Annotated in this window: 50 protein-coding genes and 1 tRNA gene (2 of these 51 running past the window's edge); 33 read left to right on the top strand and 18 right to left on the bottom strand. The window is 63.1% G+C overall.

Going from position 1 to position 57,376, the window contains the following annotated elements:
- On the top strand, positions 1-473 hold the 3' portion of the coding sequence (gene lpdA, locus ACQ5ID_RS00750; protein WP_429910569.1) for a dihydrolipoyl dehydrogenase. It extends 949 nt beyond the left edge of the window; the window shows 473 of its 1,422 coding nt (coding positions 950-1,422); the start codon falls outside the window, past its left edge; it ends in the stop codon at positions 471-473.
- A gap of 229 nt (positions 474-702) precedes the next feature.
- Here the strand turns inward: lpdA and ACQ5ID_RS00745 are convergent, their stop codons facing one another.
- On the bottom strand, positions 703-3,384 hold the full coding sequence (locus ACQ5ID_RS00745) for a TonB-dependent receptor domain-containing protein (RefSeq protein WP_429910568.1): 2,682 nt from the start codon (positions 3,382-3,384) through the stop codon (positions 703-705).
- A gap of 197 nt (positions 3,385-3,581) precedes the next feature.
- On the opposite strand from ACQ5ID_RS00745, the gene ACQ5ID_RS00740 reads away from it, so the two are divergent.
- Positions 3,582-3,657 (top strand) — tRNA-Phe (locus ACQ5ID_RS00740).
- 140 nt (positions 3,658-3,797) lie between these two features.
- On the opposite strand, the gene ACQ5ID_RS00735 is transcribed toward ACQ5ID_RS00740, so the two are convergent.
- Positions 3,798-5,027: an MFS transporter gene (locus tag ACQ5ID_RS00735; protein WP_429910567.1), complete on the bottom strand. Its 1,230-nt coding sequence runs from the start codon at positions 5,025-5,027 to the stop codon at positions 3,798-3,800.
- Positions 5,028-5,279: 252 nt separating this feature from the next.
- Here ACQ5ID_RS00735 and ACQ5ID_RS00730 point away from each other — a divergent pair, with 252 nt between their 5' ends.
- From ACQ5ID_RS00730 to ACQ5ID_RS00705, 6 genes are all read left to right on the top strand, one after another.
- Positions 5,280-6,341, top strand: a complete 1,062-nt coding sequence (locus ACQ5ID_RS00730) for an efflux RND transporter periplasmic adaptor subunit (RefSeq protein WP_429910566.1) — start codon at positions 5,280-5,282, stop codon at positions 6,339-6,341.
- A 3-nt stretch (positions 6,342-6,344) separates the two neighbouring features.
- Complete coding sequence (locus ACQ5ID_RS00725) at positions 6,345-9,491, top strand: efflux RND transporter permease subunit (protein WP_429910565.1); 3,147 nt, start codon at positions 6,345-6,347, stop codon at positions 9,489-9,491.
- 155 nt (positions 9,492-9,646) lie between these two features.
- On the top strand, positions 9,647-10,060 hold the full coding sequence (locus ACQ5ID_RS00720) for a hypothetical protein (protein ID WP_429910564.1): 414 nt from the start codon (positions 9,647-9,649) through the stop codon (positions 10,058-10,060).
- 213 nt (positions 10,061-10,273) lie between these two features.
- A complete protein-coding gene (locus ACQ5ID_RS00715) occupies positions 10,274-10,783 on the top strand; it encodes a bactofilin family protein (RefSeq protein WP_429910563.1) in 510 nt (169 codons plus the stop codon).
- 46 nt (positions 10,784-10,829) lie between these two features.
- A complete protein-coding gene (locus tag ACQ5ID_RS00710) occupies positions 10,830-11,528 on the top strand; it encodes a ParA family protein (protein WP_429910562.1) in 699 nt (232 codons plus the stop codon).
- On the top strand, positions 11,474-12,676 hold the full coding sequence (locus tag ACQ5ID_RS00705; RefSeq protein ID WP_429910561.1) for an alpha/beta hydrolase: 1,203 nt from the start codon (positions 11,474-11,476) through the stop codon (positions 12,674-12,676). The genes ACQ5ID_RS00710 and ACQ5ID_RS00705 overlap by 55 nt, the downstream gene beginning before the upstream one ends.
- Here ACQ5ID_RS00705 and ACQ5ID_RS00700 read toward each other — a convergent pair whose 3' ends face one another.
- Positions 12,677-14,263: an AbgT family transporter gene (locus ACQ5ID_RS00700; RefSeq protein WP_429910560.1), complete on the bottom strand. Its 1,587-nt coding sequence runs from the start codon at positions 14,261-14,263 to the stop codon at positions 12,677-12,679.
- A gap of 123 nt (positions 14,264-14,386) precedes the next feature.
- Positions 14,387-15,472, bottom strand: a complete 1,086-nt coding sequence (locus tag ACQ5ID_RS00695; protein ID WP_429910559.1) for a Rieske 2Fe-2S domain-containing protein — start codon at positions 15,470-15,472, stop codon at positions 14,387-14,389.
- Positions 15,473-15,639: 167 nt separating this feature from the next.
- Here ACQ5ID_RS00695 and ACQ5ID_RS00690 point away from each other — a divergent pair, with 167 nt between their 5' ends.
- The 3 genes from ACQ5ID_RS00690 to ACQ5ID_RS00680 all read left to right on the top strand — a co-directional run bounded on the left by ACQ5ID_RS00690 (position 15,640) and on the right by ACQ5ID_RS00680 (position 18,969).
- The gene (locus tag ACQ5ID_RS00690) at positions 15,640-16,614 is read left to right on the top strand and encodes an NADPH:quinone oxidoreductase family protein (protein ID WP_429910558.1); all 975 of its coding nucleotides are present in this window, start codon (positions 15,640-15,642) and stop codon (positions 16,612-16,614) included.
- Positions 16,615-16,659: 45 nt separating this feature from the next.
- Positions 16,660-17,736 carry an isoaspartyl peptidase/L-asparaginase family protein gene (locus ACQ5ID_RS00685; RefSeq protein WP_429910557.1) on the top strand — a complete coding sequence of 359 codons (1,077 nt, stop codon included), beginning with the start codon at positions 16,660-16,662 and terminating at the stop codon, positions 17,734-17,736.
- 204 nt (positions 17,737-17,940) lie between these two features.
- Entirely contained in the window at positions 17,941-18,969 is a 1,029-nt protein-coding gene (locus ACQ5ID_RS00680; protein ID WP_429910556.1) for a glycerophosphodiester phosphodiesterase family protein, read from the top strand.
- 1 nt (position 18,970) lies between these two features.
- Here the strand turns inward: ACQ5ID_RS00680 and ACQ5ID_RS00675 are convergent, their stop codons facing one another.
- The gene (locus tag ACQ5ID_RS00675; protein ID WP_429910555.1) at positions 18,971-20,404 is read right to left on the bottom strand and encodes an inorganic phosphate transporter; all 1,434 of its coding nucleotides are present in this window, start codon (positions 20,402-20,404) and stop codon (positions 18,971-18,973) included.
- Positions 20,405-20,685: 281 nt separating this feature from the next.
- On the opposite strand from ACQ5ID_RS00675, the gene ACQ5ID_RS00670 reads away from it, so the two are divergent.
- The 6 genes from ACQ5ID_RS00670 to ACQ5ID_RS00645 are packed head-to-tail and all read left to right on the top strand — an operon-like array spanning position 20,686 to position 25,946.
- On the top strand, positions 20,686-21,834 hold the full coding sequence (locus ACQ5ID_RS00670) for a homogentisate 1,2-dioxygenase (RefSeq protein ID WP_429910554.1): 1,149 nt from the start codon (positions 20,686-20,688) through the stop codon (positions 21,832-21,834).
- A gap of 23 nt (positions 21,835-21,857) precedes the next feature.
- The gene (locus tag ACQ5ID_RS00665) at positions 21,858-22,859 is read left to right on the top strand and encodes a sodium-dependent bicarbonate transport family permease (RefSeq protein WP_429910553.1); all 1,002 of its coding nucleotides are present in this window, start codon (positions 21,858-21,860) and stop codon (positions 22,857-22,859) included.
- 4 nt (positions 22,860-22,863) lie between these two features.
- On the top strand, positions 22,864-23,175 hold the full coding sequence (locus ACQ5ID_RS00660) for a P-II family nitrogen regulator (RefSeq protein WP_429910552.1): 312 nt from the start codon (positions 22,864-22,866) through the stop codon (positions 23,173-23,175).
- 45 nt (positions 23,176-23,220) lie between these two features.
- A complete protein-coding gene (locus tag ACQ5ID_RS00655) occupies positions 23,221-23,862 on the top strand; it encodes a carbonic anhydrase (protein WP_429910551.1) in 642 nt (213 codons plus the stop codon).
- A 53-nt stretch (positions 23,863-23,915) separates the two neighbouring features.
- A complete protein-coding gene (locus ACQ5ID_RS00650) occupies positions 23,916-24,908 on the top strand; it encodes a hypothetical protein (RefSeq protein ID WP_429910550.1) in 993 nt (330 codons plus the stop codon).
- Between the two features lie 24 nt (positions 24,909-24,932).
- Positions 24,933-25,946, top strand: a complete 1,014-nt coding sequence (locus ACQ5ID_RS00645; protein ID WP_429910549.1) for a fumarylacetoacetate hydrolase family protein — start codon at positions 24,933-24,935, stop codon at positions 25,944-25,946.
- On the opposite strand, the gene hspQ is transcribed toward ACQ5ID_RS00645, so the two are convergent.
- On the bottom strand, positions 25,947-26,279 hold the full coding sequence (gene hspQ, locus ACQ5ID_RS00640; RefSeq protein WP_429910548.1) for a heat shock protein HspQ: 333 nt from the start codon (positions 26,277-26,279) through the stop codon (positions 25,947-25,949). It lies immediately after the preceding gene.
- A gap of 230 nt (positions 26,280-26,509) precedes the next feature.
- Here hspQ and ACQ5ID_RS00635 point away from each other — a divergent pair, with 230 nt between their 5' ends.
- Entirely contained in the window at positions 26,510-27,640 is a 1,131-nt protein-coding gene (locus ACQ5ID_RS00635) for a Ppx/GppA phosphatase family protein (RefSeq protein WP_429910547.1), read from the top strand.
- A complete protein-coding gene (locus ACQ5ID_RS00630; protein WP_429910546.1) occupies positions 27,637-28,365 on the top strand; it encodes an RlmE family RNA methyltransferase in 729 nt (242 codons plus the stop codon). Before ACQ5ID_RS00635 ends, ACQ5ID_RS00630 begins: the two co-directional genes overlap by 4 nt.
- Here ACQ5ID_RS00630 and ACQ5ID_RS00625 read toward each other — a convergent pair.
- Positions 28,348-28,707 carry a type II toxin-antitoxin system PemK/MazF family toxin gene (locus ACQ5ID_RS00625; RefSeq protein WP_429910545.1) on the bottom strand — a complete coding sequence of 120 codons (360 nt, stop codon included), beginning with the start codon at positions 28,705-28,707 and terminating at the stop codon, positions 28,348-28,350. The genes ACQ5ID_RS00630 and ACQ5ID_RS00625 overlap by 18 nt on opposite strands.
- Entirely contained in the window at positions 28,701-28,946 is a 246-nt protein-coding gene (locus ACQ5ID_RS00620; RefSeq protein ID WP_429910822.1) for an AbrB/MazE/SpoVT family DNA-binding domain-containing protein, read from the bottom strand. The genes ACQ5ID_RS00625 and ACQ5ID_RS00620 overlap by 7 nt, the downstream gene beginning before the upstream one ends.
- Before the next feature lie 161 nt (positions 28,947-29,107).
- On the opposite strand from ACQ5ID_RS00620, the gene ACQ5ID_RS00615 reads away from it, so the two are divergent.
- From ACQ5ID_RS00615 to ACQ5ID_RS00600, 4 genes are all read left to right on the top strand, one after another.
- Positions 29,108-31,411, top strand: coding sequence for an ATP-dependent helicase (locus ACQ5ID_RS00615; protein WP_429910544.1), 2,304 nt, complete (start codon positions 29,108-29,110; stop codon positions 31,409-31,411).
- A 69-nt stretch (positions 31,412-31,480) separates the two neighbouring features.
- Positions 31,481-32,128, top strand: coding sequence for a TetR/AcrR family transcriptional regulator (locus tag ACQ5ID_RS00610; RefSeq protein WP_429910543.1), 648 nt, complete (start codon positions 31,481-31,483; stop codon positions 32,126-32,128).
- Between the two features lie 562 nt (positions 32,129-32,690).
- Positions 32,691-34,088, top strand: a complete 1,398-nt coding sequence (gene mgtE / locus ACQ5ID_RS00605; RefSeq protein WP_429910542.1) for a magnesium transporter — start codon at positions 32,691-32,693, stop codon at positions 34,086-34,088.
- Positions 34,089-34,116: 28 nt separating this feature from the next.
- Complete coding sequence (locus ACQ5ID_RS00600) at positions 34,117-34,803, top strand: hypothetical protein (protein ID WP_429910541.1); 687 nt, start codon at positions 34,117-34,119, stop codon at positions 34,801-34,803.
- Here the strand turns inward: ACQ5ID_RS00600 and ACQ5ID_RS00595 are convergent.
- Genes ACQ5ID_RS00595 through ACQ5ID_RS00585 form a run of 3 tightly spaced genes read right to left on the bottom strand, consistent with a single transcriptional unit; the run spans position 34,800 to position 37,494 of the window.
- On the bottom strand, positions 34,800-35,672 hold the full coding sequence (locus ACQ5ID_RS00595) for a 50S ribosomal protein L11 methyltransferase (RefSeq protein WP_429910540.1): 873 nt from the start codon (positions 35,670-35,672) through the stop codon (positions 34,800-34,802). The two genes, ACQ5ID_RS00600 and ACQ5ID_RS00595, sit on opposite strands and share 4 nt — an antisense overlap.
- A gap of 17 nt (positions 35,673-35,689) precedes the next feature.
- Complete coding sequence (locus ACQ5ID_RS00590; RefSeq protein ID WP_429910539.1) at positions 35,690-36,523, bottom strand: ABC transporter permease; 834 nt, start codon at positions 36,521-36,523, stop codon at positions 35,690-35,692.
- Positions 36,520-37,494: an ATP-binding cassette domain-containing protein gene (locus ACQ5ID_RS00585; RefSeq protein ID WP_429910538.1), complete on the bottom strand. Its 975-nt coding sequence runs from the start codon at positions 37,492-37,494 to the stop codon at positions 36,520-36,522. Before ACQ5ID_RS00585 ends, ACQ5ID_RS00590 begins: the two co-directional genes overlap by 4 nt.
- 164 nt (positions 37,495-37,658) lie before the next feature.
- Between ACQ5ID_RS00585 and ACQ5ID_RS00580 the strand changes: the two genes are divergently transcribed.
- Both ACQ5ID_RS00580 and ACQ5ID_RS00575 read left to right on the top strand, forming a co-directional pair.
- Positions 37,659-39,500: an aminopeptidase P family protein gene (locus ACQ5ID_RS00580; RefSeq protein WP_429910537.1), complete on the top strand. Its 1,842-nt coding sequence runs from the start codon at positions 37,659-37,661 to the stop codon at positions 39,498-39,500.
- Positions 39,497-40,027 carry a hypothetical protein gene (locus ACQ5ID_RS00575; RefSeq protein WP_429910536.1) on the top strand — a complete coding sequence of 177 codons (531 nt, stop codon included), beginning with the start codon at positions 39,497-39,499 and terminating at the stop codon, positions 40,025-40,027. Before ACQ5ID_RS00580 ends, ACQ5ID_RS00575 begins: the two co-directional genes overlap by 4 nt.
- 1 nt (position 40,028) lies before the next feature.
- On the opposite strand, the gene ACQ5ID_RS00570 is transcribed toward ACQ5ID_RS00575, so the two are convergent.
- From ACQ5ID_RS00570 to uvrB, 3 genes are all read right to left on the bottom strand, one after another.
- Complete coding sequence (locus tag ACQ5ID_RS00570; protein WP_429910535.1) at positions 40,029-40,844, bottom strand: NotI family restriction endonuclease; 816 nt, start codon at positions 40,842-40,844, stop codon at positions 40,029-40,031.
- Positions 40,841-41,983, bottom strand: coding sequence for a DNA cytosine methyltransferase (locus ACQ5ID_RS00565; RefSeq protein WP_429910534.1), 1,143 nt, complete (start codon positions 41,981-41,983; stop codon positions 40,841-40,843). Before ACQ5ID_RS00565 ends, ACQ5ID_RS00570 begins: the two co-directional genes overlap by 4 nt.
- A gap of 131 nt (positions 41,984-42,114) precedes the next feature.
- Positions 42,115-44,247, bottom strand: coding sequence for an excinuclease ABC subunit UvrB (uvrB, locus tag ACQ5ID_RS00560; protein WP_429910821.1), 2,133 nt, complete (start codon positions 44,245-44,247; stop codon positions 42,115-42,117).
- Positions 44,248-44,444: 197 nt separating this feature from the next.
- Between uvrB and ACQ5ID_RS00555 the strand changes: the two genes are divergently transcribed.
- Together ACQ5ID_RS00555 and ACQ5ID_RS00550 are read left to right on the top strand one after the other, a co-directional pair.
- On the top strand, positions 44,445-44,972 hold the full coding sequence (locus ACQ5ID_RS00555) for a response regulator (protein ID WP_429910533.1): 528 nt from the start codon (positions 44,445-44,447) through the stop codon (positions 44,970-44,972).
- Between the two features lie 421 nt (positions 44,973-45,393).
- Complete coding sequence (locus ACQ5ID_RS00550) at positions 45,394-48,552, top strand: type ISP restriction/modification enzyme (RefSeq protein WP_429910532.1); 3,159 nt, start codon at positions 45,394-45,396, stop codon at positions 48,550-48,552.
- Between the two features lie 137 nt (positions 48,553-48,689).
- On the opposite strand, the gene ACQ5ID_RS00545 is transcribed toward ACQ5ID_RS00550, so the two are convergent.
- Positions 48,690-49,253, bottom strand: coding sequence for a lipocalin family protein (locus tag ACQ5ID_RS00545; protein WP_429910531.1), 564 nt, complete (start codon positions 49,251-49,253; stop codon positions 48,690-48,692).
- A 204-nt stretch (positions 49,254-49,457) separates the two neighbouring features.
- Here ACQ5ID_RS00545 and ACQ5ID_RS00540 point away from each other — a divergent pair, with 204 nt between their 5' ends.
- Complete coding sequence (locus ACQ5ID_RS00540) at positions 49,458-50,000, top strand: hypothetical protein (RefSeq protein ID WP_429910530.1); 543 nt, start codon at positions 49,458-49,460, stop codon at positions 49,998-50,000.
- A 31-nt stretch (positions 50,001-50,031) separates the two neighbouring features.
- On the opposite strand, the gene ACQ5ID_RS00535 is transcribed toward ACQ5ID_RS00540, so the two are convergent.
- From ACQ5ID_RS00535 to ACQ5ID_RS00525, 3 genes are read right to left on the bottom strand one after another with little or no spacing between them, the layout of a single operon-like run.
- Entirely contained in the window at positions 50,032-51,459 is a 1,428-nt protein-coding gene (locus tag ACQ5ID_RS00535) for a sensor histidine kinase (RefSeq protein WP_429910529.1), read from the bottom strand.
- A gap of 24 nt (positions 51,460-51,483) precedes the next feature.
- Positions 51,484-52,905: a dihydrolipoyl dehydrogenase family protein gene (locus ACQ5ID_RS00530; RefSeq protein ID WP_429910528.1), complete on the bottom strand. Its 1,422-nt coding sequence runs from the start codon at positions 52,903-52,905 to the stop codon at positions 51,484-51,486.
- Positions 52,902-53,657 carry a TVP38/TMEM64 family protein gene (locus ACQ5ID_RS00525; protein WP_429910527.1) on the bottom strand — a complete coding sequence of 252 codons (756 nt, stop codon included), beginning with the start codon at positions 53,655-53,657 and terminating at the stop codon, positions 52,902-52,904. The genes ACQ5ID_RS00530 and ACQ5ID_RS00525 overlap by 4 nt, the downstream gene beginning before the upstream one ends.
- Before the next feature lie 186 nt (positions 53,658-53,843).
- On the opposite strand from ACQ5ID_RS00525, the gene ACQ5ID_RS00520 reads away from it, so the two are divergent.
- The 5 genes from ACQ5ID_RS00520 to yihA all read left to right on the top strand — a co-directional run.
- Entirely contained in the window at positions 53,844-54,269 is a 426-nt protein-coding gene (locus ACQ5ID_RS00520; RefSeq protein WP_429910526.1) for a type II toxin-antitoxin system PemK/MazF family toxin, read from the top strand.
- Between the two features lie 250 nt (positions 54,270-54,519).
- Positions 54,520-54,654, top strand: coding sequence for a 50S ribosomal protein L34 (gene rpmH / locus ACQ5ID_RS00515; RefSeq protein ID WP_429910525.1), 135 nt, complete (start codon positions 54,520-54,522; stop codon positions 54,652-54,654).
- Positions 54,655-54,666: 12 nt separating this feature from the next.
- A complete protein-coding gene (rnpA, locus tag ACQ5ID_RS00510; RefSeq protein WP_429910524.1) occupies positions 54,667-55,050 on the top strand; it encodes a ribonuclease P protein component in 384 nt (127 codons plus the stop codon).
- Positions 55,051-55,057: 7 nt separating this feature from the next.
- Complete coding sequence (yidC, locus tag ACQ5ID_RS00505; protein ID WP_429910523.1) at positions 55,058-57,172, top strand: membrane protein insertase YidC; 2,115 nt, start codon at positions 55,058-55,060, stop codon at positions 57,170-57,172.
- Positions 57,173-57,228: 56 nt separating this feature from the next.
- Positions 57,229-57,376, top strand: partial view of a ribosome biogenesis GTP-binding protein YihA/YsxC gene (gene yihA / locus ACQ5ID_RS00500; protein WP_371395087.1) — the start only. The gene runs 458 nt beyond the window's last position; only the first 148 of its 606 coding nucleotides appear in the window; it begins with the start codon at positions 57,229-57,231; its stop codon lies beyond the right edge, outside the window.

The raw sequence follows: 57,376 nt of genomic DNA, 5'->3' as shown, positions 1-57,376 counted from the left end.
TCGTCGGCGAGCCGCTGCTGGCCCACAAGGCGACCGCTCAGGGAGAACTCGTCGCCGAAGTGATCGCAGGCCATCGCCGCCGCTTTGATCCCAATGCAATCGCCGCCGTGTGCTTTACCGAGCCGGAGATTGTCGGGGTCGGCATGACGCCGGACGAAGCGAAGAAGAAGGGCGAGAGCGTTATCACCGGCAAGTTCCCGCTGGCCGCCTCAGGCCGCGCGCTCTCCATGGAAGGCGGGGCCGATGGCGGGTTCGTGCGCATCACCGCGCGCGAGAGCGATCATGTGATCCTTGGCATCCATGCGGTCGGCAAGCATGTCAGCGAGCTCTCAGGCGAGTTTGCGCTGGCTATCGAGATGGGCACCCGCCTTGAAGACATTGCCGGCACGATCCACGTCCACCCGACGCTGACCGAAGGCTTTGCCGAAAGCGCCCTCGCGGCGCTGGGCCATCCGATCCATATACCGGCTTAGCTTTTTCCTCCCCCGTTCACGGGGGAGGTGTCAGCGAAGCTGACGGAGGGGGGCGTGTTTCGACACCCCCCTCGGCCCTTTGGGCCACTCCCCCCGCAGGCGGGGGGAGAAACCACCTCTCGTCATTCCGGGCGAAGCGCAGCGTAGACCCGGAACCCAGATAATTTATGAGCGACTGGGTTCCAGATAAGCCCTGACGGGCTTTCTGGAATGACGAGGAATAGGGAATCTAAAATCTTGCCCCCACGCGCACATAGGCCACCCGCCCGCGCGGATCATGCACCTTGGTGTCATAGCCCAGAGGCGTCGGGACGAAGGGCGCAGCCTCATCAGTGATGTTCAGCGCGCCTGCGGTGAAGGTCAGGGCCGTGCCAGAGAGATCGAGCGTATAGCGGCCCTGCAGGTCGAGCACGGTCCAGCTCTCCACATCGCTGCCCGCGCCCTCATCATTGCGGTAACCGGCAATGTGGCGCACGCCCGCGCGGACGCCGAACGCCTCCCGGCTCCAGTCGAGATAGGCGCTGGCACGCCAGTCCGGCACCGAGCGGGCGAAATTGGTGAAGTTGCGGCTTCCCAGCGCGTCGATCTGGCGGTTCAGCACAGGATCGACAATCACGAACTCGCCAATCCAGCTGGCATCGACGCCCCACCCCAACGATCCGCCCGCCAGATCGAGCGGATCACCGCGCAGGGCCAGATCGATACCCGACGCATCAACGCGCGGCGCGTTCACGAAGGCGGCACGCACCAGCACCACATCGCCCGCCGGAGACAGCTCGATACGCGGATCGTCAAACTGGCCGTTATCCGCCAGATCGGCGGCGATGATCGCATTGGCGCTTTCGCGCACGATCAGATCCTCATAGCGCACCCGCCAGCCGTCCAGCGTCGCGCTGATGCCTGCAAAGCGCGCCGAGAGACCAGCCGAGAACGTCTGCGCGCGCTCGGGATCAAGGTCCGCATTGCCGACCGTTCGCACCGGGCGGAACAAAGCCTGCGTGCCGATGGTCAGCGATTGCAGCGTGGTCGTGGCAGAGACTTCCTGATGCAAGGACGGCGCGCGGTAGGAGCGCGACCAGGAGGCGCGCAAGGTGAGCGCGTCTGTCACATCAAAGGCCGCCGCTACGCGCGGGTCAGTGGAGGAAAAATCACCCTGACGCTCATGGCGCGCGGCGAGCTGCAGGCGAAGGGCTCGCGTCAGCGGCACGATCGCATCGGCGAAGAGTGCCTGTGCGCTGCGTGCGCCCGCATAATCCGGCCCGCCGACGATGAAGAGGAAATTATCCGCGTTGAAATCATCGCCATGGTCAACGCGGTAGCTTTCCCGGCGCAGATGCGCGCCGAACGCCGCCGAAACCGGCCCGGCGGGCAGGGTGAAGAGCGCATCCGTTGCGGCGGAGAATTCGCCCGTCACGAGGTCAGCGTGGGAATGGCGGATGTTCTCGCCGATCAAGTAGCTGATAACGGCGGGGTCATTATAGCGCGGGTCGGTGGGATCGGTAACGAGCCCGCCAGAGCCAAACGGGTTGAAGAAGAAGCAGCCCTGCGACTGGTCGCCTGCCGCCACGCCTTGCCCTGGCGTGCGCACGGGGCAGTCCGCCCCGCCAAAGCCGAGAATCGCGGCATCGAAATTATCCGCCAGCGTATCGGTGATCGTCGCCCGCAAGCTGTTGCGCGAGTAAGTCAGATCGGCGCTTAAGCTCCAGTCGCGGTTCAGAGCCTGCATATCATGCTCAAGGCTGGCTTCGGCGCGCCAGGTGCGGTGCTCGAACGCGCGCCGCGCCGCGCCCGCACGCTCGCCCAGCGGACGCCCAAGCCAGATCACATCGCGCCCAAAGGGATTGGCAGGGTGACTGGCGGAGATGGCGGGAAACCGAAGGTTTGCCAGCGAGGGTGAGTTGCCGCGCTCCACATTCTGCGCACTGCCCGCGAGCCGGAATGTCAGGCGCGTATCGCCAAAATCACCCGAAAGCGCGGCAAAGCCCGACAGCCGCTCCTCGTCGGTCAGCACCGAGAAGAACTGGCCGAAATCCAGCCCGCAAAAGCCGGTCTGGCCGAAGGGCGTCTGCGCGCCCGTCGCCATGGGCCGTCCGCCCGCTGCCACGCAATCAGGGTCGAGTACGGGGGCCGGGCCGCCGCTCGCATTGGTCACTTCAAACCCGCCGCCGGGCGCAAGGATGTAGAAGGCGCCGGGCTGGCCGAGCGAAGACAGGCCCGTGCCGGGCGCAAACGGGGTTTCAAACCCTTCCAGCCCCTCCCGGTCAAACCACTCGATAGCGCCGGTAACATGCCAGTTGCCGAGCGCGCGCCCTGCAATGGCGCCTAGCGTGTATCCTGCGCCGGAGCCGGAAAACTCCGTCGGTCCGCGCCATTCAGCAAAGGTTTCAACGCCTTCAAACCGGTCGCGTGTGATGACATTGATGACACCCGCGACTGCGTCGGCCCCATAGACCGGCGAGGCACCATCACGCAGGATTTCCACCCGTTCTATCGCCAGCGAGGGCATCAGGGCGTTGAAATCGACAAAGCTGGAGCCATCGTCTGCCGCGACGCTCGCCACGGTCTGGCGCTGGCCGTTGACCAGCACCAGCGTCGCGCCAAGGCCGAGCCCGCGCAAATTTACGTTCGACGTGCCGGAAGTGTCGTTCTGGGTGCCGGGGTCTTCATTGAATTCCGAACCCGTCACGAAGGTCTGGAAGACCAGCGCCTCGCCGATACGCGCAAAGCCTGCCGCGTCGATTGCCTCGCGGCTGATTGTGGAGACGGGCCGGTCTGCCGCCAGCGCGCCCGGTGCCCGGCCACCGGTGATGGTGATGATCTCGCGCGGCGCGTCGGCGTCCTGTGCCAGTGTGGTTTGTGTAAAGGCGCACAGGGCAGTGCTGGCCAGAAGGCCGCTAAGGATGGCTTGCATGGGAATAAGTCTCGTCAGGCAGGGAACGGGTCGGGAAGAGCCGGTTAGCAGCGGTATTGGCGCGGGGCAAGGCGTGACGGGCGTTCACATAGCACGCCGTGTTCATGTGCAAAGCGTGGGCGCAAGATGCGCCACCCCCCATGGACAGGGGCAAAAACCGGCCCTATAAACCGCGCTCTTCCGGTTTGCCGGAGTGTGCCCAGGTAGCTCAGTTGGTAGAGCAGCGGATTGAAAATCCGCGTGTCGCTGGTTCGATTCCGGCCCTGGGCACCACGCAACCTCTTGTAAAATTGAAGCTTTTCGACGGGCCTCGCTCCAGGTGGGTCGGCTTTCGACTTGCTGCACGATGCGGCACGGGAACAAGCAATTACAATGCGTTACACGCACACCCGGCAGCTCCATGCTGCACGGATTTAGGTTTTAGCGGCGCTTTGGAAGCCAGGCTGGCGCCGCCGGATCACCCGCGACCCGAAGGCCAGACATACGCTCGCGGCGACACACCACCCGGCCATGAAGATCAGCTGGGTTGGCAGATTGATGCCCTGGTCGATCAGCACGCCGGTCAGACCGGGGCCGATAGCGGTGGAGAGCACCATCGCCGAAACGATGATGGCACGCACCCCGCCGAGATGCGTGACGCCATACACTTCCGGCCAGAGCGCGCCGAGCAGGGTTGCGGTAAAGCCATAGCTCACCCCGACCAGAAACATGAAGAGATAGACGCCCCATACAGGCGTCAGGAGCCCTGCCGTGAGGCTGGCTATGGTCAGCGGCGTGAGGAAGAAGGGCAGTATTCTTACTGCGCCAAACCGGTCGATCAGCGCGCCGCACACCAGACCGAAAACAATCGTCGTCACCGCCATCAGCGGAAACGCGCTGGCAAAGACCAGAGGGTCATAGCCGCGCAATTCGATGAAATGGCCCTGATGGAAAAAGATGGTGGTGCCGATAAAGGGCGGGGCCAGCACGCCGGTCAGCAACAGGTAGAATACCGGGTCGCGCAGAACTTCGGCGCGCGTCCATTGACGCTGCTGCGAGCCGGGCCCCGCTTCACCGTACGGGTTTTCGGGTATGCGGTCCTCTCTCAGCAGCCAGACCATCACCGGCAGCATGACGAGGATGAAAAGCGCCGAGGCGGTCCATGCACCCTGCCAACCCAGCAGGGCTGCAAGCGAAACGAAGAGTATTGGCAGGGCGGCCTCGCCCAGCTGGTGACCGGGCACTACGAGGGACACGGCTCGTCCGCGGCTGGCCGCGAACCAGCGGCCTGTCTGGGTGAGCGCGATATGGGTCATCATGCCCTGTCCGAACAGGCGCAATAGCCAGATGGCGATGGCGAGGACGGCCACATGAGGCGCAATGACGACCAGCAGACACGCCGCCGCCAGCCCCGGCATGGAGAAGGCGGCCACTTTCCAGGCAGGCATGTAATCCAGCAAACGCCCTACGAAGGGCAGGCTGACCGCGCTGGCCAGCGTGGCCGCCATATAGAGCAGGCCGAACCCGCCCTCTGACAGGGCGAACTCCTCGCGCAGCGCATTGCCCGACAGTCCGATGAAGAAGGTCTGACCGAAAGAGGATAGGAAGGTGAGGATCACCCCCGCGCCGAGCCAGCGCGCATTGGAACGTATAAAAAGCCACATGTGCGGACCGCCTGTGTGTGGGTTCCAGATGCTAGCTTTAGCGGCACCTGCCGACGGGTGAAAGGTGCCTGCCTCGCTCCGCCTGAAAGCCCGTGGCGACATAACGCTTGCGTTATGAGCACCGGCAAAACCTTGAAACTCAGGGCTGAAGGACGACAGTATAGCGCTGACGCCCGCTTGCAGGGCGCTGCTCGCGTAGCTTGCTGACCCGCGCGCTACCCCATCACAAGGCTACCCGCTGACGGAGCGCCGATGATCAGGACCGCCCCGATAAGTCTGCTTGCAGCTGCCATGCTGCTGCTTGGCGCGTGCGGCTCCGACAGCGCGGCTGAAAACGGCTCCAGCGGAGGACGGGGCGAATACCGCCAGCCCGTCGCGGCGTCGGAGATCATCCGGCGCGATCTGTCACGCCAGCTCGCCACCTCTGCGGTCGTTGAACCCTATTCACGTTCACGCCTGGCGAGCCGCACGGCCGGGATCGTCGATGACGTGCTCGTCGAAGCGGGAGACCGTGTCGAGGCCGGAGCGCTTCTGGCGCGTATCGATATGAGCGAGCAGCGCGCTGAACTCGCCCGCATCGAAGCCCAGCGGGAACAGGCCCGCCGCGCCTATGAACGCGCCTCGCAGCTACGCGAGCGCGGGACGATGGCCACGGCGGACTACGAAGCGGCGCGCCTTGAACTTCAGGTGGCCGAGCGCGATGCCGCTGTGTGGTCTACCCGCATCGGGTTTGGAGAGGTGCGCGCGCCAATGAATGCGGTCGTGACAGCGCGCCATGTCGAACCCGGCGAGGGCGTGCAGGCACAGGACCCTCTGTTTGAACTGACCGCGATGGACCTTCTCGTCATGCGCATCGGTGTCTCCGAGCTGGATGTGGTCCATCTTCGCCCGGGACAGTCCGCGCCAATCCTGCTTGATGCCATGCCGGGCAATAGCGTGGAGGGTACGATAAGGCGCATCTTCCCGACGGCCGAGGCCGATACACGCCTTGTCACCGTGGAGATCGCCCTGCCAGAAGGATCGGAGACGCGCGGGGTCCGCCCCGGCTTTCTCGGCCGGGTCCGTATGGCGATTGACCCGCGGCCCGATGTGATCGCTGCGCCGGTGACTGCGCTCGAGCACGAGGATGACGTAGACTATCTGTTCGTGATCACCGATGACCGGCTGGAATACCGCGTGGTGGAACGCGGCGTCGCACGCGGCGACTGGGTCGAGATTGTCTCCGGGCTGGAAGAGGGCGAGGTGGTGCTGGCGACCAACCCGTCCGAGCTTACCGAGGGCCAGCTTGTGCGGATCGTCGGATGGAGGGGCTAGCCGATGGCTGAGCCTTCCCAGCGTGGCGGCATCGTCCATCACGCCATACGCAGGCCGGTCGGCACGCTGGCGATTGCATCTGTCGTGCTGGTGCTGGGCCTGTTCTTTGTTACCCGCCTGCCCGTCGATCTCCTGCCCCGGATCGAATACCCGCAGATCACCGTGACGGTGAACTATCCGGGCGCCGCTCCCGAAGTGATGGAGCAGCAGATCACGCGGGTGCTGGAAAGCAATCTGGCTGCCACCGAGAACCTTATCCGGATAGACAGCCGGGCGTCGGAAGGCCGCACGAACGTCAATCTGCACTTCGATTACGGCACCAATCTCGATATCGCCCTCCAGGATGCGTCGCGCTATCTGGAGCTGGCGCGTACCCAGCTGCCGCCGGGTATCGAGCCGCCGCGTATCTACAAGCGTGACCCGTCCCAGGCTCCGGTCTGGACAGCCGGCTTCAGCTCCCCCACCCGCTCGCAAGTTGAGGTGAATGAATGGGTGGAACGCCGTCTCGCGCCCCAGCTTCTGGCTATTGGCGGGGTGTCCGGCGTGGAAGCGGCGGGCGGTCAGGTGCGCGAGATGGAGGTTCTGGTCGATCAGGACCGGCTGGCCTCCTACGGCCTGTCCATGCAGGACGTGATCGACGCGCTGGCCGATGAAAATGTCGATATCGCTGCAGGCTGGGTAACGTCCGCCAGCTTTGATGTCATGGCCAAGACCGACGGGCTTTTCACCTCCGCTGAAGATGTCGCCAATGTGCTGATCAACCTGCCGAGCGGGAATGGACGGCGCATTCCATTGTCAGAGCTGGCCGAGGTGCGCGACGGCCATCGCGCGCAGCGCCTGTTTGCCAGGCTCGACGGCACGCCTGCCGTGCAGGTTTCCGTTTTCAAACTGCCCGGCGCCAACACGGTCGAGGTCGTCGACGAGATCAATGACGCCATCGGCCAGCTATCCCGCTCCGGCTTCATCCCTGACGATATCGTCTTCGAGGTGATCGGCGACACGGCCTTTTTCATCCGGTCCGCCGTCAGCTCGGTAGCGAGCGCCGCCATTCTGGGCGGTGTGCTGGCCATGGTGTTTGTCCTCTTCTTCCTGGGCAGCCTGCGGCGCAGCTTCGTGATCGGGCTGGCCATACCCATCGCCCTTCTGGCCACGTTCGTGATGATGGGGCTGGGCGGGCTGACCCTGAACATCATTTCGCTGGGCGGGCTGGCGCTCGGTGTCGGCCTCCTGCTCGATAACTCCATCGTCATGCTGGAAAACATTCACCGGCACCGGCAGGAGCTGGGCAAGGACCCGGAGCGCGCGGCTCATGACGGGGCAGGCGAAGTGGCCGGTGCGATCATCGCAGGCACGCTAACCAATCTCGCCGCCGTGGTGCCCTTCCTGCTGATTACCGGCCTCGCCGCGCTCATCTTCCGCGAGCTGATGCTGACCATCTCCTTTGCCATCATCGCTACGCTCGCCGCCGCGCTCACCCTCACCCCGATGCTGGCCGTGCTTGTCAGCCGTGCGCGGTTCGAAAGCGGGTTGGCAAGATCACGCCCGATCCGGGCCTTCGATGGCGGTGTGCAGTTCCTGCGCCGCCGCTACCGGCGTGTGCTGCCGCGCCTGCTGCGCTGGCGGGCAGCCGTCATCGCCGCGGCCCTCGCGGTTTTTGCCGGATCGCTCTGGCTGGGCTCCAATCTTGGCACGGAGTTTCTGCCGCAAGTCGATGATGGCCAGGTCTCTGTGCGCTTGTCCCTGCCGCCGGGCAGCCCGCCACACGAGACCGACGCTGCCGCCCGGCAGATCGAAGCGGTTCTGGGCGCGGACCCGTATGTGCAGTCCATGTTCACGCTGGTTGGCGGACATCTGGGCGGCGGCATCGTCAATGAACGCCCCGGCACGTCCAATATCCGGGTGCAGCTGACCGATGCGCGCGAGCGGCCTGAAATGCCCGCCGGTGTGTGGGTCGCGAACATGCGCGAGGCCCTTGAGGCCCTCGATATTCCCGGCGCGCGCATCTGGGTCCGCCCACCGTCGATCTCAGGGCTCAATTTCGGCCCCGGCGAGGGCAGTTTCTCCATCTCGGTGGTTGGCGAGGACCTCACCATCTCCCGCCAGGCCGCGCGCCAGATCAGCGCACGCCTGCAGGGCATCCGCGGCCTCGAAGGTGTAGAAGTTGGCCGCGAGGATGAAAGCCCGCTCATGCGCATCAGCGTGGACACCGAACGAGCGGCCGCGCTGGGCCTTCGTACCTCCGAGATCGGCGCAGCCGTGCGTGCTGCGGTCGATGGCGCGGTACCGACCCGCTTCATGGCCGATGCGCAGGAATACGAGCTGCGCGTGCGCCTGCCACGCAGCCAGACCGGCGATAGCACGGCGCTCGCCAACCTGATCCTCTTCCGCCCCCAAGGTGCACCGGTGCGCCTTGGCGATGTCGCCACGATCAGCCTTGGCGCCGGTCCTGCCCATATCGAGCGCGATAACCAGAACCGCGTGGTGCGGGTGAATGGCGAGATCAATACCGCCGTCTCCGATGTTTCCACGGTGATGGAGGAGGTCGAGGGGCGGCTGGCAGACATGGACCTGCCAGACGAGATCGGCCTCGTCTTCGAAGGCCAGTGGCAAACCATTCAGGAAACCAACCGGGAGCTGACCACCGTTGTCCTGCTCGCCCTCTTCCTCGTCTTCGTGGTGATGGCCGTGCAGTATGAGCGCGTCTCCAATCCGCTGGTTATCCTCGCGACCGCACCGCTGGCGATAACCGGGGTGGTGCTGGCACTGGTGCTGACCGGCACGCCTCTGTCCGCGCCGGTAATGATCGGCGCGATCCTGCTGATCGGCATTGTGGTCAACAATGCCATCCTGCTGGTGGAATATATCGAGAAGGGCCGCCGGGAGCGTGGCCTGTCACCGGCGCGTGCGGTGGTCTCTGCAGGCACGGCGCGCCTGCGGCCCGTTCTGATGACCACAGCCACCACAGCGCTTGGCATGTCGCCACTGGCCTTCGGTGCCGGGCCGGGCGGAGAGATCATGCAGCCGCTGGCGCTCGCCGTGATCGGCGGGCTTCTGGTAGCGACCGTGCTCACCCTGCTCGTGATCCCCAGCCTCTACCTGATCGTGGACGGCACCTCACGCAGGCTGACATCGCTGATGACGGGGCGGTGACCCGCGCATGCCGCAAACCTGGCTGTGCGTGTCTCTCGCAAGCCAGCGTGGGCAATTCGCCGGCGGTCGGTTGCGTTCAGCGCGTGTTCATGTGCCGATGCTCACGCTGACTGCTGCGCCGTCAGAACAGGTTTAGCGGATTGGGAGTCGTGCTCATGTTTCGGTTGTGTATGGGAGCTATCGGCCTTGCCACGCTGGCATTCGCCGATATGGCTGAAGCCCAGAGCCTGTCTCCCGGCGATTACGAGCTGTGCTCGGTCTACCGGCACGATGGCAGCTTTGCCGGGTATGACAGCGCCTGCCTGGCGCGCCAGCGCGCCGCGATACGCCGATATGCAGAGCGTCCCGCTGGCAGCTATCCGGGTCATCAATCTGGTTATTATTCACCGGCGCCCGTCTACGCGCCGGCGGCCAATCTGTGTCCGGCCTGGGCCAATAATGGCCGGGGCTATACCTCGACGACCCGGCCCGGCAGCTATGGCGTGGTTTACGGCACCTTCAATTCCGCCTTTAACGGCCAGCCCTGCATTCCCAATAGCGCCAATCAGTTCCTGCGCGGTGTGAACTAGCCAGGGCAGGGGAATCACCTGGGCGCGCGCTGCGCTGCCCGGCTCAGGCGCCTGAGTTTGGCGCGAGCACCTCGCGGGTATGCCAGCGGCGGGACTCCACCTAGTTGTTAATAATGGTGTCAGGGGCTTGCTCTTGCACTCAGTCCGGTGCTGGATAAGTACCCGCCTATCGGCTAGCACTGCGATAAATCACAAAAGAGCTGGGGTCCCCTCATGAGCAATTCCTCTACCACTTCCAAACCTGCCAAGATTGGCATTCCCGACAATGGCGAAGAACTCGCCTTCTTCATGGGCGAAAAATGCTCCGTGGAAGGGGCTGTCCTCGATGTCGACGGCGCGGCCCGCATTGACGGCCAGTTCAGCGGCAAGCTGCGCGCGGTACACCTGATCGTCGGCGAGAAAGGGCATGTCGCAGGCGACATCTCCAGCGAAACCGCTGATATCATGGGCAGTGTGGAAGACACGCTGGTGCTGTCCGGCAAGCTGACCATCCGCGAAGCCGGCCGCATTGAGGGTCAGATCACCTATGGCTCGCTGGAAGCCCATGAAGGCGCCCAGCTGATTGGTCAGATCAACACGCAAGGGCGCGCCACGCGCACCGAGGGCAGCTCTTCGTTGAGCAATCTGCGCTCTGCGATCTCGCAATCGGCCCGTGACACGGGTTCGGCCCCGAAGCCGGCTGATACACCGGCGGCCAGCGATAGCAGCGACAGCGAATCCTGATCTGCGCACCGGCAGTGCCAGTTGAGGGATGCAGGATGGTAAGGCGATGAGCTGCACCACCATTATGTTCGCAAATGCCAAGGGTGGTGCGGGAAAGAGCACGCTGGCCTTTCTCAGCGCCATCCATTTTGCCGCGACATACGATCTGCGTGTGTGCGTGATCGATTTCGATCGCCTGCGCACCACGTACAATGCCGTGCGCCGTTTTTCCGGCTCCGGTGTGCAGTCCTATTATCTGGCTGACGAGCACGGCGAGGGGCACAAGGTTGCGCCCGATGCCGTGCGCTCTGCTCTGGACACCCGCCGTTCGGCCAGCGACGTCTTGTTTGTGGATACGCCAGCGGGCTTCCCTGCCGGAACAATGCTGCCGGCCATCCAGCCCGATGCGATATTCGTCCCCGTGGCGGTATCAGACGCCGACATCATGGCGACCAAAGCCTATCTGCCGGAGCTGGAAGAGGCCGCAAGCCGCATGGCGGAAACAACCGGTCATCGTCCCCGGATCATGCTGGTACCCAATCAGGTATTCAGCGACGATCAGACGTTGCGGATACGCGACGCTTTCCGCGGACATTCAGTCAGGATCGCGCCAGCGCTTGCCTTCTCGCGGGCTTTACGCGAAGTCTTCCACTTCGAGCCGGGCGACACCAATATCGCCTCGGTATTCCTCGAGGATGGCGGCTTTTTCCGATGGATGTCAGCAGATATCTTTGCCTTGCGGCAGATGCGGTCCCGGCAGGGCTGACCCGGCTTGCCCGGACAGCTGGCATCATGCTGGCTCTGGGTATGGCCAGCGCGTGTGCGCCAACCTTGAGCGTTACCGAATTTGCCGAGCTCCCCCGCGAGGTCGCCCAGCAGCCCATAATGACGGTATCCGGCCGGGCGCCTGTGCACGACGCCACGCTGTTTGGCCGCGAACGTTCAGAATCGCTCAGCTACGGGGTGCATACGGTTTCGATTCCGCCCGAGCGCGAGCCGGGCCGCATCCGCTATCCGCGCGGCACGCCGGACCCGATGCGCCATTTCACCCTGGCCTTTGCAGAGACGCTGGACGGGCAGGACGCCTTTCTGGGCGGATTGAACCGCAAGCTGTCCCAGCTGGACGAGGAAGAGCGCATCCTTGTCGTCTTCGTTCACGGCTATAATGAAACCTTTGGCAGCGGCCTGTTCCGGTTTGCCCAGATGATGCACGATTTCGAGATACCCGGCGTGCCGCTCTATTTTGCCTGGCCGAGCGCGGGCGATCCGCGTTTTTATGCCTATGATCTCGACAGCGTGTTCATCAACCGGGACGGTCTGGCCGACACGCTGCGCCTTGCGACGCGCGCGCAGGCGGACCGCATCATGATTATCGCCCATTCCATGGGCTCGATGCTGACACTCGAGGCGCTGCGTGACCTGTCTGAAGCGGGCGAGACCGAGGTGCTGGCGCGTATTGGCCAGGTGGCCCTGATGTCGCCTGATCTCAGCGTCGATGTTTTCCGAAGCCAGCTCGCTACAATCGGCGACGCATCCGACATTGATTTCATCGTCTTCACCTCCACCCGTGACCGCGCCTTGCGGGCCTCAGCCGTGCTGCGCGGCCAGACCGACCGGCTGGGTTCCCTGCGCTCGGTGGAGGAAGTGGCGGATCTGCGTCTTACGGTCGTGGATGTGTCGGGCTTCAACACCGCCGACCCGATGCGCCATTCCACGCTGACCATGTCGCCCCAGCTGATCGCCCTGTTTTCCGGCACGCGCGATTTCGGGGTGGAGCCTGCGGCTCAGGCCGGCGGTGTGCGCGGGCCTTTGAGTCTTTCGGTCAATGTGGTGCGCCAGGCAACCGAGATCATTCTGGCACCCGCGGCCGCTGCCGCCGGCGCCATTGAAGGCACCGGCGCGCGCCAGCCATAACTAGCCGACCGGCATTTCGTAGAAGGTGGGCGATCCCGGCCCGACCGGCATGCCCAGCGCGAACGTCCACAGGAAGAAGAGCGCTATCCAGCTGAGAAGGAAAGCAATCGAGTAGGGCAGCATCATCGCGATGATGGTGCCGATCCCCAGATTTTTGTCATAGCGCGTCATCCAGGCGAGGATCAGGCCGAAATAGCTCATCATGGGCGTGATGATATTGGTCGACGAGTCCCCGATCCGGTAGGCGGCCTGGATCACCTCCGGCGAATAACCCACCAGCATCAGCATCGGCACGAAGATGGGCGCGGTCACCGCCCATTGCGCGCTGGCCGAACCCAGCATCAGGTTCACAAAGCAGCACATCAGGATGAAGCCGATAAAGATGGCCGGCCCGGTCAGGCCGGTGTCTTGCAGGAATTGCGCGCCGGTGACGGCGGTGATCGCGCCGAGGTTCGACCAGCCGAAAAAGGCGACGAACTGGGCGGCGAAGAAGACCAGCACCACGTAAAGCCCGAGCGTGGAGATGGCAGATGCCATGCCGTCAATCACGTCGCGATCATTCTTCATCGTCCCGGCGGCGCGGCCATAAGCAAAGCCGACAATCAGGAAGAACAGGAATATCCAGGTCACAAACCCGATGAAGAAGGGAGCCTGCTGGAAGATCGATCCGGTATCGGGATTGCGAAGCGCGCCCCAGCCCGGCAGCCAGCCGGCGAGATCAATCTCAGGCATCAGCGTCCAGGCCATCGCCGCGAACACGGCCAGCGAGGCGATCCCGGCCCAGACAAGGCCCTTCTTCTCTTCGCGCGAGACCGGCTGCATCATGTTCTTGTCGAGCACGGCCGGGTCGGCGCGGCTGGAATCATATTTGCCCAGCTTCGGCTCGACGATGAAGATGGTGACGAGCGACCCGATGATCGTGATCATGAAGGTCGAGATCACCATGAAATACCAGTTGGCCGGGGCCGAGACGACATAGCCCGGATCGATGAGCTGCGCGGCCTCGGTCGTGATGCCCGCCAGCAGCGGGTCAATCGTGCCGATCAGGAGGTTCGCGCTGTATCCGCCCGACGTGCCCGCGAACGCCGCGGCCATGCCGGCAAGCGGGTGGCGGCCCAGCGCGTAGAACACCGCGCCTGCCAGCGGCACCAGCACGACATAACCCATCTCCGAAGCGGTGTTGGACAGCACACCTGCAAACACCACCGCCACGGTAACGGTGTGGCGGTTCGCGCCCAGCACGATGGAGCGCACGGCGGCGGACAAAAGCCCGGATTTTTCCGCCACGCCGACGCCCAGCATCGCCACCAGCACGACGCCGAGCGGCGCAAAGCTGGTGAAATTGGTGGTGAGGCTGGTGAAGATGCGCCGGAAGCCGTCCTCATTCATCAGGCTGACCGCGCGGATCATGCCGTCGGCGGCTCGCCCGGCCGCGCCATCCGGGCGCGGGTCTTCCACCGCGACCTGCATAACCCCGCCGAACAGCCCCGACGCCAGGATCATCATGCCTGCCAGGATCGCAAACAGGGTGACGGGGTGTGGCAGGAGATTGCCCAGCCACTCCACACCATCAAGAAAGCGGGTCATGGCACCGCGTTTTCCGGCGCGCGTCGCAGGGCTCGTTTCTGTCACGGGGCAAACTCGTCAGCTGTTCGGGGAAGCGCCTACCTTGCCCGGCAGGGCTGGCGGGGTCCAGCCCTGGCCCTGATTTCAGCTGCGCCAGCGCAGGGTGGCGGGTTTGACCGGGTTTTCAAATCCGGCCCGCATGCCGCCACCTTTTTCCCAGGCATCCTTCAGGCGGAAATACCATTTCGCCTGCACATCGCTGTCATTGATGAGCATCAGGCGGGGATCAAATTTCAACCCCTCCTTCTGGATGTTCACCATGTCGCCATCCTGTTTCAGGAAGGAGCGCACAAAGGGACGCAATAGCGGTTTGAGCGCGCCCAGCGCGGGCAGCGTCCAGTAGAAGCTCTGGGTCACTTCGGTCGTGGTTTCGTCGATCGGCGTAACAGCCGTCAGCCCCACCACATGCCCGCGCGTGCCAGCCTGGATATGCTCCACGCGCACGCCCGGCATACGAAAGCTGATCGCGGTCGTCAGATTGCCGCCGAGAATCTTGTAAAAGCGCGAATTCTTCGACGGCGTGTGCGGCAGCATGGTAAAGCCCAGCTCGCTGGGGCCGAACGCCTTCTCCTTCTCGTGCATGGACTTTTCCGAGCGCCAGAAGACAGAGCGGTGCACATAAGGCCCGTGCGCCGGGTCCATCAGGCCGATAACGGCATGATCGACATGGCAGTCAAATATCATGCGCTCTATGAGGGCAGGCGTGCGTTCGCCCATCTCCGGCATGACGGGCGGTTCGTGATCGGGCTCGGGCGTGTCATCCAGCACCGGGCCATCACTGGCGGCGGGCATCCATATCCACAGATTGCCCTGCAGCTCGCGCACCGGATAGCGGCGCACCCGGATTTTGCCGACATCCATATCCTGCCCGGTGACCAGCGAGGGAATGGCCTTGCAGGCCCCATCCGCGCCAAAGCGCCAGCCATGATAGGGGCATTCGATCTGCGCTTCGCTCAGCGTCTTGCCATCCACCGTGCTGCCTGCCGCGCACAGGCGGCCCGCGGAGAGCGGCACGCCCCGGTGCGGGCACAGATCGCGCAAGGCGAACACAGCGCCGTCACTGCCGCGCGCAAACACGACCGGCTCGCCAAGGAGAACCTTGTGCAGCATCTTGCCCGGCTTCAGATCGCGCGCCGGACAGGCATAATACCAGATATTGCGCAGAAACATGGGGCGGGCCTCGCTGGCGTGACCCAAGCCTTATGCGGCGAAGCGCCAGCGCCATCAAGTGTCAGAGGGCCGCACCAGAAGCCGTGAGGCAGGCGCGCATTGCCCTTGGCACGCCTTGGCCTCTATGGTCTGGGCCAACCGACCCGTTCGCAAAAAGGACACGCCGCATGCGCGCTTTGATCTGCAAGGAATTTGGCCCCTACGAGAATCTGGAAGTTGCCGAGGTGGACGCTCCGCCGCTGGGTGAGGGCTTTGTGCAGGTCGATGTGAAGGCGGCGGGCGTCAATTTCCCCGACATCCTTCTGGTCGAGGGCAAGTATCAGGCCCAGCCGCCCTTCCCCTTCATTCCGGGAACGGAATGCTCAGGCGTGGTCTCCGAGCTTGGCAAGGGCGCAGCCGGCTTCAAGCCCGGCGACCGGGTGATCGTCGCGACCATGCTGGGCGGATTTGCCGAGCAGGCCGTTGCGCCCGCAGCCCAGGTGATCCCGATTCCTGACGTGATGAGCTTTGAGCATGCCGCTGCCTTCACCACGATTTACGGCACGTCCTACCACGCGCTCAAACAGCGCGCGAAGCTCAAGCCCGGCGAGACCGTGCTGGTGCTGGGCGCTGCAGGCGGCGTTGGCCTTGCCACCGTGCAGCTCGCCAAGGCGATGGGCGCGAAGGTGATCGCAGCCGCCAGCTCCGCCGAGAAGCTGGAAATCGCGCGTGAGGGCGGGGCCGACGAGCTGATCAATTACACCAGCGAAGACCTCAAAGCCCGCGTGCGCGAGATCACCGCAAACAAGGGCGTGGATGTGGTCTACGATCCCGTCGGCGGGGATTATTCCGAAGCGGCCTTGCGTGCCACCGGGTGGGGCGGGCGATATCTCGTCATCGGCTTTGCCGCCGGGCCGATCCCGAAAGTTCCGCTGAATCTGGCCCTGCTCAACAGCCGCGATATTCTTGGCGTCTTCTGGGGCGCGTGGGCGGGCCGCAATCCGCGTGAGAACGCGCAGAACATGAAAGAACTGTTCGATCTTTACGAGGCCGGGAAGATCGTGCCGCACATTTCAGCCGCCTATCCGCTGGACGAGTTTGCCAAGGCCTTTGCCGACATCATGGAGCGCCGGGTGAAGGGGAAAGTTATCCTCACCTTCTGATCCCGCGCTATCATGTACCGTTGCCGCCAAGTCATGGAGTTGATGATGATCCGTACACTGCTTGCCTTTGCCGCCCTCTTGTTCGCCGTCCCGGCCGCGCAGGCGGGTTCGGAAAGATCGGGCGAGCTGGAATGGTCCATCATCATTCATGGCGGCGCAGGCGTGATCGAACGCGGCGCCATGGACGCTGAAACCGAGGCCGCCTATCGCGCTGCCCTGCAGGACGCTCTGGAGCTGGGCGGCGGGATGCTGTCCGGCGGCGCGGACGGGGTGGATGTGGTTGAGGCCGTGATCCGCGTGCTGGAAGACGACCCCAAATTCAATGCCGGGCGCGGCGCGGTGTTCACCTCCGAAGGCCAGGTGGAGCTCGATGCCTCCATCATGGTGGGTAATTCGCGCGCTGCCGGTGCGGTAGCGGGCGTGACAGGGGTGCGCCATCCCATCTCGCTGGCCAGAGCCGTGATGGAGCACAGCCCGCATGTCATGCTGATCGGCGATGGCGCGGAAGCCTTCGCCGCCGAGCACGAGCTGGAGACAGCTGAACAATCCTTCTTCTTCACCGAGCGCCGCTGGCAGGGTCTGGAGCGCCAGCTGGAGCGCATGGGACTTCCCGTGCCGCCCCGCCCCGAAGGCGCGCCGGATCCCGAACCTATCCGTGAAGGCGCGCTGGATATCATGGAGCGCGAGCACCGCTTCGGCACGGTCGGCGTGGTGGTGATGGATACAAATGGCGTTACCGTCGCCGGTACCTCCACAGGCGGCACGACCGCAAAAAGATGGGGCCGGGTGGGCGACACCCCGATCATCGGCGCAGGCACCTGGGCAGACCAGCGCTGCGGGCTTTCGGCCACCGGCACGGGCGAATACTTCATCCGCTTCAATGTCGCGGCCGCCATCTGCCATGATGCCAACCGGCTGATGTTCGAGCAGCACAGCTTTGAGGAAGCCGCACAGATCGCCGCCGACCGCATGATGGAAACCCTTGAGGCCGATGGCGGGGATGGCGGTATCGTCATGCTGTTCGTGGGCCAGCCCATCTGGGCGATGAACACGCCGGGCATGTACCGGGCCAGCTGGGGGCTGGGGCGCGAGCCCTATGTCGCCATCTATGGTGACGAGTAGGGAAGGCCCTTTCCCCTGTCATCACCCGCTTTATGCGGGTGATCCATTCCAGCAAAGAATATGCAGGCGAACGCTTCAGGCATGGGTCCCCGGGAGCGCTACGCGGCCCGAGGGTGACAAATGGGGAGGCGTACTGACGCCTGTCACACAACCGGTCTAGAACGCTTGCACAAACTTCATCTCCACGGCGCCTGAGGGTTTTCCATGCTGCATCGCTACCGCACCGCACTTCTTTCACCGGTATTTGCCCTCATGCTGGCCGCCTGCCCGGAGCCGGTGGGTGAGATCGAAATGCCCGAACCGTCCGGCGAGGTTTCAGAGGCCGAGCGGCGGCTGGCCGATACGGTATCGGCGCAGGATTCCCTGCCCGAACCGCTGGTGGCGGCGATAGCGCCCGACGGGCAGTCCATCCCCGATGTGCTGCGCTGCCTGATGGACCGGGATGTGACCCTTATCAGCGCGCATCGTGGCGGGGTTGAGCCGCGCTTTCCCGAAAACGCGATCGAGACCTTCGCCAACACGCTGGCCGGCGCTCCGATGCTGCTGGAAATGGACATACGCCGCACCGCCGATGGTGTGCTGGTGATAATGCACGATGAAAGCCTTGACCGGACCACCAACGGAACCGGCAATATCTCTGATCTGACCTTCGCCGAGCTGTCGGCCTATCAGCTTGTGGACGATGAGGGCCAGCTGACCCCCTATCGCATCCCCAGCCTGTCAGAAGTGCTCAGCTGGGCGCGCGGCCGTGCCTTCGTCCAGCTGGACCTGAAGCGCACCGTGCCGGTGGAGGAGCTGGCCGAGGCGATTATCGCCAATGATGCGCTCTCCTACGCCATGGTTATCACGTATGAGGTCGAGGATGCGCTGCGCGCGGCGGCGGTCAGCGATGAGGTCGTGATCTCGATCCAGCTCACCGATCCTGAGCGCCTTGAGACGCTGCGCGCTGCCGGTGTCGATCCAGCCCGTCTCATCGGCTGGTCTGGCGTCCAGCGCGAGCTGAACCCGGCGGCCTGGGCCCATCTTCTGGAGGCGGGCATCCCGCCGGTCGCCGGCACGCTGTGGCATATCGATGGCGAAGTGCTCGAAAGCGGCGACACCAGCATTTTTGCGGCGTTTGCCGATGCTGGCGCGGCCGTGATTGCCACGGACCTGCACTGGCCGGCCTATGAGGCGCTGGAAACGCGTCAGGATACGGTGTCCGCTTTCCGGGCCTGTACGGCAGCTGACTAAGCTAGAACAGCACCGTCATCGTGAAGGCGATGGCCGCCGATAACAGGCCGGTTGCCGGAACGGTGATGATCCAGGCCGAGACAATCGTCACGACATGCCCGCGGCGTACCAGATAGCGGGTCTTGCGTTTCGCATCCGTGTCCTTGGACTTCTTCTTCGACTTGCCGTTATTGGCGATGCCCTCGCGCAGGAAGCCCACCCCGAACAGTGCGCCAATGGCCACATGGGTGGAGCTGACCGGCATGCCGAGCGTGGAGGCGATAATCACCGTGATCCCGGCTGACAGCGTGACGCAATAGGCGCGCACCCGGTTCAGCTTGGTGATCTTGGAGCCTACGGTGCGGATCAGCTTCGGCCCGAACAGGAGCAGGCCAAGCGAGATGCCCAGCGCGCCGATAACCAGTATCCATGTCGGCAGCGGGGCTGGCCCGCCCGTCACGCCGTCGGTAATCGCCACATAGATCGCGGCGAGCGGCCCGATGGCGTTGGCCACGTCATTACTGCCATGAGCAAATGAGAGCAGGCACGCCCCGCATATGACCGGAATGGTGAACAGCTCACCCACCGAGGCTTTGCGGTTCTCCTTGCCCTCCAGCCTGCGGGCAACAAACGGGCGCACCAGGAACCAGGACGCCACACCAATGGCCACGCCGGCCAGAATGGCCATTTCCAGCGGCGTCGGCATGATGCGCGCCAGCCCTTTGAGGATGAGATAGGTGGAGAATGTGCCCGCCATGATGCCGACCAGGATCGGCACCTGGAAGCGGGCCGCCTCCAGCTTGTTCTTCCGCTCCAGAATGGTGCGGTCGATATAGAAGAGGAAACCGGCCGCGATCAGCCCGCCCGTGACCGGCGAGATCACCCAGCTGGCAACAATCCGTGCAATGACAGACCAGTCAGCCGCCTCGAACCCGGCAACGACGATGCCAGCGCCCAGCACCGCGCCCACGATGGAGTGAGTGGTGGAGACGGGCGCGCCCAGCCAGGTCGCCAGATTGATCCAGAGTGCGGCGGCCAGAAGCGCGGACATCATCGCATAGGCGAAAATTTGCGAGCTTGGCATCATGGCCGGGTTGATGATGCCGGAGGCAACCGTTGAGACGACCTCGCCGCCAGCGATGATCGCGCCTGCAGCCTCAAAGATCGCAGCGGCAATAACGGCGGTGGTGATGGTCAGCACACGCGAGCCGACCGCGGGCGACATGTTGTTGGCTACGTCATTGGCGCCGATATTGAGCGCCATATAGCCGCCGATAATACTGGCTGCGACGAACAGCGCCCAGCCGGTATGCACGCCTGACAGCGTGCCGGCGGCCACCCCGATCATGGCGAGGAAGACTACCGCGATGCCTACCGGAACCAGTTGCCGGGAGAGACTTTGAACGCCGGTCTCCAGCCGCTGGAGCCGTTTGAGGTCCTTGTCGATCTTCGCCATGTTTGCCCTTCTGGCCGACGGGACGCCGGTTTGACCGGGTCAGACCAATTCGCGGCTTCTTCTTTACGGGCGGAGAGCCAGCGTCAAGGCCGCCGCCGCGTTTTTTGACAGAAAAATGACATCTGCCGACCTCGCCAGGCCGGACGGAACAGCGCGTGACGGGCTTTGCGCGCCTGTCCACCTTCAGGCAGAATGTGACGATAGGCGGCTTGCCGAAATCGCCCTTTCATTTAGTTTCAAATGTAACTAAATTGGTATTCCGGCAGAACGGAGAACATGTCATGGCGCGCAAATGGATTTACACCTCCCGCAGCGAAGGCGATGCCTCGCGTCAGGCCCATGCTGATTTTCCCGAACACGCGCCCTATGAGCGCGAGATGTCCAAGGAAGGGTTTTTCGGCCCCGCCGCCTTCCTCCATCACAAGCGCCCGCCCACCGGCTGGGTGAAGTTTGAAGGCCCGCTGCAGCCGCGCGCCTTCGATCTGACAAGGCTGAACCGGCCTGACGATGTGCCGTGGTCCAGCCCCTCTGTGCTCTTCAACAATAGCTGCGACATACGCCTGTGGAAGCTGGAAAAACCGATGAGCGGCCTTGCCCGCAATGGCGATGGCGACCAGCTGCTCTTCATCCATACCGGCAAGGGCTCGCTCTTCTGCGATTTCGGGCATCTGGCCTATGAGGCGGGCGATTACATCATCCTGCCGCGCGCGACGATGTGGCGGCTGGTGCCGACCGAAGCCACCTCGGTGCTGATGGTGGAAGCCACCAACACCCACTACACCCTGCCTGACCGGGGCCTGCTCGGCCCGCATGCCATCTTCGATCCGGCGGTGCTTGACGTGCCTGCCATGGACGAGGCTTATTTCGCCCAGCAGGCCGATGAGGACCATGAGTGGGTTGTTCACGTGAAGAAGCGCGGGCAGGTCAGCCGCATCACCTACCCCTATAATCCGCTCGATGCCGCCGGCTGGCATGGCGAGCTTTATCCGGTGCGCCTGAATGTGCGTGATATCCGCCCGCTGATGAGCCACCGCTATCACGTGCCGCCGAGCGCCCACACGACCTTCCTCTCGGACCGGTTCGTGATCTGCACCTTCGCGCCGCGCCCCTTCGAGACTGATCCCGGTGCGCTGAAAGTGCCGTTCTTCCACAACAACAATGATTATGACGAGGTGCTGTTCTACCACGCGGGCGACTTCTTCAGCCGCGACGGCATTGATGCGGGCATGATGACCTTCCACCCGGCAGGCTTCACCCATGGCCCGCACCCCAAGGCGCTCGCCAACATGTTCACGCAGAAAAAGCCCGCAACGGACGAATATGCCGTGATGATCGATACCCGCGATCCGCTGGATGTGGGCGAGGGCGCTGCCAGCGTCGAAAATCTCGACTACGTTCACTCGTGGAAGCCAAAACAGGCGGCTGAGTAGCGCATATCTGAACGGGGCGGGGCATGGACGTTCTCACACTGGCGCAAGCCAATCTGATCTCCCCGCCGATCCTGTTCTTCGTGCTGGGGTTGATCGCGGCGTTCGTCCGCTCAGACCTTTCGATCCCCGAAGCCATCGCCAAGGCGCTTTCGCTCTATCTGGTGATGGCGATCGGCTTCAAGGGCGGGGCGGAGATGGCCGCCGGAGACCTCACCTGGTCGGTCGGCGGGGCAATCCTTGCCGGTATCGTGCTCTCCGCGCTTCTGCCGGTTCTGGGCTTTGGCATGCTGATGCTGACCACGAAGGTCGGCCGCATTGATGCGGCTGCCATCGCCGCCCATTACGGCTCCATCTCCATCGTCACCTTCATTGCTGCCAGCGATGCCGCGCGCTTTCTGGAGACGCCCGGCGAAGGCTTCATGGTGGCGGTCGCCGCGGCCATGGAAGCACCGGCGATTGTGACCGCGCTGATCCTCGCCGGCTCTGCCGCGCGCGCATCCAATGGCGCTGAGGGGCATGGCGAAAGCCGTCTCTCGGTCCTTAAAGAGATCGCCGCCAACGGCTCCATCGTGCTTCTGATCGGGGCGTTCTTCATCGGCTGGATGACCGGGCCGCGTGGCATGGAAGCGGTATCTCCCTTCTTCAACGATATTTTCCGCGGCGTGCTCTGCCTCTTCCTGCTCGATATGGGGCTGGTGGCGGGCAGGGGGCTATTGCGCAACTGGCGGGTGCTCAAGCCCGGCGTCATCGGCTTTGGCCTCTACATGCCGCTTATCGGCGCTCTGGCGGGCATGGGGACGGGTCTCGCTGTCGGGCTGGATGCGGGCAGTCTCGGCCTTCTGATGACGCTGGCGGCCTCTGCCAGCTATATCGCGGTGCCGGCGGCTTTACGCCTTGCCCTGCCCGAAGCGCGGCCCGCCATCTCGCTCACGCTCGCACTGGGTATCACCTTCCCGTTCAACCTTGTGGCGGGCATTCCGCTCTATTTCTGGCTCGCCCGGCTTGTAACCGGCACTGGAGGCTAGACCGATGCAGACCAGCCTTAAAAAGCGCCTTGAGATCATTATCGAGATGCCCGCCGTGCCGCGCCTTGAGGGCGTGCTGGAAAAGGCGGGCGTGAAGGGCTGGACCGTGCTGCCCGCCAAATCCGGGCGCGGCGCAAACGGCAGCTGGTCGCGCGAGGGTCAGATCACCAGCGCTGACCGCATGATGATGGTGCTGGCCGTCATCGACCCTGCGATGCTCGATACCGTGCTGGAGCGTGTCTATGCGCTGCTGGAGCGCCAGATCGGCATTGTCATGGTGTCCGATGTGCAGGTCGTGCGCGCCGAGCGCTTCTGACCCGCCTGCTTGCCGCTCACCCGATCGAAGGTTAGACCGCCAGACATGATACCGACCCGCCTGCATGAGGGCTTTGCCCGCTTCCGCGCCGAGCGCTTCGAGCGCAAGCAACGCATCTGGCAAAATCTCGCCAAGGGGCAGAGCCCGGAAACGCTCGTCATTGGCTGTGCTGACAGCCGGGTCGATCCGGCTGCGATTTTCGATGCCGGGCCGGGCGAGCTCTTCATCATCCGCAATGTCGCCAATCTGGTCCCGCCTTACGAACCGGATTCGGCTCATCACGGCGTTTCCGCCGCACTGGAATATGCGGTGAAAGTGCTCAAGGTGAAAAACGTGGTCGTGCTGGGCCACCGCCAGTGCGGCGGGGTGGAAGCGGCGGCCACCGGCGCGGCGGGCGATACCCAGTTTGTGCGCAAATGGCTTGATCCGCTCGCCTCGGTTCTGGCCGAAACACGCCGCGAGCTGGGCGAGGATGCCGATACCGGCCATGTGTGCGATGCGATGGAGCTGCGCTCTATCAAGCGCTCGCTGGAAAGGCTGCTGTCCTTCCCCTTCATCGCCGAGGCCGTGCAGTCGGGCTCGCTGGTCCTGCACGGCGCGCGTTTCGGCATTGCCGATGGCGAGCTGGAATGGCTCAACGCCGATGGCCGCTTTGAAATTGTTGATGCCGGGTGTGGCCCGTCATGAACGGCGGGACTGTATCCTTGCCGGCGAGCACGTTGCTTGAAGATCCGCGCTGGTTGCCTTTCGACCTGGATCTGCGCGCCGGGCAGTTTCTGTTTGTCGAAGCGGATCGCGCCTTTGTCGAATCCACGCCCTTTCTCGATCAGCGCGCCGATCTGACCGGCCGCCGCCGCGCTGCGCTGGCGTTCAATCAGCTGCCCGGCCCCGTTGAGAGACAGGCAGCGCCGGCTTTCATCTGGCATTCGGCATTTTGCGCTTCAACCTTGCTGGCGCGCTGCCTGAGCGTGGAAGGGCGCACGATCGCCTATAGTGAACCTTCCGGGCTGGCGACGCTGGCCAGCCTGAAGCGGCATGGGCACACCACAGAGTTCAACCGCCTTTTCCCGCTCTATATGAATTTGCTTGCCAGGCCGCCCGCTGACGCTGGCCGGGTGGTCATCAAGCCCACCAATGCGGCGAACTCGCTGATTTCCGATTGCGCGGCCCTGTGGCCCGATGCGCGCCATTTGTTCGTGACGTCCGAGCTGCCGGTCTTTCTGACATCAATCCTGAAAAAGAGTGAGCCGGGCCGGGCTTTTACCCGCCAGCTCTACACCATGTTCGCCCGCGACGGGTCCCTGCTGGGCCAGATTCCGCCCGAACAGGCGTTTCAGCTTACCGATATCCAGATAGCAGCGCTGGTCTGGCAGGCACAGCTGGCGATGATGCGCGAGGCTTCGGCAAAGCTGGACCCGGCGCGCACGGCATGGCTGGATGGTGATGATTTTCTTGCCCGTCCGGAAGCCTCGCTTGACGCGGCCAGCCGGTTCCTTGACCTGGGTCTCGATGCGCAAACCGTGCAGGCGGTTGTGGCAGGACCGCTGATGAGCCGCGACGTGAAGAATCCGGGCAAGGCATTTGATCCCGCTTCGCGCCGGGCGCCTGCCGGGCTGAAACCTCTGATGGATTCCCATTTCGATGCGGTTATCGCCTGGAGCGCTTCTGTAGCGCGGACCCCCCAATCACCCTATCCCGCCCGTCCGCTGGTGGACCCGTCACACAGAAGATGAGCTGAAAAAGAAGGAAGCGCGCCCATGAAACTCGCCAGCCTTGAAAACGGCACCCGCGATGGAAAGCTGGTCGTCGTCTCGAAAGACCTCGCCTGGTGCACCGACGCCTCCCATATCGCGCCCACCCTGCAGGCCGCGCTGGATGACTGGGACGTGGCTGCCCCGAAGCTGGAAACCCTGTCGGACGAGCTGCACCGCGAGACCATTCCGCGCGAGCGCTTCCACGAGCACGACGCGCTCTCTCCGCTGCCGCGTGCCTATCAGTGGGCCGATGGCTCGGCTTATGTGAACCATGTGGAACTGGTCAGGAAAGCGCGCGGCGCGGAAATGCCCGAGAGCTTCTGGACCGATCCTTTGATGTATCAGGGCGGATCAGACGCCTTCCTGGCACCGCGCGCGCCCATCCCGCTTGGCGATGACGCCTGGGGTCTCGACTTTGAAGGCGAGGTAGCCGTCATCACTGGTGATGCGCCTATGGGCTGCACGGCCGATGAAGCGGCAAAGGCAATCCGCCTCGTGATGATCTGCAATGATGTGTCCTTGCGCGGCCTCATTCCGGGCGAGCTGGCAAAAGGCTTCGGCTTCTTCCAGTCCAAACCGCCCACCGCCTTCTCACCCGTCGCCGTGACGCCGGACGAGCTGGGCGAAGCGTGGGACGGTGCGCGCCTCTCTCTGCCCCTGCGCTCGCAGTATAATGGCCAGCTTTTTGGCGAGCCGGATGCCGGTGTCGACATGACGTTCGGCTTTCCAGAGCTTATCGCCCATCTGGCCAAGACGCGGCCCGTGACGGCAGGCACCATCATCGGCTCTGGTACCGTGTCTAACAAACAGGATGGCGGTCCGGGCAAGCCGGTCAGCGAAGGCGGCAAGGGCTATTCGTGCATCGCGGAAATCCGCATGATCGAGACGATCAATGATGGAAAGCCGAAAACCCCCTTCATGACGCCCGGCGACACGATCCGCATCGACATGCGCGACAAGAATGGCAAGTCGATCTTCGGTGCCATCGAGCAGGAAGTCGTGCGCTACCAGAAATAGCTAGTTCGCTTTCGACGCGATCTCCGCCTTCACCTTGTAGCGTGTGCCATCAAAGCCTTCGAATACGGCGGCCGCTTCCGGGTGGCCGACAGGACCATTATGCGCGTCGGGCAGCAGGTTCTGCTCGGAGACATAGGCCGTGTAGTAGCTCTGCTCATTCTCTGCGAGCACATGGTAGAAGGGCTGGTCCTTGTGGGGGCGTATGCGCTCCGGAATCGACAGCCACCATTCTTCCGTATTGGCAAATTGCGGGTCGACGTCGAACACGACGCCCCGGAAGGGGAAGAGCCGGTGCCGGACAACATCGCCAATGGCAAATTGCGCGCTGCGCACGGGATGACCTCTTTTTTCATAATGCCCTACGCGTGAGGTAAGGCATATGTCTGCCAGGCCAAGCCTTGCGCTGCATGTCACAAGGCGCGGCTTAATATCTGTCATCCTGTCACGATCATGTTATCATTGTCTTCAACACACGAACCAGACCGGCCTTGTCAGGCAACGGGCTGCGCGCCGAAGGGTTGCGCGCCCTGCCAGTCAGTCCGGTCAGCAGGACCGTACAGTTCATGGATACGCATGACCCCGGTGCCCGTCCGGGGACCGATTCGCGCAATACGTCCAAAGGCCGTGCCCGCCATGACGTGATCTATGGCGCGATAGACCTTGGCACCAATAATTGCCGTATGCTGATGGCCAAGCGCGCCCATCGCGGTTTTCGCGTGGTGGAAAGCTTTTCACGCATTGTGAAGCTGGGCGAGGGGCTGGGTGCCAGCGGCGTCCTGTCCGACGAGGCGATGGACCGCGCTGTCGAGGCGCTGGCGGTGTGTGCGCAGAAGCTGGAACGCCGCAAGGTGACGCGGCTGCGCGCGGTTGCCACGCAAGCCTGCCGCATGGCGTCCAACGGTCAGGACTTCCTCGACCGGGTGGAGCGCGAGACCGGCCTGAAGCTGGATCTCATTTCGCCCGAGGAAGAAGCGCGCCTGGCCGTACAGGGCAGTCTTGACCTGCTTGATGACAGCTTTGACGCGGCCGTGGTGGTCGATATTGGCGGCGGCTCTACCGAGCTGTGCTGGCTGGATCTGGCCGAGTGGCGTGAGCGTGGCGGTTATCCCGATGCCGGCCGTCCGGGCATTCGTGGCTGGACCACCATTCCGCTGGGTGTCGTCACCCTGTCAGAGCGCTGCCCCGAACCGGAAAACGCCACCCCCGAAGAGCGCCGCGCCTGGTATGAGGCCATGAAGGCTGAAGTGCGCAAGGAAACGCGGATTCCCAAAGGCGCGCGCCGCTTGCGCCCGCTGTTCGAGCAGGGCAGGGCGCATATGGTGGGTACATCGGGCACGGTGACCTCGGTGGCCGGGGTCCACCTCAATCTGGTGCGCTATGACCGCAACCAGGTGGACGGCTCGTGGATGGAAGCCCATGAGGCCCGCGCCGCCTGTGACCGGCTGTCGACCAAGGATGCAGCCGGGCGCGCGGGCGAGGGCTGTATCGGCACTGAGCGGGCCGATCTGGTCGTGGCCGGTTGCGCGATACTGGAATCGGTGATGGATGGATGGCCGGTGCCGCGCCTGCGGGTCGGCGACAGGGGGCTTCGCGAAGGTCTTCTGCTCAATCTGATCTATCCAAGGCGCAAGCGCGGCCGCCGTGGCCGCAAATCGCGTGGGCGGGGCAAGACCAGTGCAGGAGCGCCATCGTGAGCAGCAAGGATGAAGATCCGCCCGAGGAAAAGCGCCGCAGACGCTCCGGCCCGGTAACGGCGGGCGGCAGCAAGCGCGCTGACAAGCAGTTTCACGAGCGGGTAAAGACCGCCAAGAAGCGCAAAGTCTCCTCCCAGCGCTGGCTGGAGCGCCAGCTCAACGACCCTTATGTGCAGCGGGCCAAGGCCGAAGGCTATCGCTCGCGCGCAGCCTACAAGCTGATCGAGCTGGACGAGAAATTCGGGCTGTTAAGGCCCGGCATGCGCATTGCCGATCTCGGCGCGGCGCCGGGCGGCTGGGTGCAGGTGGCGCTCAAACGCGGCGCCAGCCATGTTGTCGGCATTGATCTGCTGGAGATGGATCACATCGCGGGCGCGGTCCTGATGACGATGGACTTCACCGATCCGGGCGCGCCGGAAGCCGTCAAAGAGGCACTTGGCGGGCCGGCAGACCTCGTCATGTCAGACCTCGCCCCCTGGACCACCGGACACAAGAGCACCGACCATTTGCGCATCGTCAGCCTGGTCGAGGCGGCGGCAGACTTCGCGCTGGAGACCTTGAAGCCGGGCGGTGCCTTCATCGCCAAGGCGTTTCAGGGCGGCACCGAGAGCGAAATTCTCGCGCGGCTGAAACCGCGCTTTGACAAGGTGAAGCACGCCAAACCCGCCGCCAGCCGCGCCGACAGCTCGGAGACCTATCTCGTGGCGCTAGGATTCCGGGGATAAGCCCAGCACGACAGCAAGCCTCGCCCGGATATCGGCAAGGCAAGCGCCGCTGACCTCGCCAGCCTTGCGGGCGTGTCTGGCATCGGGGTCTACCGCGCGGACCTGATCAACCAGCGTGTAGCCGTCAAGTCCGCCTGTCTCACCGGCCAGCTTCACCTTGAAGGGCCACGGCTTGTCGCTGCTGGTCACCGGGCAGACGAGGATCAGGCTGGAGCGGGCATTGTACCCACCCGCTGACACCACCACGGCGGGCCGCCGCCCCTCCTGTTCGTGGCCGGAGGCATCGGCGAACTCCAGCCAGACCAGATCGCCGGGCTGGAAAGCGGGCGGCTGCGTTACCAAGCCTCGGCCCCGCGCGCTGGTCCCCAGTCAATTTCTGCTGGCGGATCACATTGTTCCATCTGTGCAAACAGAGCGTCGGGGTCGAGCCTGGCCGGGCGTTTGACGGGCGTGATGACGAGCTGGTTGTTCACCAGCTCCATTTCCACCTCGTCGCCAGCCTTCAGGCGCAGCTGGTCAGAAATGTCCTTGGGCAGCCTCACCGCCTGTGACTGCCCCCATTTGCCGATCAGCGCTTTCATCACCACGTTACCACGTTCCTTTCAAGATATCATTAGGATATCATTTTTGGTGAAGCACTGCCACCCCACCCGCACATCGCGCCCTGTAACGCGGGCGTGTGCGTGCTAGCTTGGAGAACCGAACCCCCGAATCGTATCCGAGACCCGTCCAAAGCGCGCCCATGAGCTCCATACCCCTTTCCCAGCAGGCCTCTGCCCGCCCGCCCTCCGGCGGCGGAGCAACGCCTGCCTATCTGGCGGGGCTCAACGCCGAGCAGCGCGCGGCGGTGGAAGCGATTGAGGGCCCGGTTCTGGTGCTGGCAGGCGCGGGCACAGGCAAGACGCGTGTTCTGACCACGCGGCTGGCTCATATCCTCGCGACGGGCCGGGCAAACCCTTGGGAAATCCTCTCGGTCACCTTCACCAACAAGGCCGCGCGCGAGATGAAGGAGCGCGTCGGCGCGATCATCGGCGAGGCGGTGGAGGGGCTGCCCTGGCTTGGCACCTTCCACTCCATCGCCGCGCAGATATTGCGCCGCCATGCCGAGCTGGTGGGGCTGAAATCCTCCTTCACCATCCTTGATACCGATGACCAGCTGCGCCTGATCAAGCAGATCCTGCAGGCTGAAGGCATTGACGAGAAGCGCTGGACGCCGCGCCATCTCGCCAGCCTCATCGATGGCTGGAAGAACCGTGGTATCCGCCCGGAAAAGCTGGGCGAGGATGATCGCTGGACCTTCGCGGACGGCAAGGCGGATGTGCTCTACCGGCTCTATCAGGAGCGGCTCAAAGTCCTCAATGCCTGTGATTTTGGCGATCTGCTGCTGCACAATCTGACCATCTTCACCGAGCATGCCGATGTGCTGGCGCTCTACCACAAGCGCTTCCGCTATCTCCTCGTGGACGAATATCAGGACACGAATGTCTGCCAGTATCTATGGCTGCGCCTGCTCGCGCGCGGGTCGGGCAATGTGTGCTGCGTGGGCGATGACGACCAGTCCATCTATGGCTGGCGCGGCGCGGAGGTGGACAACATTTTGCGCTTCGAGACCGATTTTCCCGGCGCGACCGTGATCCGTCTGGAGCGCAATTACCGCTCCACGGGCCATATTCTGGGTGCCGCCTCCGGGCTCATCAAGTCCAACCGTGCGCGCCTCGGCAAAACGCTGTGGACCGAGGATGATCCCGGCGAAAAGGTCCAGGTGCGAGGGCTGTGGGACGGCGAGGCCGAAGCGCGCTTTGTCGCCGACGAGATCGAGGCTTTTGTCCGCGCCGGTAACCAGCACAACGATATCGCCATTCTGGTGCGCGCCTCCTGGCAGATGCGGGCGTTTGAAGACCGCTTCATCATGCTGGGCCTGCCCTACAAGGTCATTGGCGGGCCGCGCTTCTTCGAACGCGCCGAGATACGCGATGCCCACGCCTATATGCGCCTTGTGCGCTCGCCCGAAGACGATCTCGCGTTCGAGCGGATCGTGAATGTTCCCAAGCGCGGGATTGGCGAGACCAGCGTGCAGAAGATCGCCTCGGCCGCCCGCTCTGCCGGTGTCTCGATGAGTGAGATGGCTGGCCTGATGGTCCAGACCGACGAGATACGCGGCAAGGCGCGCACGGGCCTTCAGGTGTTTTTGCGCGATGTGGAGCGCTGGCGCGGACAGCTGGACGCCATGCGCCATGACGAGCTGGCCGAGATCATCCTCGATGAAAGCGGCTATACGGCGATGTGGCGCGAGGACAAGAGCCCGCAGGCCGCAGGCCGTCTGGATAACCTGAAAGAACTCGTCCGCTCAATGGGCCAGTTCGACACGCTGGAAGCCTATCTGGAACATGTCTCGCTGGTGGCCGACCTGGATCAGGCCGGAACCGGCGATGAGGTCTCGCTGATGACGCTTCACGCCGCCAAGGGGCTGGAATTTCCGCTGGTCTTCCTGCCCGGCTGGGAGGAGACGGTGTTTCCTTCCCAGCGTTCGCTCGATGAGGGCGGCACGGCGAGCCTCGAGGAAGAACGCCGCCTCGCATACGTGGGCATCACGCGGGCACGCGCGCGCGCTATCATCTCCTTTACCGCCAACCGGATGATTTTCGGGCGCTGGCAGTCTGTCCTGCCCTCGCGCTTTATCGACGAGTTGCCGGCCGAACATGCCGAAGCCAAATCCGAGACCGGATATTACGATGCCGGCCCCGGCTTTGCTGGCGTGTCAGAGCCTGCCGATCCGTTCCGCTCCGCCTATGACAGCCCCGGCTGGAAGCGCTTCAAGGCAGCCCAGGAGAGCGGTTCGCGCCGTGATCCCGGCGTGATTGAAGGCAAGGCCAGGCTGATCGAGAGCGGGGACAATGGCGCTGGCGGGTTTGCCCGCGGCGACCGGGTCTTCCACCAGAAATTCGGCTATGGCCGTATTCTCGTGGCCGATGGCGCCAAGCTGACGGTGGCCTTTGACAAGGCGGGCGAGAAGAAGGTCGTGTCCAGCTTTGTGGAGAAGGCGTGAGGTCCTGGCCGCGCGTGTTGCCAGCGCACACTATCGACCTTCCGCCACAATGGCTCTAAACCTTTGCCCATGAGCACGAAAACACAGCTGCGGCCCGCCCGCCAGAATGAGCGCGAGGCCCAGAGAGAGGCGACGCAGAGCCGCATCCTCGATGCGGCGATACCGCTATTTGCCCAGCGCGGCTTTGCCGGTGCGTCGGTCAGCGATGTGGCGCGCGCCTGCGGTGCGCCGGTGCCGCTCATCATGTATCATTTCAAGTCCAAGCAGGGCGTGTGGGAAGCGGCGGTTGAACGGCTCTATGCGCGCGTCAACGCGCATCTGGACGGCGAGATGGAAAGCACGGAGGGCCTTGCCGGCCTGCCCTTCTACAAGGCGGCCATCCGCGCCCATATCGCCACGCTGGCCGCGTATCCGGAGCATATGCGGCTATTGTTGCAGGAGGGGGCGGAACGCACGCCCCGCCTGGAATGGCTGATCGCCACGCACCAGAAGCCGCTCAACGACAAGATCATTGATCTTATTAAGTCTGCGCAGGGCGAGGGACTGATTGCGGCGGGTGATCCGACGCATCTGATGTTCGTGCTGTCAGGCGCGTTCTCACTGCCGATCGTGCTGGCCCCGGAATATGAAATTCTCACGGGGCGGAACTCGATCGATGCCCGCCAGATCGAGGCGCATATCGATGCCTGTCTGGAACTGATCCTCAAACCGGTCTGATTTCACGCAAATGTCTTGAAGCCGGGGTTGACGCCGCGTGCAAGCCGGGGTTATGCCCCAGCCCGCCTGCTTCTGGCAGGCGGCAATCAAGGACACTTTGATGGACGGCAGTTCCAGTAGAACTGGACTCAACTCAACGCCCTCCGGCCTTTAGACGCCGGGTGATCCGGCTGCGGCTTGTCCTTTTCAGGACCCGCGTTTCCGTCTGATCGACCCGCGTTTGATGACCAAGTGGGTCAGACATTCGCGCGGGTGTGAGAACCAATCTCGTCTCGCTTCGTTATCATCTGTGTGCCGGGCCGCAAAAGGTCCGCTGCACGCGCGTCGCGCATGCACCTGATGCGGGCTTGCCGGCAGGCAGGGAGGCCATGTCATGGACGATCCGTCGAGTAGGCGGGCCGTGATGCGTCCCACAGGACGTGGCGGCCTGCGCGACCAATCCGAGATTTGCGCCCGTGGCGGGATGTCCGGCGCGCGCTGACCTTCTCATGTCGAGGAGGCCGGTGCGCCTCTGACAGTCTTCTGACGGGCCTGTTGCAACGCCCTGTCAGGAGGTTCTGACATGACGAATAATCACATCGCGGCAGCAATCCGCGACTTTCTGAACAATAACGATACCGCGTCCATCAAGACGGCTCTGGCGAGCCTTCACCCGGCTGATATCGCCAATGCCATCGGCTCGCTGAGCCCTGAGGAAGTGGCCCGTGTGCTGGCCGCGCTCGGCGTGGAAACGGCGGCCGAAGTCTTCGGTTATCTGCCTGCCGACATGCAGGCCGAAACGGCGCTCGCCATGGAGCGTGACGCGCTCGCAGCGCTCGTTACGGCGATGTCGCCTGACGAGCGGGCCGACCTCTTCAACGCCCTGCCCAAGGAGCTGCAGGACCGGCTTCTGCCCGTGCTGGCGCGCGCCGACCGTGAGGATATCCGCAAGCTCTCGGCCTACGCCGAAGGCACGGCCGGGGCGATAATGACCTCGGACTACGCCACGCTGAAAGCAGACCTCACCACCGTGGAGGCCATCGCCAAGCTGCGCCGCGAGGCCCCCAACAAGGAGACGATCTACGATTCCTACGTGGTCGATGAGGACCGCCGCCTGATTGGCGTGGTTTCCTTGCGTGACCTGCTGACCGAGCCGGACGAGGCTCTGGTCGGTGACATCATGGTACGCGAGGTCATCTTCGTGCGGGCCAACGAGTCCCAGGAAGAGGCGGCCCGCAAGATCGCCCAGTATGACCTTCTGGCCATTCCGGTCATCAATGGTGGGGATGCGCTGGTCGGCATCATCACCGCCGACGACGCGATGGACGTGCAGGTGGCCGAAGCCACCGAGGACTTCTACCGCGCCGGTGGTGTTCAGGATGTAGGCAGCGACCAGAAGGGCTATGTGCCCGGCATGAAGCGCATCACCAATGTGCGCACCGCCTCCACCTTCGTGCTCTACCGGATGCGTATCGTCTGGCTGGTCCTGCTGGTCTTCGGCAACATCTTCTCCGGCGCAGGCATCGCCTATTTCGAAGACACGATCATGGCCTATGTGGCGCTGGTCTTCTTCCTGCCCTTGCTGATCGACTCCGGCGGCAATGCCGGCTCACAGGCCGCCACGCTGATGGTGCGGGGCCTTGCGGTGGGAGATGTGAAACTTTCCGACTGGGGCAAGATGATCGGGCGTGAGAGCTTTGTCGCGCTTCTGCTCGGTATCACCATGGCCATTGCAGTATCTGCTATCGGCGTTGTCCGTGGCGGCCCCGAAGTGGCGCTTGTCGTGTCCCTCTCCATGGTGGTGATCGTGCTGGTCGGCTCTATCATCGGGATGAGCCTTCCCTTCATCCTGTCACGGATGAAGCTTGATCCGGCAGCGGCCAGTGCACCGCTCATCACCTCCATCGCCGATGCGGCAGGCGTGCTGATCTATTTCTCCATTGCCACCGCCCTTCTTGATCTGCCCGCCGCGGCGGCATGACCGGTCCCAATCAAAAGGAACAAGACCGATGAAAAAATGTCTCTTTGCTATCAGCGCTCTGACGCTGAGCCTTTCCGCCATGCCCGCAAGCTTTGCCAATGGCGGCCCCTATGCGGTGGACGATGCCGGCATTGCAACGCCGGGCATGTTCAAGCTCGAAACCTGGAGCTCGTTTGCCAATAATGGTGACCGGGTCTACCTCGTCTCGCCGGGCTTTACCCTTGAAGCTCTGCCCTTCATCGAGTTCGAGCTGACCATGGAGAGCCGGCGCGCAGACGGGGAGTGGGCCACCACTTTCGCGCCTGCGGCCAAGATCGCCTTGCGCGATATTGACGAGCATGGCTACGGCCTCGCCCTGTCAGTGGGCAGCGGCCATGCCGGTGTGATCCGCAATGCCGACACGATCTATGCCGTGGTGCCGCTGTCGGTGCCGGTCAATGAGCGCCTCAACCTGCATGTCAATGCGGGCGTGGAGCGCGACCTCACCGAGAACGAGACCGTGGGCGTGTGGGGCGTGGCCGCGCAAGTGATGGCCCACGACCGGCTGGAACTGATAGGCGAGGTGTTCGGCACGGAGAATGACCGCCCCGGATGGCAGGCCGGTATCCGCCCCTTCCTGTTCGACGGCAATGTTGCTCTCGATATCGTCTATGGGCGCAATCTCGATGGTGAGCGGGCCGACTGGCTCACCGTTGGCTTCGCCGTGGAGTTCTAGCCCGCTTTCAGCGTGAGGATCGCCCATTCATCGATAATGTCGGTATTGGCGGTGACAAGACCTGCCTGCCGGTAGGCGGCCTCCACTGCACCGATCTGCTCTTCCAGCAGGCCGGACAGCACGGCGCGGCCTTCAGGGGCCAGCCGCTCCGACAGCGCGCGCGCCAGCTCCTGCAAGGGGCCGGCAAGGATGTTGGCGAAGATCAGGTCAAACACCGCGCCCTCGAAGGCGGGATGGTCAAACCCGTCTGCGGTGATGGCCTGGATTCTCTCGGCCACACCGTTCTTGGCATTGTTGATCTCGGTTTCCGCCACCGCTTCGGGGTCGATATCGGTCGCCAGCACATCGGCATTGGACCAGACCAGCGCCGCCGCGATGGCAAGCGCTCCCGTGCCGCAGCCCAGATCCAGCACGCGGGCGACTTTCAGCCCCTCACGCTCCAGCCGGTCGCACGCGATGAGGCAGCCCTTGGTGGTGCCGTGATGGCCGGTGCCGAAGGCCGGGCCAGCCTCGATCTCGATGCCCAGCTCGCCGGGTTGAAGCGGGCGGCGCGCATGCTCGCCAAAGACCACGAACCGGCCGGCGGTCACTTCCGGCAGACCCTCCAGCGAGAGCCGCACCCAGTCTTCTTCCGGCAGAGGTGCGAACTGGACGTCCACGCCGGTGTCTTCCAGTCCCAGCTGGGCCAGAAAGCCGTCCACATTGATCTGGTCGGCGAACAGCACATCCAGCCGCCAGGTGTCCGGACCGCCATCTTCGAAGAAGGACCAGGACAGCATCGGCCCGTCCTCCATGGCGCCCAGAGCCGCATCGGCGGCCTTCATGGGGGCAGCCGGGCCGATGGCAAGCAGACGCCAGAGTGTGGACATGGCAATGGGTTCCTTCGCTAGCGCTCGCGTCTGTAGAGCCACATCGTGATAGGGCCGAATATGGCCGCCATCACGCCGGGGGCGAGCAGGGCCAGCAATATAGCGCCTGCGTCCGGTGTGCCAGCCATGATGTCGCGTATGGCCGTGACAAGCAGCGAGACCGGATTGACCGACACGATCGCCTGCAGCCAGCCCGGCATGGTTGCCGGGTCGACATAGATGTTGGAGGCGAAGGTGAGCGGCATCAGCACCAGCCAGGCCAGCGTCATCACCGTGGAGGGCGTGCGCACCGAAAGCGCCAGCGCGGTGAAGATCCAGCCAAAGCCCAGTGCAAACGCGTTCATCAGCGCGAGGGCGGGAATGACCGCGATGAACCCGCCCTCTGGCCTGTAGCCCATAAGCGTACCGATGATGAAGACGATGACGCCCGATGCGGTGAAGCGGAAAACATCGGCCAGCATCGCGCCGGCAATCGGCCCCGGCGACCAGACCGGCAGCGAGCGGAAACGGTCGAACACGCCCTTGGAAATGTCGGTATTGAGCGTGAAGCCGGTATAGACCGAGGTGAAGACAATCGTCTGCACCAGAATGCCCGGCAGCAGGAATTGCAGATAGGCATCGGTCGAGCCCGCCAGCGCGCCGCCGAACAGATAGGTGAACATCACCGTGAACATGATGGGCGTCACCACCACGTCGAAAAGCTGTTCGGGCATGTGCTTGATCTTTAGCAGCGCCCGCCACGCATAGGTGAGGCTGACCGACACCGCATGGGGTGGACGCGCGGCAATAGCCGGCGCCGACAGCACGGCATTCTCGGCGGCTTGCTCAAGAGGTTTCACGGTCTCACTCATTGTGCTGCCTCCGTCTCTGCCTCTTTCTCCGGTTCCGGCGGGCGCCCCGTCAGCGCAAAGAACACTTCATCAAGGCTGGGCTGGCTAAGGGCATAGCCGGTCAGCGTGATGCCCGCCGCCGACAGCGCGCCGAGCGCCGCCAGACCCGCATCCGGGTCGGCCACATCCACATTCAGGGAGACGCCATTGCCGCCCGTGCGCACCTCGCCCACCATCATGTCAGACAGCAGCCGGGATGCCTCCTCGCGCCGCTCTGCGCTGGCCAGATTGATCTGCAAGACGCCGCCGCCGACCTTGGCTTTGAGTTCCGCGCTGGTGCCACGCGCGATGATCCGGCCGTGATCGACAACGGCGATTTCATCTGCGAGCTGGTCGGCTTCTTCCAGATATTGCGTGGTGAGCAGGATGGTTGTGCCGCTGGCGGCAAGGCCGCGCACAATGTCCCAGACCTGATTGCGCGAGCGCGGATCAAGCCCGGTTGTCGGCTCGTCCAGAAACAATAGTTCCGGACGGCGGATCAGGCTGGCGGCGATATCCAGCTTGCGGCGCATGCCGCCCGAATAATCCTTGGCCTGCTTGGCGGCGGCTTCGGCCAGATCGAACGCGGTCAGCAGATCCATCGCCCGGCCCTTCGCGTCCGTACCCTTAAGGCCCGACAGGCGCGACAGTAAAAGCAGGTTCTCATACCCGGTAAGGTCTTCATCTACCGAAGCAAATTGGCCGGTCAGGCTGATCTTGCGGCGCACCTCGCGCGCCTCGCGCTCGATATCGTGGCCGAGCACGCGCGCGCTGCCGCCGGAGGGGCGTAAAAGCGTTGCCAGCATGCGCACCAGCGTGGTCTTGCCTGCACCATTGGGGCCGAGCACGGCGAAAATCTCGCCGCGTCTTACTTCGAGATTTATACCGTCCACCGCCCGCTTTTCGCCGAAGCGGCGTGAAATTCCAGAAGTTTCAATGGCATGGAGTGTCATCGGCACGCTCGTCTGAAAGCTTCGCGGGCCGGGTGGTGTAGCCCAAAAGGCGCGGCGCACAAGCCCGAAAAATATTACGCTTTGGACAGGCCCCGCCCGGCCGGATAGATGGCCCGCAGCACGCCCCAATTGATCGCCGCCAACAGGGGGATTAGCTTGCCCCCATGACCCAAATTATCCCCCCCGAGACCATCCAGACCTTCACCCCCAAGGGCGGCCCCGCCAATGGCCGTAAAGCCTTGCCCCTGCTCAGGAAAGAGCTGGAGCGCCTCGGCCTTGACGGCTTTCTCGTGCCCCATGAGGACGAGTATAACAACGAATATGTCCCGGCGAGCGCCGACCGTCTGGCATGGGTAACCGGCTTCACGGGCAGCGCCGGGGCGGCGATTGTCATGCGGGATAGAGCCGCCATCTTTACCGATGGGCGCTATACCCTGCAGGTGCGCGACCAGGTTGATGGACAACTCTTCGCCTTCGAGGGCTTCCCGGAGCCCGGAATCGCGGGCTGGATCGCGGCAAATGCCCGTAAAGGCGAGACAATCGGCTATGATGCCCGCCTGCACAGCCCCGATGCCATTGCGCGGATAGAGGCAGCCGCAGCCCGCGCGGGTATCCACATGCGGATAGTTGACGAGAACCCGGTGGATAGAATCTGGGAAAATCGCCCCGCGGCCCCGAAAGCCAAAATCTATCCCCACCCCGTCTCTTTGGCCGGGCGCAGCGTGGAGGAGAAACTCGATGAGGTTTCTCAAGGGCTTAAAGAGGCCGGCGCCGATGCGGCCGTGCTGTCAGACCCGATTTCGGTGGCCTGGATCCTCAATTTGCGCGGCGGAGACGTCGCTTGCGCCCCGATAGGTCTGGGACGCGCAATCGTACTATCGGATGGGTCGATTTCGGGGTTTTTCGACCCCGAAAAAGGGGTTTCTGACGCCTATCCTGTGGGCGGCAACAAGATATCCATCGAATCTGAAGACAGCTTCGATTCCGCGCTCGCCGCGCTCGCCGGGAAAACCGTGCTCGTGGACCCGGCCATCACCAGCGCCCACGTCTTCAACCAGCTTGAAAAAGCCGGCGCGATCATCAAGCGCGGCGCAGACCCGGTGGCCCTGCCGCGCGCGATCAAGAATGCGGTGGAGATCGAAGGCGCGCGCCAGGCCCATATCCGCGATGGCGCGGCCATGGTGCGCTTCCTCCACTGGCTGGATACCGACGCCCAGTCCGGGAATGAAGACGAGATCAGCGCGGCGGTGAAGCTGGAAACCTTCCGCCGGGCGCTGCCTGAATTTCGCGATATCAGCTTTGAGACGATTTCCGGCGCGGGCCCGAACGGCGCGCTGCCGCACTATCGCGTCTCCACTGACTCGGTGCGCACGCTGGAGCGCGGCACGCTTTATCTTGTGGACTCCGGTGGTCAGTACCCGGACGGTACCACTGACATCACCCGCACCGTGCCCATCGGCGAGGCGGACACCCACATGCGCCGCGCCTTCACGCTGGTGCTGAAGGGGCATATCGCGCTGGCGCGCATCCGCTTCCCCGAAGGCACGACCGGATCACAGCTCGATGCGCTGGCGCGCCAGCCCTTGTGGATGGCGGGGATGGATTATGACCATGGCACCGGCCACGGGGTCGGCAGCTATCTCTCCGTACACGAAGGGCCGGGCCGCATCGCCAAGGCGCCCAACACAATCGCGCTCAAACCGGGGATGATCTTCTCTAACGAGCCGGGCTTTTATAATACCGGCAAGTGGGGCATCCGCATCGAGACGCTGCAGGTCGTCACCCCGCCGGAGGATATTCCGGGCGGGGAGCGGCCGATGATGGGTTTTGAAACGCTCACCTTCGCGCCCATCCACACCGCTCTGGTGGATGTGAGCCTGATGAGCGCGCAGGAGCGTGACTGGCTCAATGCCTATCATGGCGAGGTGCTGGAGAAAGTCGGCCCGCTGGTGGCGGGCGAGCCAGAGGTGCATACCTGGCTGAAAGCGGCCTGCGCGCCGGTATGAGGAGGCTCGCCCAGCTCCTCCTCCTCGCGCCCGCGCTGATGCTCGCGGGGTGCTTTACCAGCGAGGTGGAGCTGATCGGCGCGCGCCAGGCGACCCGCGCCATGCCGCCGGGCGAATACACCCATACGCCCTTTGATACAGAGGGCGTGGAATGGGGCGGGGTCACGTGGCAGGGGCGTATCGATTACGGCTTCTTCTCGCGCCGCTATAGCTCGGACGTGGAAAACTTCCCGCACCAGAATGCCAGGCTGCGCCGGCTGTCGGGCGATATCTATATCGCGCAAGTCCCGCGCCAGGACGCCATCACCTATGGCGTGCTCTTCGTCTATGCGGACATGACCACCTATCACCAGCCCGATTGCCATATCCTCTCGGCTGAACAGCTCGCCGCCGCCGGCATCATTCGCGACCCGGAAGGCTTTTGCGATATCGAAACGCTTGACCAGCTCGAACAGGTCATACGAACCTATCTCGACATCCTGGACGGCGACGTGCGGATTGACGGGATTTACCGCAGGGTGGGGTGAGTTAATTCTGTCGTCGCAACGTCTCTTCAATTCGCGCCACGAACTTTTTCCTGTCAGGCGGCGTTTTATACAAGATGGCCGCTTGCAAATTCGAGTGGTGCGTAGCTTCGACGTCACCAAGTGTTAACTTGTATCGCACACCGTCCCACATCATTTTGTAAGGCATAAATATTACATTGGACTGATCCGAGGTAATATCACTAGTAGTCGGAAATTTTGCATCAGACTTTATATAGTCATATACATCTTGTTGAAGCACCGAAACTATCTTCGTTCCCCAGTGGTGACTGTAAAATCCTTTCGATATCAACTGGTAAACATATCGCTTATATACATTTTTCCAGTTTAAACCAAAGCTCTTCTTTGGTATTTCTTCGTGTCCAGATATTATTGCGTCGTACGCGTCTCTAACAGTTCCTGTTATGTCAATTGCTTGCAGTTCTATGCAAACAAAGTCGTTCACACCGCCGTCTTCCATGATTTCAGAAAGTACAAAATCAACGTTACCGAAGTCGTCCATTTTTATTTCGCGCGCTAATTTAAGCCGTGCCACGTCTTTATTCGGCCATACGTGCCGCGCTACGTCGGCGATAATATCCACTTCGTTGAAGCGTTTGGGGCAAACCACAATCGGCGTGTTAGTGGCGCGCTGATACACCGAACACACCGGATATGGTTGTTCATCGCTTTTGCCGCGCTTGATGCAGGCGGAGCCGGCAAAGGGACAAGTCACCCCAGAGGGAAGAGACATCCCTAACTCTGGCGGAGCGCCAAGCACCTCGGCGACACTCTTTAAGGGGCTTTCAGGTTTCTTCACGCTGAAATTCTAAGCCGCTCATGTTGTGTGAAGATGCTATCTGCTCTCAAAATCGCTTCGCCTATGCAGCGACCCAGCAGGGGCGGAACCGCGTTGCCCACCTGGACATATTGTTCGGTTTTTGAACCCAAGAACTCGAACCAGTCAGGAAATGACTGCAGCCGAGCCGCTTCTCGAACACTAATCGAACGGTTTTGCTCTGGGTGGATGTAAGCTCCCCAATGCACGTCGCACTTGGTGAGCACGGTGCAGGAGAGACCATCCCACTTCATTCGCCCGTACCGCTTGGTGTGGTCGCAACGGCGAGCCTTTTTCATTCCGTTCGGCAAAAGCTCGAATGGAATGTCGCGCCAGCTGCCGCCCGGCGGAATATGGCGCATCCGTTCGATATTGATGGACGACAAGCGCGGGGCCGCGTGGTTGAGAACCGCATTCGATCCACCGCGCACTAGATGTTGAAAGTGGCTGCATGGCTCTGCGGCGTAGTTTGTCACACCTCGATCTTCGCCGTTCTCGAGTAGCGGCAGATCACCAATTGCATCCTTGATCGTGTTAAACGGCAGCCTGCCCGGCCCGTGCGTCGGCTCAGGCCAAACGATCGGTGCACCTACGCGATTTGCGATAAACACCACCCTGCGGCGCTCCTGTGGAACGCCATACTCTTCAGCCTTGAGTGTCCGGTATTCAACGTTGCTATAGCCAAGCTTCCTCAAGCCGTCGGTGATCGCTTCGACGGCTGCGCCATTGCCAGCCGACAGAATGCCTGTGACATTTTCCATGACCACCCAGCGTGGATAAAGGCCCTCTACGAGCCTTAGATACTCATGAAAAAGCTGGCTCCGTTCGTCGTGCATGCCACGTTTGTGGTTGTAGACGCTGAACGCTTGGCAAGGTGGACCACCTACGAGGCAATCGAGTTCACCCCGTTTCAAGCCTGCAGCTTGAAGAAAGTCTTCCGCATCAATGTCCTGAATCGCACCCGGAAGAAATTTGGCCTCGCGGTGGGTGTGAGCAAAGGTCGCTCCGGCAGCGGCATCGTAGTCGTTGCCCGCTAGAACATGGAAGCCCGCCTGGCGAAGCCCTTCAGAAAGGCCGCCCGCGCCGCAAAACAAGTCGATTGCCGTATATTTGCTCGCCATGGTGCCGTCCCGCCTCTCGGAGAGGAGAATCACAGAATTAGTTAACGAGTCTACCTACTGGTAAACGAATTCGTTAACGAAAAGCACCATATGTTCCGTTTATGTTCCTGTAAAGGGCAGCGATGGCTGGATCATTCCCCCAGCGCCTTGATCTCGTCCCGTAGCCTTGCCGCTTCCTCGAATTCGAGATTGGCGGCGGCCTCGCGCATGCGTTTTTCAAGGTCGGCAATGACCGCCTTCAGGTTGTTGGGTTCGAACTTTGCCTGTTCCTCACGGGCGGTCAAGCGATCCTGGCCCCGCTGGCGGCTGCGCGCGCCTCTGCCGGCGGCCGTCTTCTCCATCACGCCTTCGAGCACATCGGAAATGCCGCGCACGATGGTGCGCGGGGTGATGCCGTGCGCCTCGTTATGGGCGATCTGCTTGGCGCGGCGGCGCTCCGTCTCGTCCATCGCGCGCTTCATCGAGCCGGTCACGCTGTCGGCATAGAGGATGACGCGCGCATCGGCATTGCGCGCCGCGCGGCCGATTGTCTGGACGAGGCTCGTCTCCGAGCGCAGGAAGCCCTCCTTGTCGGCATCGAGAATGCCCACAAGGCCGCATTCGGGGATGTCCAGCCCCTCGCGTAAGAGGTTGATGCCCACCAGCACGTCATAGACGCCAAGGCGCAGATCGCGGATCAGCTCGATGCGCTCCACCGTGTCCACATCAGAGTGCATGTAGCGCACTTTCAGGCCCTGCTCGTGCATGTATTCGGTGAGGTCTTCGGCCATGCGCTTGGTGAGCGTGGTGATGAGGGTGCGATAGCCGGCCTCGGCCGTCTTGCGGGCCTCCTCGATAATGTCGTCGACCTGGCTGAAGCCTTCCCTGGCGACCGGGCGCACCTCCACGGGCGGGTCGATAAGCCCTGTCGGGCGGATCACCTGCTCGGTGAAGACGCCGCCGGTCTTGTCCAGCTCCCAGCTGCCGGGGGTGGCCGAGACGTGGATGGTCTGCGGGCGCATCGCCTCCCATTCCTCGAATTTGAGGGGGCGGTTATCCATGCAGGAGGGCAGGCGGAAGCCGTGCTCGGCGAGCGTGCGCTTGCGCGAGAAGTCGCCCTTGTACATCGCGCCGAGCTGCGGGATCGTCACATGGCTCTCATCGGTGAAGACGAGGGCGTTCTCCGGAATGTATTCAAACAGGGTGGGCGGCGGCTCGCCGGGCTTGCGGCCCGTGAGGTAACGCGAATAGTTCTCGATGCCGTTGCAGGAGCCGGTGGCTTCGAGCATCTCGATATCGAACTGCACGCGCTGGGCGAGGCGCTGGGCTTCGAGCAGCTTGTTATTGGCCTCCATCCATTCCAGCCGCTCGGCCAGCTCCGCCTTGATATGGGTAATCGCCTGATTGAGCGTCGGGCGCGGGGTGACATAGTGGGAGTTGGCGTAGACGCGCACCTTTTCCAGCGCCGCCACCGCCTTGCCGGTGAGGGTGTCGAACTCGGCAATGCTCTCGATCTCGTCGCCAAAGAAGCTGATCCGCCAGGCTCTGGCGTCATAGTGGGCGGGGAAGATCTCCAGCACATCGCCGCGCACCCGGAACGTGCCGCGCGTGAAGGCGGCGTCGTTGCGCGTGTATTGCAGCGCGGTGAGCTGGCGCATGATCTCGCGCGGATCTGACGTGTCGCCGACCTTCAGGTCGAACACCATGGCGGTGTAGGTCTCCACCGAGCCGATGCCGTAAATGCAAGAGACCGAGGCCACGATGATCACGTCATCGCGCTCCAGAATCGCCCGCGTCGCGGCGTGGCGCATCCGGTCGATGGCCTCGTTTATCGAGGACTCTTTCTCGATATAGGTGTCGGTGCGCGGCACATAGGCTTCCGGCTGGTAGTAGTCATAGTAGGAGACGAAATACTCCACCGCATTGTGCGGGAAGAAGCTCTTGAACTCCCCGTAAAGCTGCGCGGCGAGCGTCTTGTTGGGGGCCAGGATCAGGGCCGGGCGCTGCGTCGCCTCGATGATCTTGGCCATGGTGAAGGTCTTGCCGGAACCCGTCACGCCCAGCAGCACCTGATCACGCTCGTGTCCCTCAAGCCCCTCCACCAGCTCGGCAATGGCGGCTGGCTGGTCGCCGGTGGGCTGAAACTCGCTGACCACCTCGAACGTCCGCCCGCCATCAGACTTGTCGGGCCGTTCGGGGCGGTGCGGGGTCCAGTTGGCGGGCAGTTTCAGCGCGTCATGGATGCCGGCCGGCACCGCATCGCGCAGAAATTCGGCCTGCCCCATATCGGAGACCCCGGCAGGGCTCAGTGCCTCTTCGGGCGGGGCATAGGCGGTATCGTCGCGGGTCAGTTTCACCATGAGAACATATATGCAACACGAGGGCTGTGAAAGCGAGGGTGCTGTTGCACCAGTGCCGCAAGTTTTGGTTAACGCTGCGGGTGCACAATGGCCTCTACAGTCGCGAATCCGGCGGGCCAGGCATGTCAGGCAGCTTTGAACGCGTGCGGGTCCTTATTGTTGAGGACAACGCGCATATGTCCACCATCCTGCGCAAGGTGCTGCAGGGGTTTGGCGTGCGCACCGTGATCGAAGTGCGCGACGCGGCGGATGCGTTCGAATCCATGCGCTCTGCCAACCCCGATGTGGCGCTGGTCGATTATGCGCTGGGCGATGTGGACGGGCTCGAATTCACCCGGCTGGTGCGCACCGCCTCGGACAGCCCGAACAAATACCTGCCTATCATCATGGTCACCGGCCATACCGACCGCACCCGCATCATGGAAGCCATCAATGCGGGCGTGAACGAGTATCTGGCCAAGCCCGTACGCCCGGTCGATCTCTATAACCGGATGGTGGCGCTGATCGAGCGGCCGCGCCGCTTCATCAAGTCGGGCAATTATTTCGGCCCCGACCGCCGCCGGCGCACCGATCCGCGCTATCCCGGCCCCTTCCGCCGCGCGACCGACAAGGAAAACCAGAACCCCGAAGACGAGGTCGATTTCGGGTAGGGGGTCTCGCTGAACTCCCGGCCAAGCGCAGCGCAGAGCCGGGACCTGCGGGAGCACCCGCATGCGGGTGAGCCATGTTTCCAGTCTTAGCGCACTATTGAAGCATTTTCCGGGTCTCCCGTCGGGGCGGGAGACCCCGGCTTGTGTTGCCTTCCTGAATAATCTGCCAGTTTCGCCTCTGATCTCTCCAACCGGGGTCCCCCGCCCCGACGGGGGACCCACGATTTTAGTGATGCTCCGCACTTTCGTGCGTCGCGCCTCGCCCCTTCGAGACGCCGCCTTCGGCGGCTCCTCAGGGTGAGGCAGCTCGGACGCGCGGCCTGCGCGGGCATGACGAGGGGGGAGGGCTGGAGCACAGAGCAATTGCCCCTCCCGCCCCAACACGGCTAGCGTGTGGCAACAGGGGAGAGACGCGCGGGCCATGAGTGTGATTGCCGGATATTTTGAAAAGATCGCCACCACTTTCAAAGGCGGGCAGGCGACCGAGCACAGCTACCGCCCGGCGCTGTATGATCTGTTCAGCGCGCTGGATGACAGGACCAGCGTCACCAACGAGCCGAAAAAGGTATCCGCCGGAGCGCCGGACTTCGTGTTCATGCGCGGCGATGTGCCGGTGGGTCATTGCGAGGCAAAAGATGTCGGCATCGATCTGAAAGCCCTCAAAGGCTACAGCGTCGAGCAGAAGCAGCGTTATCGCGAAGCCTTCCCGAACCTTCTCTACACGAACGGCCTCGATTTCGAGTTCTACCGTGAAGGCGAGCTGATCCGCTCCATCTCCATCGGCGAGATACTGATGGGTCTGCAGCCCAAGCCGCTAGCGTTTGACGCGCTGGAAGCCCAGCTTAAGGATTTCGTGGCGCAGACGCCGCGCACTATTACCTCGTCAAAACGCCTTGCCGAGCTGATGGCGGCCAAGGCCGTGCTGATCAAGAATGAGATGGGCGACGCGCTGGTCGCTGATCTGGAGCGCAATGCCGATACGGACCTGACCGCGCAATACCGCGCCTTTCAGGAGCATCTGATCCACGACATAACGGCGGCCGATTTTGCCGACATCTATGCCGAGACGATTGCCTATGGGCTTTTCGCGGCGCGCCTGCATGACCAGACGCTCGATACGTTCAGCCGGCAGGAGGCGCTGGAGCTGCTGCCGAAATCCAATCCCTTCCTGCGCCGCCTGTTCGGCTATATCGCCGGGCCGGATCTGGACAAGCGGCTGGCGTGGATCATTGATGATCTGACGAAGATTTTCCTAGCCTGCAACCTGAATGAAATCATGGCCGATTTCGGAAAGCTGACCGGCCAGAACGACCCCTTCCTGCATTTCTACGAAACCTTCCTGGCCGCCTATAACCCGGCCAAGAGGAAGGCCAGAGGCGTGTGGTACACGCCAGAGCCCGTGGTCAATTTCATCGTGCGTGCGGTCGATGAGGTATTGAAGAGCGAGTTCGGTCTGGCGGACGGCCTTGCCGACACCTCGAAGATCAGGATCGATTTCGATACCGGCCAGACCGACAAGAAGGGCAAGGCGATAACCGAGAAGCGCGATGTGCACCGCGTCCAGATTCTCGATCCCGCCACCGGCACCGGCACGTTCCTCGCTGAAGTGATCAAGCAGATCGGCAAGCGGGTAAAGGCGTCCGCCCCCGGCCACTGGTCATCCTACGTGGAGAGCGAGCTGATCCCGCGCATTCACGGGTTCGAGCTTCTCATGGCCTCCTACGCCATGTGCCACATGAAGCTGGACATGATCCTGACCGAGATGGGCTACAAGCCCTCCGGCGAGCCGCCGCGCCTCTCGGTCTATCTCACCAACTCACTGGAAGAGGGTGAGCGGGTGGAACAGGTATTGTTCGCCCGCTGGCTCGCCGAAGAAGCGCGCGAGGCCAGCAAGATCAAGCGCGACATGCCCATCATGTGCGTGATCGGCAACCCGCCCTATTCGGGTATTTCGCAGAATATGGGGCCTTGGATCAGCGGGCTGATCGAGGACTACAAATATGTCGATGGCCAGCATTTCGGCGAACGCAAGCACTGGCTCCATGATGACTATGTGAAATTCATCCGCTTTGCCGAGCACATGATCGGGAAGAATGGCGAGGGCGTTCTCGGCTTCATCACCAATCATGGCTATCTGGACAACCCGACCTTCCGGGGCATGCGCTGGCACCTTCTGAACACGTTTGACGCCATCTACGTGCTGGATTTGCACGGCAATGCCAAGAAGAAGGAAGTCTCGCCCGACGGCTCGGCCGACAAGAATGTGTTCGATATCCAGCAGGGCGTGGCGATTCTGATTGCGGTGAAGAAGAAGACGCAAGCGGGCAAGTCCAAGCCGCTCGCAAAAGTCTTCCATGGCGATCTGTGGGGCATGCGCAGCGGCAAGTATGACGCACTGACCAAGCTGGGACTGAAGAGCGAGGTGTTCCAAGAAGTATGCCCCAACGAACCGTTGTATTTGATGGGCCGCCGGGATCATGCTCTTGATGCAGTCTACAACAAAGGCTTTGGTATTCAGGAGCTTATGTTTGAGAGTGTTACTGGAGTGCAGACCTCTCGCGACCACCTTGTCGTTGACTTCGAAACGAGTGCCTTGGCGGCAAGATTGCGCGAGTTTTTTGACAACGAAATTTCGGATGCTGGTGTAAGAGCGCGCTTTTTTCCTGGAAAGGAGAACTCGAAGCACCCGGCAGGTGACACGCGGGGCTGGAGGCTCCCCGAAGTTCGAAAAGCGATGACCGCTGACGACGCGGTGAATTCAATTGTTTCTTACTGCTATCGCCCTCTCGATGCGCGGAAAATCGCTTACTCACCGAAGCTGGTCGACTGGCCTAGAACCAAAGTCATGCGAAATTTTCTGGGTGAAAACGTCGGCCTTGCAATTGGGCGACAAGGCCAAGTTGTCGGTACAATGCAATGGAATTTGGCGTTCGTTCATGATGCAATTTCTGATCTGAATCTCTTCTACCGAGGAGGAGGTATGTCCTTCCCCCTCTACCTCTACCCGGAGGAGGGCTCGCTCGATCAGACGCGCCGGGTGAATTTCGATCCGAAAATCTGGCGCAGGCTCCGCGAACTGGCCAAAGACGAAGCCCATGGCGAGCCGGACGAGATCGCCGTCTTCGATTACATCTATGGCGTGCTGCACAGCCCGGATTACCGCGAGACTTTTGCCGAGTTCCTGAAAACCGATTTTCCGCGCATCCCGTATCCAGCCTCACCCGATATCTTCTGGCATGTGAGCGAGAAGGGCGGGGCGCTTCGCCGCCTGCACCTGATGGAGCCTGCCGCCATCGGCGAGACGCCTTATTCCTTCATGGGCGAGGGCGACGGCGTGGTGGAGAAGCCGGGGTTTGATGCGGGGTCGGTCTGGATCAACAAGGATCAGCGCTTTGAGGGCGTGCCGGAGATTGCGTGGAACTTTTATATCGGCGGCTACCAGCCCGCACAGAAATGGCTGAAAGACCGCAAGGGCCGCCCGCTGTCGTTTGCTGACATCCAGCACTATCAGCGCATCATCAAAATCTTGAGCGAAACCCACCGCATCATGGGCGGGATTGAGTTGCCGGTGGAGGGGTGATCTCTTCTTTCGTCATTCCAGAAGCGGCGTAGCCGCTATCTGGAACCCAGCGTCTTTGATCTCTGGGTTCCGGGTCTCGCCAAAGGCTCGCCCGGAATGACGAGGGGAAGGGGCGGGTTTCAGCAAGCGGGAAAAACCTAACCCCTCACATCCTCCGCGCTGTCCCATTGCTCCACCCTGATGAGCATGGAGGTGTCGAAGCCTTCAGCCTCCAGCCAGGCGAGGCGGTCTGCAAGCGTGTCCTCGTCCATTTGCGGAGTCCGCGAGAGGATCCAGAGATAGCGGCCCTCAGGCTCCGAGACGATGGCCCAGCTATAGTCCTCAGCCAGATCGATGATCCAGTAATCGCCCCAGAACGGGCCGAAGAAGGAGACTTCCAGCTGCGCGTTCGTTGTCTCATCGGCGATGCGTGCGCGGCCATTGGCGGTTTCCACCGGGCCGTCCAGCCCGTCCTGGTAGCAGGTATTGGTGACATCGATCCGCCCATCATCGCGCAGGGCGTAGTCCGCCGTCACGCCTGCGCAGCCGCGCTCAAAGCGGTGGTCATAGCGGGCAATCTCGAACCAGCGGCCAAGATAGCGCTCTATCTCCACGCGCTCCACCGTCTGCAAGGGCGGGGCATCACTATCGCGGCCCGATGGCGGCTGGCAGGCCGCAGCCAGAAGACCGGCGAGGCAGGCGAAAAGGGCGTGGCGGTACATGGGCGGGCTCCTGTCCGGATGCGTGTGATCTAGGCCGCAAACAACGCGCGGCAAGCGGTTTGGCTCCGGCGGCGCGATGCGAAAGAGGGCGTTAACCCGATATAAAGATACGCGGTGTCATATAGGTTCACTAAACGCACTCAGTTAACGCAATAAGTGAATAATTTGCGTGTGAGTAGAGTTCACTTCCGGGCGGGGGTTTTCATGCTGTCATCGTCACGCGCCGAATTTGCGCTTCGCGATCCGTCGGCTCTGTCGGCGCTGCTTTCCTATGACTGGCGCGCGCGCCAGATCCTCACCGATGCCGAGCTGCTCGGCGAAGGCCGGCATGATCCGGCGGTGGAGGGCGATGCGGCGAGCCTGATCCGCCCGCTGCAGAGGCTGGGCTTCGTAAAGCCGCTGCACGGCGTGCGCCCCCATGGCGGGCGGATGCGCCTGTGGAGCCTTGGCGATGTGCTGAAAATCCAGATCGTCGCCGATCTGCGGCAGATCAGCGATATGAGCGTCAATGCGAGCGTGCGCCATCTGCGTGCAGATGAGGGCGCGGCGGTCGAGGCGGCACTGGCACAGTGGCAAAACCATGCTGGCGCGCCGGGCGATCACTGCGCGCGCCTGCGCCTGCGTCTGGAAGGGCTGCCCAGCCTGCCTGAAGGCGAGGCGCTGGCCGACTTTGCCCATTGCTCGGTCGCGCGCTTTGTTCACCGCAACCGGTTTGACGCGGTAGAGCGCCCCGCCTTTCTGGCTTAGAGGGGCTTTTGTGAGCCGAAGGACGAGGGCGTTAGCCCGCCCCCTTCAGGCTAACCACAAACACCGTCCCCTCCGGTCCGGTCGATTGCAGGGTGATTGCGCCCTCCATCAGCCCGGCGAGCTCGCGCGTGATGGACAGGCCTAGCCCAGTACTGCCTTCCCCTCCGCCGGAGGAGAAGGGCTCGAACAGGCGGGCCTGAACCGCTGGGGGAATGCCCGGCCCGGTATCGGCCAGCGTGACATGCACCTCGTCACCGCTGGCTTCGGCGCTGATGCTCAGCCGCGCCGGATCGCGCCCCTTCATGGCGGTGATGGCATTGCGGACCAGATTGCCGAACAGGCGGTGCAGCATGTCCCGGTCGCCCATCACGGTGATCTCAGGCGCAATCATATTCTCCCAGATCACGCTTTCATCGGCCGGCACCAGCTCCCCGGCGATTTCGTCGATAAGGGGGGTAAGCGCAATGGGCTGCAGTTCGGGCCGGGTCTCGGCCGTGCGGCCATAGTCGAGCACATCGGAACACAGGCGGATGCCGCGCCCGATGGCACGCACCAGACGCTGGCCCATCGCGGCGGTGCGTTCATCCTCGCTGGCCGCCAGCCTGTCGGAGACCAGCTGGGCAGAGGCAAATACGTTTCTCAGATCGTGATTGATGCGCGCGACGGCGAGGCCCAGGCTTGCCAGCCGCTCGCGCTGACGGATGGCGGCAAGAATATCGGCCTGCATGGCGGCCAGAGCGCGCTCGGCTTCGCCGATCTCGTCATGGCGCTGGCTGGGTGTCAGCACACGGCCTGCATCGGACGGGTTTTCCTGAAACCGCGTCATGGACAGCGATAGCTGGCGCATCGGCCCGACAAACATGACCAGCAGCGCCAGATAGATCAGTGCGCCGGTGACCAGAGAGGCAAACAGCGCAAACCAGAACAGGCGCGCGGAAAACCCGATCAGCGCCTCACGCAAGGGGGCTTCGGGCAGGATGACCAGAATGCGTTCATCGGGCCGGGTCTGGGGAATGGCGGTCAGCACGACCAGCCGGTCTTCCGGCCCGGTGAAGGTGGCGATCACGGCGGCCATCTCGCGAAGGGGCCGCCGCCGTGTCTGGTCCTCGTCCAGCAGGGGCGCATTGCCGGTATCGGCGCCCAGCACCAGCTCCGTTGCACCGCCGGCTATGCGCGCCACGGCGATGGCGTCTGCCCCGTCCAGCAGCTCGCGCACCGCCTCTTCAGACAGATTGTCTTCGGCCAGCTCTGCGGCAATGGCGGCCAGATGGGCGGCATTGGCCCGTTCACCCAGCCAGCTATTGCGGAAATTGGCCGCAGACGGGAAGAAAATCAGCACCGAGGCGGTCAGCACAAAGGCGATGGTCAGCGCCAGCAGGCGCCCGCCAAGCGAGCCTGTACCCGCCCGGACGATCTGCCCGGCGCGCGCCAGTCCCTCCCTGATTGCCCCTTTGGCCAAGCCAGCCCACCTCGCGCATGCAAATCAGTGCAGCGCGGACAATAACGCGGCCCACGCCTTCGCGAAGGGTCCAAATACCACAGGCTCGAAATGTTTGCCTGCTGCGCGTTTTATCGCCTCGCCGCGCGTCGGATAGGCAAGGACCGGGCTGGTGAGATCGCGCACGCTGCCGCCCTTGGCCATGGTGATGGCGGCCATCGCAGCGATATCATCGCTGCGGGCGCCTGCCACATGCACGCCCAGCAGCCTGCCGCCCTTGCCAAGCACCAGCTTCACCCCGCCTGCGGTATCGCCCTCGGCAATAGCTCGGTCATTATCATGGAAGGGCCAGGAGACGGTTGAAACCTTGTCGCCATGCAGTTCGCGCGCCCGGCCTTCAGTCAGGCCGATCTGGGCCAGGCCCGGACTGGTATAGATGCACGCCGGAATGGGACTGGAGGACTGTTTCGTGGGTATGCCGTAATAGAGATTGCGCAGGATGACGGAGGCATGCCAGCCGGCCAGATGCGTCAGCGCGCCCTTGCCGGCGATATCGCCCGCCGCATAAACGCGCCTGTTGGCGGTGCGAAGCTTGTCGTCGCAGATAATGCCCATCGGGCCGGTCTCGACGCCCGCAGCCTCCAGCCCCAGCCCGTCAAATACGGGAACCCTGCCTGCGGCCACCAACACATGGCTGGCGGTCAGCCGTTCACCGTCCGGCAGGGTGATGGAGATATTATCGCCCTCCTGCTCGAACCGCTCGACCCCGCAGCCCTCAATCACCCGCACCCCGTCTGCTGCGAAGGTCTCGCGCAGGATATCGGCATGCTCGGCTTCAAACCCGCCCAGCAGGCGGTTGGCCTCAAGGATCGTCACCTTCGCACCCAGCCGGGAGAAAGCCTGCCCCAGCTCGCAGCCAATCGGCCCGCCACCAATGATGAAAAGGTGCGAGGGCAGGGCCGTGAGCTTCCAGATCGTCTCATTGGTCAGATAGGCAATGTGGGACAGGCCCGGCATCTGTGGGATGCGCGCGCGAGTGCCCGATGCGATGACGAAGCGTTTCGCCTTCACGGCAACGCTGTCGCTCTCCACCGTGTCAGCAGAGATAAAGCGCGCCCACTCACGGATCACGCGCACGCCAAGCCCTTCAAAACGCGCCTGGCTGTCATTGGGCTCGATAGCGGCAATCGCCTTGCGGACATGATCCATGACGGCGGTAAAATCGATCCGGGGCTCGCCGGCCTTTACGCCCAGCTTCGCAGCCGAGCGCACGGTGTGGGCCGCGTGGGCGGCCGACAGGATCGCCTTGGAGGGCACACAGCCATAATTCAGGCAATCCCCGCCCATCTCGCGCGCTTCAAACAGCACCACCTTTCGCCCCAGCATGGCCGCGCCCGCCGCCGTGACGAGCCCTGCTGCGCCCGCGCCGATAATGCATAAGTCGGCCCTGATGCTTTCCCGGCTCATGCCTCGCCCCCATTGGCGGCGGGCGGCTTCTTGCCGGTGATGCGCTTGTAGATGAAGGGCAGGAAGCCGACGAGTGCGAACACACAGATGGCGGCAATCAGCTCCGGGGTCAGAAGATCGAGAAGGCTCGGCACCCCGCCTGCCGCCCGGCCAATGGTGGAGCCGACCGTCGCATACACATAGGCCAGCGGCATGACACCGATAAACGTGCCGAGCACATAGGCGCGAAGCGGCACGTTCAGCAATGCGGTCGCGATATTGATGCCGAAAAAGGGCAATACCGGTATCAGGCGCAGGATCAGCACATAACTGAAGGCATCGGAGGAGAAACCGTCCTGCAGGCGTTTCACCCAGTTGCCGAACTTCGCCCGCGCCCAGTCGGCAAAGGCATAGCGCACGGCGATGAAGATGATCGTTGCCCCGATGGTGGAGCCGATAACGGCAACGCCGGTGCCAATGATTGGCCCGAACAGAAAGCCCGCCCCGATAGTGAACCAGATCGCGCCCGGCACCGAGATCGACACGGCCAGCGCATAGACAACTGTGTAGATCAGCACCGCCAGTATGAGGTTCGCCGCAACATAAGCTTCCAGCGCGGCCTGGTTGGCCTGCAATGTCTCAAGATTGAGATCCCGCCACACCCCGCTTGCCAGCACCGCGATCAGCGCCGCCGCCAGAATGAGCACCGGCAATAGCCGCAGCCACAAGGGTTTCGCCTTTGGCGGCGCATCGGGGGGCGTGGGAGCGGTCATGGGATGTCCTTGGGTGGGGGAGGGCAGTGGCGGCACGGGCTGGACCGGCGGCGGCGATGTCCGATCCGGAGGTCATTCGTTCATCTTACGCGCAAAGTTACAAGGTGGACTTTCCTATCTTGGCGATGCCTCGTTTTGGCGAATAAAGTCGTATCGACATGATCATTTTGAAAGCTGGTCAGTAATTTGGCTATTAACGAGCATCCTGAAATCGGCACAGTTCTTATGTGTGATTTCGACATTGGGTTTCGCGAGCCCGAGATGGTTAAGCGGCGTCCAGTGATTGTCGTCAGCCCGAAAATCCGGGCCAGACCAGGTCTTTGTACAATCGTCGCTCTAAGCACCACCGCACCCGACCCCGTGATGCAATATCATTGCCGCGTTGGTATGCCCGGCAGGTTGCCGGACAGGTTCAAAGCAGGCGACGTTTGGGTGAAGGGCGATATGATTGCCGCAGTGGGGTTTCATCGCCTCGACCTGATACGGATCGGAAGGGCCCCAGATGGACGGAGGCGTTATTGTTTTGATACCGTTTCAGATGACGACTTGAAGAAAATAAGAAAGGCGATTCTGGCTGGAATTGGCTTGGCTGGATTGACTAAATCGCTCTGAGTAGCCATCTTAGTGGGCGATAGCGGCTCTCGCTTCGGCGATCCGCGTCTAAGACCTTCCCCGGAAGGCCGCCATGCCACCCAGCGATAACAAGCTGATGGCATGGCGCAGATCATCTCCCCCGCTTGACACTTGCGCCCGCCGCCGGTAGTTACCGCGGCTCGATTTTCGCCGGGCTTTGCCCCGTCCCTCGCGCGCGCAGCGCGGACGTGATGAGACCGGCGCGTTTGCCTTTTCAGGAGCCAGTGCCGTGAAACGTACCTTTCAGCCGTCCAAACTCGTCCGCGCCCGGCGTCACGGTTTCCGCGCCCGCATGGCCACCAAGGCTGGCCGTCATATTGTCGCCCGCCGCCGTGCGCGTGGCCGCAAGCGCCTGTCGGCTTAATCGCCACTCGACTTGAAAGCGCTGCAATATCCCGATCGCGCCGCGCGCATCCGCGTACGGCGCGATTTTCTGCGTGCGCGTGACGGCCGCTCTGCCGCCCGGCCCGGCCTTGTCGTGCAGATGGTGGCGCGTGAACCGCTAGAAGGCCCTGCCAGGGCTGGCTTTACCGCCTCGAAGAAGGTGGGCAATGCCGTCCAGCGCAATCGCGCCCGGCGCCGCCTGAAAGAGGCCGCGCGCCAGATTCTCCCCCTCCATGGCCTGCCCGGCACCGACTATGTATTCATTGCGCGCGCCGGTACGGCTGCGCGTGAATGGGAGGCTTTGCTTGACGATATGAAAAGCGCATTGCTAAGCCTCGCCGCGCCGTCCCGGCCCCGAAACACCGTGAAGGACTGACCCGCTCATGGGTGAACCCCGCAATATCCTCCTTATCGTGGCGATCGTTCTGGCGATCTTCATCCCCTACCAGCTCTTCATCGTGGAACCGATGATGGCCGAGCAGCGCGCCGCGCAGGAAGCTGCGGTGGAAGCCGAGACTGGCGAGACGGCTCCGGGGGACGAAACGCCCGGTGCCTTTGGCGGCGACGAGACGCCCGCAGCGCTGGGCGGATTCACCAGCCGCGAGGATGCACTGGCGCGCTCTGAACGCATCACCGTGCGTACGCCCGCGCTGGAAGGCTCCATCGCGCTCAATGGCGCGCGCTTCGATGATCTGCGTCTTTTGCGCTATGACCTGGCGGTAGGGTCGGACGAGCCGGTGACGCTGCTTTCCCCGCAAGGCTCGCGCGGGGCGCACTATGCGGTGGACGGGTGGACGGGCGCGGCCGGTGCGCCGTCGGGCCTGCCCGGCCCCTCCACGCGCTGGCAGGTTGTCGGCAACACCACGCTCACCCCCACCAGCCCGGTCACGCTGGAGCATGTGGCGGGCGAGCTGACCTTCCGCCGCGTGATCTCGGTCGATGAGGACTATCTCTTCACCGTCAGCGATACGGTCACGAATAACGGCGCCGATACGGTCTCGCTCTCGCGCTTTGGCCTGGTGCGTCAGGAAGGCATTCCCGACGACATCACCAATTTCTTCATCCTGCACGAAGGCCCTATCGGGGTGGTCGGCTCATCGCTGATGGACCGCAAATATAACAGTCTGGAGCGCGACGGCTCGATGGAGCGCACGGGCGCTGGCGGCTGGATGGGGATTACCTCCAAATACTGGCTGACGGCTGTGGCCCCCGGCGATGACGGCGAGATCCGCGCCCGCTTCGAGGCACGCCCCTCCGGCGGACAGACGATTTTTGAATCCAGCTATGTGCGCACCGCCGAGACGATTGCGCCGGGCAGCTCGATCACCAGCGTGTCGCATGTCTATGCCGGTTCCAAATCGGTGCCGATCCTGCAGCGCTATCAGGACGAGCAGGGCATCCCCCGCCTCGACATGGCGGTGGACTGGGGCAATTTCTGGTTCTTCACCCGGCCCTTCTTCTGGCTGTTGCACACTTTCTACCAGTGGACGGGCAATTTCGGCGTGGCGATCCTGCTTCTGACCGTGCTCATCAAGATCCCGCTCTTCCCGCTCAATAACCGCGCCTTTGCCTCCATGGCCAAGATGCGCGCGGTCGGTCCGAAAATGACCGAGATCCGCGAGCGCTTTGCCGCTGATAAACAGCGACAGAGCCAGGAGATGATGGAGCTCTACAAGCGAGAGAAGATCAATCCGCTTGCCGGGTGTCTGCCGATCCTGCCGCAAATCCCCATCTTCTTTGCGCTCTACAAGACGGTGTTCGTCTCGCTGGAGGCGCGCCATGCCCCCTTCTTCGGCTGGATTCAGGACCTTTCCGCGCCAGACCCGACCGCCGTGTGGAATCTGTTTGGCTTATTGCCCTATTCGGTCGAGGGCTGGTGGCTGCTGGGCGATTACACGCTGGGTGTCTGGCCGATCCTGATGGGTCTGACCATGTGGGCGCAGCAATCGCTCAACCCCCCGCCGCCCGATCCCATGCAGCGGCGCATTTTCGCGCTCCTGCCGATCGTCTTCACCTTCATCCTGTCGCCGTTTGCCGCCGCGCTGGTGATCTACTGGACGTGGAACAACTTCCTGACGATCCTGCAGCAATACGTCATCATGCGCCGCCACGGCACCTATACCGAGGTCGACAAGATCGCGGCGCGCCTGCATTCGCGCGTCACCGGAAAGCCGGTGCCTGAATTTGCCCTGCCCGGCGCGGCGCCGGGCCTGACGCCGGCGGCGGCCAAGCCAGCCAATGACGTCAAACCGGCCAAGGGCAAGGCGAAGGGTGCCAAGGACGATTCCACCCCGGTCGATGTGACCGAGCAGGTGGAAAGCAGCGTAGCCGAAGCGGACAAGCCTGCGCCCAAACCCGCCACGCCGGGCCGGCGCACATCCTCCAACCCGGCGGCAAAGAAGCCCAAGGGTGCGCGTAAAACTGCGGCAAAGAAGCCGGCAGCAAAGCGCCCCGGCACCCGGCGCACCCCGCCTGCCAGGCCGGAGGGAGAGGGCTGAGCGCGCCTGACGAGCTAAGCGAAGAAGAGGCGGCCCGCCTGGCCGCCGGAAAGCGCCTGTTCGCCCAGAATGTGACCTTCATCAAGGGCGCGGTCGGCATGGACGGGCTGCCGCCTGCCGACATGCCCGAGATCGCGTTTGCCGGCCGGTCGAATGTCGGCAAGTCCTCTCTCATCAATGCGCTGACCAATCGCAAGGATCTGG

It is taken from the genome of Glycocaulis sp., assembly GCF_050485565.1.
Lineage (GTDB): Bacteria > Pseudomonadota > Alphaproteobacteria > Caulobacterales > Maricaulaceae > Glycocaulis.
The sequence above is the reverse complement of the archived record's forward strand: the minus strand, read 5'-3'. Positions and strand labels throughout refer to the sequence as shown.

Coding starts and splice junctions, on each gene's coding strand:
- ACQ5ID_RS00585 (WP_429910538.1), bottom strand. CDS start 37,494: ATGACACTCCATGCCATTGAAACTTCTGGAATTTCACGCCGCTTCGGC.
- mgtE (WP_429910542.1), top strand. CDS start 32,691: ATGACGAATAATCACATCGCGGCAGCAATCCGCGACTTTCTGAACAAT.
- ACQ5ID_RS00615 (WP_429910544.1), top strand. CDS start 29,108: ATGAGCTCCATACCCCTTTCCCAGCAGGCCTCTGCCCGCCCGCCCTCC.
- ACQ5ID_RS00610 (WP_429910543.1), top strand. CDS start 31,481: ATGAGCACGAAAACACAGCTGCGGCCCGCCCGCCAGAATGAGCGCGAG.
- ACQ5ID_RS00660 (WP_429910552.1), top strand. CDS start 22,864: ATGCAGACCAGCCTTAAAAAGCGCCTTGAGATCATTATCGAGATGCCC.
- ACQ5ID_RS00580 (WP_429910537.1), top strand. CDS start 37,659: ATGACCCAAATTATCCCCCCCGAGACCATCCAGACCTTCACCCCCAAG.
- ACQ5ID_RS00600 (WP_429910541.1), top strand. CDS start 34,117: ATGAAAAAATGTCTCTTTGCTATCAGCGCTCTGACGCTGAGCCTTTCC.
- ACQ5ID_RS00575 (WP_429910536.1), top strand. CDS start 39,497: ATGAGGAGGCTCGCCCAGCTCCTCCTCCTCGCGCCCGCGCTGATGCTC.
- ACQ5ID_RS00700 (WP_429910560.1), bottom strand. CDS start 14,263: ATGACCCGCTTTCTTGATGGTGTGGAGTGGCTGGGCAATCTCCTGCCA.
- yidC (WP_429910523.1), top strand. CDS start 55,058: ATGGGTGAACCCCGCAATATCCTCCTTATCGTGGCGATCGTTCTGGCG.
- ACQ5ID_RS00745 (WP_429910568.1), bottom strand. CDS start 3,384: ATGCAAGCCATCCTTAGCGGCCTTCTGGCCAGCACTGCCCTGTGCGCC.
- ACQ5ID_RS00685 (WP_429910557.1), top strand. CDS start 16,660: ATGATCCGTACACTGCTTGCCTTTGCCGCCCTCTTGTTCGCCGTCCCG.
- ACQ5ID_RS00540 (WP_429910530.1), top strand. CDS start 49,458: ATGCTGTCATCGTCACGCGCCGAATTTGCGCTTCGCGATCCGTCGGCT.
- ACQ5ID_RS00530 (WP_429910528.1), bottom strand. CDS start 52,905: ATGAGCCGGGAAAGCATCAGGGCCGACTTATGCATTATCGGCGCGGGC.
- uvrB (WP_429910821.1), bottom strand. CDS start 44,247: ATGGGGCAGGCCGAATTTCTGCGCGATGCGGTGCCGGCCGGCATCCAT.
- ACQ5ID_RS00645 (WP_429910549.1), top strand. CDS start 24,933: ATGAAACTCGCCAGCCTTGAAAACGGCACCCGCGATGGAAAGCTGGTC.
- ACQ5ID_RS00665 (WP_429910553.1), top strand. CDS start 21,858: ATGGACGTTCTCACACTGGCGCAAGCCAATCTGATCTCCCCGCCGATC.
- ACQ5ID_RS00715 (WP_429910563.1), top strand. CDS start 10,274: ATGAGCAATTCCTCTACCACTTCCAAACCTGCCAAGATTGGCATTCCC.
- ACQ5ID_RS00695 (WP_429910559.1), bottom strand. CDS start 15,472: ATGTTTCTGCGCAATATCTGGTATTATGCCTGTCCGGCGCGCGATCTG.
- ACQ5ID_RS00680 (WP_429910556.1), top strand. CDS start 17,941: ATGCTGCATCGCTACCGCACCGCACTTCTTTCACCGGTATTTGCCCTC.
- ACQ5ID_RS00670 (WP_429910554.1), top strand. CDS start 20,686: ATGGCGCGCAAATGGATTTACACCTCCCGCAGCGAAGGCGATGCCTCG.
- ACQ5ID_RS00550 (WP_429910532.1), top strand. CDS start 45,394: ATGAGTGTGATTGCCGGATATTTTGAAAAGATCGCCACCACTTTCAAA.
- ACQ5ID_RS00710 (WP_429910562.1), top strand. CDS start 10,830: ATGAGCTGCACCACCATTATGTTCGCAAATGCCAAGGGTGGTGCGGGA.
- ACQ5ID_RS00565 (WP_429910534.1), bottom strand. CDS start 41,983: ATGGCGAGCAAATATACGGCAATCGACTTGTTTTGCGGCGCGGGCGGC.
- ACQ5ID_RS00655 (WP_429910551.1), top strand. CDS start 23,221: ATGATACCGACCCGCCTGCATGAGGGCTTTGCCCGCTTCCGCGCCGAG.
- ACQ5ID_RS00675 (WP_429910555.1), bottom strand. CDS start 20,404: ATGGCGAAGATCGACAAGGACCTCAAACGGCTCCAGCGGCTGGAGACC.
- ACQ5ID_RS00555 (WP_429910533.1), top strand. CDS start 44,445: ATGTCAGGCAGCTTTGAACGCGTGCGGGTCCTTATTGTTGAGGACAAC.
- ACQ5ID_RS00730 (WP_429910566.1), top strand. CDS start 5,280: ATGATCAGGACCGCCCCGATAAGTCTGCTTGCAGCTGCCATGCTGCTG.
- ACQ5ID_RS00525 (WP_429910527.1), bottom strand. CDS start 53,657: ATGACCGCTCCCACGCCCCCCGATGCGCCGCCAAAGGCGAAACCCTTG.
- ACQ5ID_RS00595 (WP_429910540.1), bottom strand. CDS start 35,672: ATGTCCACACTCTGGCGTCTGCTTGCCATCGGCCCGGCTGCCCCCATG.
- ACQ5ID_RS00545 (WP_429910531.1), bottom strand. CDS start 49,253: ATGTACCGCCACGCCCTTTTCGCCTGCCTCGCCGGTCTTCTGGCTGCG.
- ACQ5ID_RS00590 (WP_429910539.1), bottom strand. CDS start 36,523: ATGAGTGAGACCGTGAAACCTCTTGAGCAAGCCGCCGAGAATGCCGTG.
- ACQ5ID_RS00620 (WP_429910822.1), bottom strand. CDS start 28,946: ATGAAAGCGCTGATCGGCAAATGGGGGCAGTCACAGGCGGTGAGGCTG.
- ACQ5ID_RS00690 (WP_429910558.1), top strand. CDS start 15,640: ATGCGCGCTTTGATCTGCAAGGAATTTGGCCCCTACGAGAATCTGGAA.
- ACQ5ID_RS00705 (WP_429910561.1), top strand. CDS start 11,474: ATGGATGTCAGCAGATATCTTTGCCTTGCGGCAGATGCGGTCCCGGCA.
- ACQ5ID_RS00725 (WP_429910565.1), top strand. CDS start 6,345: ATGGCTGAGCCTTCCCAGCGTGGCGGCATCGTCCATCACGCCATACGC.
- ACQ5ID_RS00720 (WP_429910564.1), top strand. CDS start 9,647: ATGTTTCGGTTGTGTATGGGAGCTATCGGCCTTGCCACGCTGGCATTC.
- ACQ5ID_RS00735 (WP_429910567.1), bottom strand. CDS start 5,027: ATGTGGCTTTTTATACGTTCCAATGCGCGCTGGCTCGGCGCGGGGGTG.
- ACQ5ID_RS00635 (WP_429910547.1), top strand. CDS start 26,510: ATGGATACGCATGACCCCGGTGCCCGTCCGGGGACCGATTCGCGCAAT.